Source organism: Buchnera aphidicola (Cinara cuneomaculata), from assembly GCF_900698865.1.
GTDB classification, from domain to species: Bacteria; Pseudomonadota; Gammaproteobacteria; order Enterobacterales; family Enterobacteriaceae; genus Buchnera_F; species Buchnera_F aphidicola_AA.
Map to the genome: position 1 here is coordinate 288,358 of NZ_LR217695.1, position 57,671 is coordinate 346,028.

50 protein-coding genes and 6 tRNA genes (1 of these 56 running past the window's edge) are annotated in these 57,671 nt (G+C 21.4%); 34 read left to right on the forward strand and 22 right to left on the reverse strand.

All coding sequences use genetic code 11. The features are described from left to right. Together rpmA and cgtA are read left to right on the forward strand one after the other, a co-directional pair. A protein-coding gene (rpmA, locus tag APCICUMA2628_RS01245; RefSeq protein WP_154027492.1) for a 50S ribosomal protein L27 crosses the window boundary here: on the forward strand, positions 1-151 show its 3' portion. The gene continues 107 nt to the left of window position 1, outside the view; only the last 151 of its 258 coding nucleotides appear in the window; the start codon falls outside the window, past its left edge; its stop codon occupies positions 149-151. A gap of 54 nt (positions 152-205) precedes the next feature. Further along, positions 206-1,216 (forward strand): Obg family GTPase CgtA, encoded by a 1,011-nt coding sequence (gene cgtA, locus APCICUMA2628_RS01250; RefSeq protein WP_154027494.1) that lies wholly within the window; start codon positions 206-208, stop codon positions 1,214-1,216. A gap of 190 nt (positions 1,217-1,406) precedes the next feature. On the opposite strand, the gene rpsI is transcribed toward cgtA, so the two are convergent. Further along, positions 1,407-1,799, reverse strand: a complete 393-nt coding sequence (gene rpsI, locus APCICUMA2628_RS01255) for a 30S ribosomal protein S9 (RefSeq protein WP_154027496.1) — start codon at positions 1,797-1,799, stop codon at positions 1,407-1,409. 27 nt (positions 1,800-1,826) lie between these two features. After that, positions 1,827-2,255, reverse strand: a complete 429-nt coding sequence (gene rplM, locus APCICUMA2628_RS01260) for a 50S ribosomal protein L13 (protein WP_154027498.1) — start codon at positions 2,253-2,255, stop codon at positions 1,827-1,829. A gap of 83 nt (positions 2,256-2,338) precedes the next feature. Here rplM and APCICUMA2628_RS01265 point away from each other — a divergent pair, with 83 nt between their 5' ends. The 5 genes from APCICUMA2628_RS01265 to rplS all read left to right on the forward strand — a co-directional run bounded on the left by APCICUMA2628_RS01265 (position 2,339) and on the right by rplS (position 6,789). Beyond that, positions 2,339-3,490: a prephenate dehydratase domain-containing protein gene (locus tag APCICUMA2628_RS01265; protein WP_154027500.1), complete on the forward strand. Its 1,152-nt coding sequence runs from the start codon at positions 2,339-2,341 to the stop codon at positions 3,488-3,490. A gap of 83 nt (positions 3,491-3,573) precedes the next feature. Beyond that, on the forward strand, positions 3,574-4,920 hold the full coding sequence (locus APCICUMA2628_RS01270; RefSeq protein ID WP_154027502.1) for a signal recognition particle protein: 1,347 nt from the start codon (positions 3,574-3,576) through the stop codon (positions 4,918-4,920). A gap of 67 nt (positions 4,921-4,987) precedes the next feature. Then, positions 4,988-5,245 (forward strand): 30S ribosomal protein S16, encoded by a 258-nt coding sequence (gene rpsP / locus APCICUMA2628_RS01275; RefSeq protein WP_154027504.1) that lies wholly within the window; start codon positions 4,988-4,990, stop codon positions 5,243-5,245. Positions 5,246-5,273: 28 nt separating this feature from the next. Then, entirely contained in the window at positions 5,274-5,777 is a 504-nt protein-coding gene (rimM, locus tag APCICUMA2628_RS01280) for a ribosome maturation factor RimM (RefSeq protein ID WP_154027506.1), read from the forward strand. A gap of 664 nt (positions 5,778-6,441) precedes the next feature. Continuing rightward, positions 6,442-6,789, forward strand: coding sequence for a 50S ribosomal protein L19 (rplS, locus tag APCICUMA2628_RS01285; RefSeq protein WP_154027508.1), 348 nt, complete (start codon positions 6,442-6,444; stop codon positions 6,787-6,789). A 396-nt stretch (positions 6,790-7,185) separates the two neighbouring features. Here the strand turns inward: rplS and APCICUMA2628_RS01290 are convergent, their stop codons facing one another. Genes APCICUMA2628_RS01290 through APCICUMA2628_RS01300 form a run of 3 tightly spaced genes read right to left on the reverse strand, consistent with a single transcriptional unit; the run spans position 7,186 to position 8,169 of the window. After that, positions 7,186-7,743, reverse strand: a complete 558-nt coding sequence (locus APCICUMA2628_RS01290) for a metallopeptidase TldD-related protein (RefSeq protein ID WP_154027510.1) — start codon at positions 7,741-7,743, stop codon at positions 7,186-7,188. Between the two features lie 11 nt (positions 7,744-7,754). Continuing rightward, complete coding sequence (locus APCICUMA2628_RS01295; RefSeq protein ID WP_172598576.1) at positions 7,755-7,907, reverse strand: hypothetical protein; 153 nt, start codon at positions 7,905-7,907, stop codon at positions 7,755-7,757. A 43-nt stretch (positions 7,908-7,950) separates the two neighbouring features. Continuing rightward, the gene (locus tag APCICUMA2628_RS01300; protein WP_154027512.1) at positions 7,951-8,169 is read right to left on the reverse strand and encodes a hypothetical protein; all 219 of its coding nucleotides are present in this window, start codon (positions 8,167-8,169) and stop codon (positions 7,951-7,953) included. 412 nt (positions 8,170-8,581) lie between these two features. On the opposite strand from APCICUMA2628_RS01300, the gene aroQ reads away from it, so the two are divergent. After that, positions 8,582-9,046 carry a type II 3-dehydroquinate dehydratase gene (gene aroQ / locus APCICUMA2628_RS01305; protein WP_154027514.1) on the forward strand — a complete coding sequence of 155 codons (465 nt, stop codon included), beginning with the start codon at positions 8,582-8,584 and terminating at the stop codon, positions 9,044-9,046. An 18-nt stretch (positions 9,047-9,064) separates the two neighbouring features. Here the strand turns inward: aroQ and APCICUMA2628_RS01310 are convergent, their stop codons facing one another. The 3 genes from APCICUMA2628_RS01310 to APCICUMA2628_RS02100 form a co-directional block, all read right to left on the reverse strand. Then, positions 9,065-9,367: a helix-turn-helix domain-containing protein gene (locus APCICUMA2628_RS01310; RefSeq protein WP_154027516.1), complete on the reverse strand. Its 303-nt coding sequence runs from the start codon at positions 9,365-9,367 to the stop codon at positions 9,065-9,067. 171 nt (positions 9,368-9,538) lie between these two features. Next, entirely contained in the window at positions 9,539-10,303 is a 765-nt protein-coding gene (locus tag APCICUMA2628_RS01315; protein ID WP_232036810.1) for an RluA family pseudouridine synthase, read from the reverse strand. Between the two features lie 14 nt (positions 10,304-10,317). Next, positions 10,318-10,494 carry a S4 domain-containing protein gene (locus APCICUMA2628_RS02100; RefSeq protein ID WP_232036811.1) on the reverse strand — a complete coding sequence of 59 codons (177 nt, stop codon included), beginning with the start codon at positions 10,492-10,494 and terminating at the stop codon, positions 10,318-10,320. A 247-nt stretch (positions 10,495-10,741) separates the two neighbouring features. On the opposite strand from APCICUMA2628_RS02100, the gene alaS reads away from it, so the two are divergent. From alaS to APCICUMA2628_RS01335, 4 genes are all read left to right on the forward strand, one after another. Further along, positions 10,742-13,387: an alanine--tRNA ligase gene (gene alaS, locus APCICUMA2628_RS01320; RefSeq protein ID WP_154027518.1), complete on the forward strand. Its 2,646-nt coding sequence runs from the start codon at positions 10,742-10,744 to the stop codon at positions 13,385-13,387. Positions 13,388-13,520: 133 nt separating this feature from the next. After that, complete coding sequence (csrA, locus tag APCICUMA2628_RS01325; RefSeq protein ID WP_154027520.1) at positions 13,521-13,706, forward strand: carbon storage regulator CsrA; 186 nt, start codon at positions 13,521-13,523, stop codon at positions 13,704-13,706. 220 nt (positions 13,707-13,926) lie between these two features. Then, positions 13,927-14,013: transfer RNA gene (locus tag APCICUMA2628_RS01330), tRNA-Ser, on the forward strand. A gap of 16 nt (positions 14,014-14,029) precedes the next feature. Further along, positions 14,030-14,103: transfer RNA gene (locus APCICUMA2628_RS01335), tRNA-Arg, on the forward strand. An 855-nt stretch (positions 14,104-14,958) separates the two neighbouring features. Here APCICUMA2628_RS01335 and zapA read toward each other — a convergent pair. The 5 genes from zapA to APCICUMA2628_RS01360 all read right to left on the reverse strand — a co-directional run bounded on the left by zapA (position 14,959) and on the right by APCICUMA2628_RS01360 (position 16,388). After that, a complete protein-coding gene (gene zapA, locus APCICUMA2628_RS01340; RefSeq protein WP_154027522.1) occupies positions 14,959-15,252 on the reverse strand; it encodes a cell division protein ZapA in 294 nt (97 codons plus the stop codon). 68 nt (positions 15,253-15,320) lie between these two features. After that, complete coding sequence (gene rpiA, locus APCICUMA2628_RS01345) at positions 15,321-15,974, reverse strand: ribose-5-phosphate isomerase RpiA (protein ID WP_154027524.1); 654 nt, start codon at positions 15,972-15,974, stop codon at positions 15,321-15,323. A 116-nt stretch (positions 15,975-16,090) separates the two neighbouring features. Further along, positions 16,091-16,162 (reverse strand) — tRNA-Gln (locus tag APCICUMA2628_RS01350). 47 nt (positions 16,163-16,209) lie between these two features. Further along, positions 16,210-16,291, reverse strand: a tRNA-Leu gene (locus APCICUMA2628_RS01355). Positions 16,292-16,314: 23 nt separating this feature from the next. Further along, positions 16,315-16,388, reverse strand: a tRNA-Met gene (locus tag APCICUMA2628_RS01360). Positions 16,389-16,589: 201 nt separating this feature from the next. Here APCICUMA2628_RS01360 and APCICUMA2628_RS01365 point away from each other — a divergent pair. The 3 genes from APCICUMA2628_RS01365 to polA all read left to right on the forward strand — a co-directional run bounded on the left by APCICUMA2628_RS01365 (position 16,590) and on the right by polA (position 22,649). After that, positions 16,590-18,251: a glutamine--tRNA ligase/YqeY domain fusion protein gene (locus tag APCICUMA2628_RS01365; protein WP_154027526.1), complete on the forward strand. Its 1,662-nt coding sequence runs from the start codon at positions 16,590-16,592 to the stop codon at positions 18,249-18,251. Positions 18,252-18,418: 167 nt separating this feature from the next. Further along, on the forward strand, positions 18,419-19,726 hold the full coding sequence (gene eno, locus APCICUMA2628_RS01370; RefSeq protein ID WP_154027528.1) for a phosphopyruvate hydratase: 1,308 nt from the start codon (positions 18,419-18,421) through the stop codon (positions 19,724-19,726). Between the two features lie 223 nt (positions 19,727-19,949). Then, on the forward strand, positions 19,950-22,649 hold the full coding sequence (gene polA, locus APCICUMA2628_RS01375; protein WP_154027530.1) for a DNA polymerase I: 2,700 nt from the start codon (positions 19,950-19,952) through the stop codon (positions 22,647-22,649). Here the strand turns inward: polA and yihA are convergent. After that, positions 22,632-23,243 carry a ribosome biogenesis GTP-binding protein YihA/YsxC gene (gene yihA / locus APCICUMA2628_RS01380; protein ID WP_154027532.1) on the reverse strand — a complete coding sequence of 204 codons (612 nt, stop codon included), beginning with the start codon at positions 23,241-23,243 and terminating at the stop codon, positions 22,632-22,634. The two genes, polA and yihA, sit on opposite strands and share 18 nt — an antisense overlap. Positions 23,244-23,577: 334 nt before the next feature. On the opposite strand from yihA, the gene typA reads away from it, so the two are divergent. Next, complete coding sequence (gene typA, locus APCICUMA2628_RS01385) at positions 23,578-25,386, forward strand: translational GTPase TypA (RefSeq protein ID WP_154027534.1); 1,809 nt, start codon at positions 23,578-23,580, stop codon at positions 25,384-25,386. Positions 25,387-25,661: 275 nt separating this feature from the next. Here typA and APCICUMA2628_RS01390 read toward each other — a convergent pair whose 3' ends face one another. Continuing rightward, on the reverse strand, positions 25,662-26,642 hold the full coding sequence (locus APCICUMA2628_RS01390) for a hypothetical protein (protein ID WP_154027536.1): 981 nt from the start codon (positions 26,640-26,642) through the stop codon (positions 25,662-25,664). Positions 26,643-26,802: 160 nt separating this feature from the next. Here APCICUMA2628_RS01390 and prfB point away from each other — a divergent pair, with 160 nt between their 5' ends. The 8 genes from prfB (at position 26,803) to tusA (ending at position 36,883) form a co-directional block, all read left to right on the forward strand. After that, a complete protein-coding gene (gene prfB, locus APCICUMA2628_RS01395; protein WP_154027538.1) occupies positions 26,803-27,909 on the forward strand; it encodes a peptide chain release factor 2 in 1,107 nt (368 codons plus the stop codon). Between the two features lie 9 nt (positions 27,910-27,918). Next, on the forward strand, positions 27,919-29,442 hold the full coding sequence (gene lysS / locus APCICUMA2628_RS01400; RefSeq protein ID WP_154027540.1) for a lysine--tRNA ligase: 1,524 nt from the start codon (positions 27,919-27,921) through the stop codon (positions 29,440-29,442). Between the two features lie 149 nt (positions 29,443-29,591). Continuing rightward, positions 29,592-30,845 (forward strand): diaminopimelate decarboxylase, encoded by a 1,254-nt coding sequence (gene lysA, locus APCICUMA2628_RS01405; protein ID WP_154027542.1) that lies wholly within the window; start codon positions 29,592-29,594, stop codon positions 30,843-30,845. A gap of 123 nt (positions 30,846-30,968) precedes the next feature. Further along, positions 30,969-32,315: a tRNA (N6-isopentenyl adenosine(37)-C2)-methylthiotransferase MiaB gene (miaB, locus tag APCICUMA2628_RS01410; protein WP_197730073.1), complete on the forward strand. Its 1,347-nt coding sequence runs from the start codon at positions 30,969-30,971 to the stop codon at positions 32,313-32,315. 89 nt (positions 32,316-32,404) lie between these two features. Further along, positions 32,405-32,848 (forward strand): rRNA maturation RNase YbeY, encoded by a 444-nt coding sequence (gene ybeY, locus APCICUMA2628_RS01415; protein WP_172598577.1) that lies wholly within the window; start codon positions 32,405-32,407, stop codon positions 32,846-32,848. A 143-nt stretch (positions 32,849-32,991) separates the two neighbouring features. Further along, positions 32,992-35,550, forward strand: a complete 2,559-nt coding sequence (gene leuS / locus APCICUMA2628_RS01420) for a leucine--tRNA ligase (RefSeq protein WP_154027549.1) — start codon at positions 32,992-32,994, stop codon at positions 35,548-35,550. Positions 35,551-35,568: 18 nt separating this feature from the next. Further along, a complete protein-coding gene (locus APCICUMA2628_RS01425) occupies positions 35,569-36,561 on the forward strand; it encodes a hypothetical protein (protein WP_154027551.1) in 993 nt (330 codons plus the stop codon). Between the two features lie 73 nt (positions 36,562-36,634). After that, positions 36,635-36,883, forward strand: a complete 249-nt coding sequence (gene tusA / locus APCICUMA2628_RS01430) for a sulfurtransferase TusA (RefSeq protein WP_154027553.1) — start codon at positions 36,635-36,637, stop codon at positions 36,881-36,883. A gap of 3 nt (positions 36,884-36,886) precedes the next feature. On the opposite strand, the gene asd is transcribed toward tusA, so the two are convergent. Then, positions 36,887-37,999 carry an aspartate-semialdehyde dehydrogenase gene (asd, locus tag APCICUMA2628_RS01435; RefSeq protein ID WP_154027555.1) on the reverse strand — a complete coding sequence of 371 codons (1,113 nt, stop codon included), beginning with the start codon at positions 37,997-37,999 and terminating at the stop codon, positions 36,887-36,889. A 414-nt stretch (positions 38,000-38,413) separates the two neighbouring features. On the opposite strand from asd, the gene APCICUMA2628_RS01440 reads away from it, so the two are divergent. From APCICUMA2628_RS01440 to recD, 7 genes are all read left to right on the forward strand, one after another. Beyond that, the gene (locus tag APCICUMA2628_RS01440) at positions 38,414-39,559 is read left to right on the forward strand and encodes a phosphoglycerate kinase (RefSeq protein WP_154027557.1); all 1,146 of its coding nucleotides are present in this window, start codon (positions 38,414-38,416) and stop codon (positions 39,557-39,559) included. Between the two features lie 67 nt (positions 39,560-39,626). After that, entirely contained in the window at positions 39,627-40,703 is a 1,077-nt protein-coding gene (gene fbaA / locus APCICUMA2628_RS01445; RefSeq protein ID WP_154027558.1) for a class II fructose-bisphosphate aldolase, read from the forward strand. A 254-nt stretch (positions 40,704-40,957) separates the two neighbouring features. Continuing rightward, the gene (mscS, locus tag APCICUMA2628_RS01450; protein WP_172598583.1) at positions 40,958-41,851 is read left to right on the forward strand and encodes a small-conductance mechanosensitive channel MscS; all 894 of its coding nucleotides are present in this window, start codon (positions 40,958-40,960) and stop codon (positions 41,849-41,851) included. 75 nt (positions 41,852-41,926) lie between these two features. After that, complete coding sequence (locus tag APCICUMA2628_RS02115; protein WP_154027562.1) at positions 41,927-42,694, forward strand: exodeoxyribonuclease V subunit gamma; 768 nt, start codon at positions 41,927-41,929, stop codon at positions 42,692-42,694. 287 nt (positions 42,695-42,981) lie between these two features. After that, positions 42,982-45,033: an exodeoxyribonuclease V subunit gamma gene (locus APCICUMA2628_RS02120; protein WP_172598578.1), complete on the forward strand. Its 2,052-nt coding sequence runs from the start codon at positions 42,982-42,984 to the stop codon at positions 45,031-45,033. Positions 45,034-45,081: 48 nt separating this feature from the next. Continuing rightward, entirely contained in the window at positions 45,082-48,633 is a 3,552-nt protein-coding gene (gene recB, locus APCICUMA2628_RS01465; protein ID WP_154027566.1) for an exodeoxyribonuclease V subunit beta, read from the forward strand. Further along, entirely contained in the window at positions 48,617-50,452 is a 1,836-nt protein-coding gene (recD, locus tag APCICUMA2628_RS01470; RefSeq protein WP_154027568.1) for an exodeoxyribonuclease V subunit alpha, read from the forward strand. Before recB ends, recD begins: the two co-directional genes overlap by 17 nt. A gap of 3 nt (positions 50,453-50,455) precedes the next feature. Here the strand turns inward: recD and APCICUMA2628_RS01475 are convergent. Next, positions 50,456-50,529 (reverse strand) — tRNA-Met (locus APCICUMA2628_RS01475). Positions 50,530-50,772: 243 nt separating this feature from the next. Here APCICUMA2628_RS01475 and nusB point away from each other — a divergent pair. Both nusB and APCICUMA2628_RS01485 read left to right on the forward strand, forming a co-directional pair. Further along, on the forward strand, positions 50,773-51,189 hold the full coding sequence (nusB, locus tag APCICUMA2628_RS01480; protein ID WP_154027570.1) for a transcription antitermination factor NusB: 417 nt from the start codon (positions 50,773-50,775) through the stop codon (positions 51,187-51,189). Positions 51,190-51,435: 246 nt separating this feature from the next. Continuing rightward, on the forward strand, positions 51,436-51,702 hold the full coding sequence (locus APCICUMA2628_RS01485; RefSeq protein ID WP_154027572.1) for a TusE/DsrC/DsvC family sulfur relay protein: 267 nt from the start codon (positions 51,436-51,438) through the stop codon (positions 51,700-51,702). On the opposite strand, the gene APCICUMA2628_RS01490 is transcribed toward APCICUMA2628_RS01485, so the two are convergent. From APCICUMA2628_RS01490 to cyoA, 5 genes are all read right to left on the reverse strand, one after another. Then, the gene (locus APCICUMA2628_RS01490; RefSeq protein ID WP_154027574.1) at positions 51,699-52,631 is read right to left on the reverse strand and encodes a protoheme IX farnesyltransferase; all 933 of its coding nucleotides are present in this window, start codon (positions 52,629-52,631) and stop codon (positions 51,699-51,701) included. The genes APCICUMA2628_RS01485 and APCICUMA2628_RS01490 overlap by 4 nt on opposite strands. After that, positions 52,604-52,927 (reverse strand): cytochrome o ubiquinol oxidase subunit IV, encoded by a 324-nt coding sequence (locus tag APCICUMA2628_RS01495; RefSeq protein ID WP_154027576.1) that lies wholly within the window; start codon positions 52,925-52,927, stop codon positions 52,604-52,606. Before APCICUMA2628_RS01495 ends, APCICUMA2628_RS01490 begins: the two co-directional genes overlap by 28 nt. Positions 52,928-52,964: 37 nt before the next feature. Next, positions 52,965-53,549, reverse strand: coding sequence for a cytochrome c oxidase subunit 3 (locus tag APCICUMA2628_RS01500; RefSeq protein ID WP_154027578.1), 585 nt, complete (start codon positions 53,547-53,549; stop codon positions 52,965-52,967). 27 nt (positions 53,550-53,576) lie between these two features. Beyond that, on the reverse strand, positions 53,577-55,568 hold the full coding sequence (cyoB, locus tag APCICUMA2628_RS01505) for a cytochrome o ubiquinol oxidase subunit I (protein ID WP_154027580.1): 1,992 nt from the start codon (positions 55,566-55,568) through the stop codon (positions 53,577-53,579). Between the two features lie 68 nt (positions 55,569-55,636). Further along, positions 55,637-56,515, reverse strand: coding sequence for a ubiquinol oxidase subunit II (gene cyoA, locus APCICUMA2628_RS01510; RefSeq protein ID WP_154027582.1), 879 nt, complete (start codon positions 56,513-56,515; stop codon positions 55,637-55,639). Positions 56,516-56,983: 468 nt separating this feature from the next. Here cyoA and APCICUMA2628_RS01515 point away from each other — a divergent pair, with 468 nt between their 5' ends. After that, a complete protein-coding gene (locus APCICUMA2628_RS01515) occupies positions 56,984-57,298 on the forward strand; it encodes a BolA family protein (RefSeq protein WP_154027584.1) in 315 nt (104 codons plus the stop codon). Positions 57,299-57,671: the final 373 nt, after the last annotated feature.

Consider the following 57,671-nt stretch of genomic DNA (forward strand, 5'->3'; position numbering starts at 1 on the left):
TCTAATTAAACAAAGAGGGACAAAATTTCATCCAGGTTATAATGTAAAATGTGGCAAAGATCATACTTTATTTTCTATGGTTAAGGGATTAGTAAAATTTAAAAAAAGAGGTTTACTTAAAAAAACATATGTCAATGTTATAAAAAAATAAAAAATAATATAAAAATATTTAACATTAAAATATTTTATAAAAAAGAGATATAACATGAAATTTGTTGATTCAGCTACAATTCATGTATCTGCTGGAAATGGAGGACATGGATGCATCAGTTTTAGAAGAGAAAAATTTATACCGAAAGGAGGACCGGATGGTGGAGATGGAGGTGATGGTGGTAATATTTGGATAATATCTGATTTAAATATGAATTCATTAACAGATTACCGTATTAAAAAAACATTTTGTGCTGAACATGGACAAAATGGATCTCATGCTAATAGTTCAGGAAGAAAAGGAAAAGATATTTTTATCCGCGTACCAGTAGGTACTAGAATTATAAATATTGATACTAATAATATAATAGCCGATATAAAAAATCAAAACCAAAAACTTCTTATCGCTAAAGGTGGCTGGCATGGATTAGGAAACTCTCGATTCAAATCACCTACTAACCGGGCTCCACGAAAAAATACTCAAGGTTCACTCGGTGAACATAAAATTATCTTATTAGAGTTAATATTAATTGCAGATATTGGTACCTTAGGTCTCCCTAATTCTGGAAAATCTACATTAACTAGTTCATTATCTAATGCTAAAACAAAAATAGATTACTATCCATTTAGTACTTTATACCCGGTATTAGGTACAGTAAAAATAAATAAAAAAAAATTTGTTATTGCAGATATACCAGGAATAATAGAAGGTGCATCATCTGGAATCGGTTTAGGAATCAATTTTTTAAAACATTTATCTCGTTGTCGATTATTATTACATATTATTGACATAACAACAATTAAAAAAAAAAATATAAATAAAATTAGATTTATTATCTTAAAAGAACTAAAAAATTTTGATATATTTTTATTTAAAATACCTCGATGGTTAATTTTTAATAAAATTGATATTTTAACAAAAAAAAAAATTGTTAAAATTATGAAATATATAACAAAAAAAATTAACTGTAATCAAAAATATTATTTTATTTCAGCTAAAAAAAATATCGGAACAAAAAAATTGTCTACAGATATTATAAATTATTTATATAAAAAAAATATATAAAAAATTTTATAAAATTATAATGACTATAATGTTATTAATTAAACAAATATTTAATTATATAAATTTATTTAAAATAATTTTTTATTTGTATATCAAAATATTTAAAAGTTACAAACATAGTACAACAAAAATCATTTATATAAAGAAACCCGGATTAAAAATACCGGGATTTCTTTATCATTAATAAAAATTATCTTTTAGAAAACTGAGTTTTTTTTCTAGCTTTACGAAAACCGAATTTTTTACGTTCTACCTGTCTTGCATCACGTGTTACAAAACCTTCTTTTCGTAAAATATCTCGTAATGTACCGTCATAGTCAATTAACGCGCGTGTAATACCTTGTCTGATAGCTCCAGCTTGTCCAGATATTCCTCCACCTTTGACTGTAATATAAAAATCAAATACATCCAACATACTTACTAACTCAAGCGGTTGTTGAACTAACATACATGATGTATCTCTACCAAAATATTCTTTTAAAGCACGTTTATTAATAAAAATTTTTCCTTCTCCTTTCCGTAAAAAAACACGTGCAGAAGAACATTTACGCCGACCGGTGCCATAATTAATATACTTAGACATAATATCAATCCTCATGTTTCATACATATTAAATATTTAAAAAAACTGGTTTTTGTGCATTTAAGTTGTGTTCATTAAATGGAAACACTTTTAATTTTTTAAAAATAGATCGACCTAAAGAACCTTTAGGTAACATTCCTTTAACAGCTTTTTCAATAACTCTTTCAGGATGATGCGCTAACATATACTGTAAAGTATATTTTTTTATTCCGCCGACATATCCAGTATGATGATAATAAAATTTATTAAGAATTTTTTTACCTGTAACAATTATTTTTGATGCATTTATAACTATGATATAATCACCAGTATCAACATGAGGAGTATATTCAGGTTTATGTTTTCCTCGTAATCGTAAAGATATTTCAGTTGCAAAACGACCCAATATTTTATTCGTGCCATCAACGTAATACCAGGATTTTACAACATTATTAACGTTAGCTGAAAAACTTTTCATAATACATTTACCTAATAGATATTAAATATATATCAAATATATATTTGATTTTAAAAATTAAAAAATAAATTGGAATTCAAAAAATGTATAAAACAAAAATATTAGAGTTCTTACGTAAAAAAATTGATTGCATTGATTATGAAATAATTAAATTATTATCATCTCGAGAATCTTTATCAAAAGATATATTAAAAAATAAAATATATAACCAATTTAATATACGAGATAAAAATCGTGAAATAGAACTATTTAATAATTTACATCAATTTAGTAAAAAAAATAATATTAATCCAGAATTTATAAAAAAAATATTTAAAATAATTGTTAAAAATTCTGTTATTATTCAAAAAAAATATAAGAATAAAATATTAGATAATAAAAAAAAATATTTATGTGCCTACTTAGGACCTATCGGATCCTATTCATATGCTGCTTTTAATTATATCTCTAAAAATAATAAAAAATTTTTAATATCAGATGAACATTATAATTTTAATTCTATAATAAAATCTCTTAATAAAAATAATTGTAATTTAGCACTACTACCAATTGAAAATAGAATATCAGGAATTATTCCTGAAGTATATAAAATACTGAAAAAATATAAAAATATATATATCATTAAAGAATGTTATTTAAAAATACAACACCATTTATTTACCCCTAAAAATTGTTTTTTTTATAAAATTAATCAAGTATATAGCCATATACAACCGTTTAAACAATGTAGTATTTTTCTAAAAAAGTTTCCAGAATGGAATAAGAAATATTTTAACAGCACGTCTGCAGGAATGAAACAACTTGCTATAGAAAACCAAAAAACATCAGCTGCAATTGGAAATTCAATAGCCGGTTCATATTATAACCTAAAAAAAATCGCTAGTAATATATCTAATATAGATAATAATATAACTAGATTTATAGTAATTTCAAAAAAAAAAAAAATAAATCAAAAATATCCTACCAAAATAACTATGATTATAAAAATAATTAACTATAAAATAAATAAAAATAACATATTAACAATGTTAAAAAAAAGAAAAATTAAAATTTTAAATATAATTGAAACTAATAAAAATATTAATAAAATAGAAAAAACATATTTACTGGAAATAAAAGCATACATAGAATCTGAAATAATACAAAATATATTATCTAATATACAAAAATATACTAAGTATATCAAAATATTAGGATGTTATCCTATCGAAGATAATATAATAAAAATATATTAAATAGTATAAATATTTCTTTAAAAAAATGAACACATTATTTTAATGTAAATGTTTCAAATACAACAGGATATTAATTATTAATTATGTTTAATACATTAGCAAAAAAAATAACTGATATTTTTGAAAAAATCTCACATCACGGTTATTTAAAAGAAAAAAAAATAAAAGAAACAATGCAAAAAATAAAATTAGCGCTATTAAATGCAGACGTTTCATTAACAGTTGTACAGTTATTTTTAAAAAAAATAAAATCTAAAATATCAGAAACGCATATAAATAAAAATTTTAGTCCAAGTCAAAATTTAATAAAAATTGTATTACGAGAATTAATTTTAATGATGGGCGATAACTGTTATTCATTTAAATTTTTATTAAATCAATTAACGATTTGTACTGTTATCGGGCAACCAGGTTCAGGTAAAACTACTAGTGTAGCTAAACTAGCTTATTTATTATCTAAACAATATAAAAAAAAAATACTTGTTGTATCTATTGACATATATAGACCAGCAGCTATTTTACAGTTAAAACGATTAATACAAAAAACTAAAGCAAATTTTTTTCAATCTAATTGTGACCAAAAAACTATTCAAATAATAAAATTAGCAATAAAAGAAGCAAAAAAAAAAAAATATGATTTATTATTAATAGATACTGCAGGTAGTATACACAATGATCTTGGTAAAATGCAGGAATTAAAAAAAATACAAGATTACATTCAACCACAAGAAACATTATTTGTTATAGATGCTATGACCGGACAAGATTCTATTCATATTATTAATGAATTTAATAAAATATTTAAATTATCAGGAGTAATTTTAACAAAGTTAGATAGTGATACACGAGGGGGAGTAGCATTATCAGTACGTAATTTAACAAAAATACCTATAAAATATGTTGGAACAGGAGAAAAAATTTATGACTTACAAATCTTTCATCCTGAAAGAATTGCTAAAAGAATTTTAGGAATGGGAGATATGTTATCGTTAATGGATGATATTCAAAACAAAATAAAAAAAAAAGAATTAAAGCTATTGCGAAATACAAATAATAAAGGAGATAAATTTAATTTAAATGATTTTATATTACAAATTAAACAAATCAAAAAAATAGGAGGAATCAATTCATTATTAAATAAATTACCTATAAATATGTTCGCAAATAATCCTCTTTTAGAAAATATTGATGAAAAATCTTTTATAAAAATTGAAGCAATGATTAGTTCAATGACAGAAAAAGAAAAAAATACTCCTTCCATAATAAAATATTCAAGAAAAAAAAGAATATCAATAGGATCAGGAATTTCTATACAAGAAATTAATGTTTATTTAAAAAAATTTGATAATATGAAAAAAATTATGAAAAATATCAAAAATAATAAAAAAAATAAAATATTTGAAAAAATTAAAAATTATCTGATAAAATAATATATAGAGTAATTTTAATATTTTAAAAATATTTAATAAAAATTATTAATATAAAAGAGAGAATATAATGATAAAAATTAGACTAGCTCGACATGGATCTAAAAAAAAACCATTTTATCAAATTGTAGTATCTGATATAAGATCAGCTAGAAATGGAAAATTTATTGAACGTATTGGATATTTTAATCCATTCGCTAAAGATAATGAAAAAAAAATAAACTTGTCAAGTACAAGAGCACATTATTGGTTAAAAAATGGAGCAAAACAATCAGATAGATTTTTGAAACTATTTATACAATTTAAAAAAAATAATTCTAGTTCATAAATAATATTAATATTTATGGTTATAAATTATGATTATAATAGGAAAAATAGGACATCCGTATGGAATTTTAGGATGGATACACGTAATTTCATTTACAGAAATAAAAAAAAATATATTTAATTATTTTCCTTGGATCTTGGAAAGATCATGTCTTAAAATACATAAAAAGGATATACTCATCTATCGTAAATATATGGATCATTTTTTAATAAAATTAAACTATATAAATAATAGAAATCAAGCATATGAATTTTCTAAAAGAAATATTTCCATCCAATTACAGAAATTACCTATATTAAAAAATCAAGAATATTATTGGTATCATATTTTATATTGTACTGTTTTTAATCTTAAAAATGAAAAATTAGGTTTAGTAACAAACATATTAGAAAATAAAATTTATAATACACTAAAAATTTTTAATTCTAAAAAAAATAAAAATATCTATATTCCTTTCGTACAACCGGATATAATTAAAAAAATAGATATAGAAAAAAAAATTATTATAGTTGTTTATATTCCATATATATAATACATATTATTATTTTTGATGAAAATATGATTCAAGATCATTATTGAATATAATCAGTAAAACTGTTAATAATATATTCATACATAAAAATTATAGATTAAACCATTATAATAAAAATTATTAATATTGAGATATTATCTCTTATATTTATGCAATAAATATCATAAAAATAAATAATCAGCTAAATATACACAAGACAATATAAAAAATTAATTATATTAATATCTGTATAATAAAATTTAGATCATATCTAACATACACAAACCTTTTCTAATAATTTATTTATCTTTATAAATAAAAATTACAAATTATAATGATATGAAAAGGTATTTTTATATATTAAAATTAATATTTTGTAAATATTTATACATTATTGATAAGTATATCATACGAACTAAAATAAAAATGTAGCTATAAAATATAGAATATATAATTCATTAATGCTTCTTAAACTATTAATGATAGTTAATATAGACAATATTATTACTTGATTAATAAAAATTATATAATAACATTATTACAAAAATAATTAAATAATAAATTTAAAAAAAAACTCAGTAATATTATACTGAATGGTTAAATATTTTAAAAAATATATTTTAATAATATTAAACATTAAAAATAAAAAATATTATATATATTAATTACACGAGATATTAAAAATATGAATAATTATATTCATTCACTAGAAAATCAATATAAAAAAAAAAATATTCCACTATTTCGCTCAGGTGATTCTGTAGTCGTAAAAATATGGATATTAGAAGGAACTAAAAAACGTATACAATCTTTTGAAGGTGTTGTAATTGCGAGAAGAAATAGAAATTTAAACTCATCATTTACCGTACGTAAAATATCTAACGGAGAAGGAGTAGAAAGAACGTTTTTAATTCATTCTCCTAATATACACGAAATACAAATCATAAAAAAAGGATTAGTTAAAAAAGCAAAATTATATTATCTAAGATATCGTACTGGTAAATCAGCAAGAATTAAAGAACGTCTAAAATAAATAATTTTATTCTTATAAAAGATATAATCATTGGTAACAAAAAATAAATGATTATAATAATTAGATTTATCTATATTGATTATGCAGTCAGAATGTTATAACATTGACTGCACAATATATTATTAATATATTTTTAATATATTCTACTAATAGTTAATTTATCTATTTTAATTTTTGGTTGATCTATATTTACCGGAACAGTCTGTCCATTTTTTTTAACAACTACCTCAATCCACTAGCTATACACAAATTATCTCCCACTATCGATACAGACGTCATTACTTCTATATCCAATCTGATTAATGTAGCTCCTTTTAACGGATAAAGAACCTTACTATACTTAATAAGATAAGCTTCTGGTGTAGAAAAAACAAAATTTCCAGAAGTAATATCTACTTAACATCCGTTAAAATTTAAAGAATAGATACTATAACCTACGCTGTTAATAATATCCACATATCTATCAAAACCTGCTAATAAATACGTGTTTGTCATACGTGGCATAGGTAAACGAGCATAAGATTCTCGTCGACCATTTCCTATACTATTTTGATGTATTATATGTGCATTTAATTTATCTTGTAAAAAAAATTTTAAAATGCTGTTTTTAATTAAAACGTTACATTTACTAGATACTCCTTCATCATCAATGTTAACTGAGCTTCTATTACTATATAAAGTTTCATTGTCTACAATTGTACACAAATTAATAGCAATTCTTTTTTGGTTCATTTTATTAGCGAATATAGATGTTTTTTTACGAATAAAATCACCTTCTAAACCATGACCGATAGCTTCATGAAATAAAATACCAGGATATCCGGGATCCAATACAACCGGAAAAGAACCAACCGGAAATGTTTTAGCAGATAAACCAAATAATGCAATACGAACTACTTCTTTTGTCCAAAATTCTATTAATGTTTCCTTAATGTCTTTTTTTAAAAAAATCACTAATTTTTAATCTACCCACCACCATGAAAACCTTTTTCTTGTTTATTATTTTGTTTGACTAGTATTTCAATAGTTACATATATCAAAGATCGAATATCTCTAAATAAACTTGTACTATCAATAAATCCAATTACAATTTTTTCATGTTCACAAGTTAATGTCACATGAACACCAATAATACGATAATCTTGATTTATAGCTATATTATTAATTTAATATAAAATATAAATTTTTTTCAATATAATTATTTTTTATTAAATTAAACGGAGAATATACGTGTATAGTTTGTAAATATGATGTTTTTTTAATTATATTACCTGATATGTTAGGTACCATATAACACACTGTATCGATAGAACCGCTCAAACTATTTAATTTAGTAGCGTTTATATAAGAAAAACTAGTAGAAGTATTCCGTACACTCATACTCTAACTCTTTCATCAAAAAAAAATAAGTACCTTTCTTAATTTTCCAGTTCTCTAATATCCCTGTTTCTCGTTCTTTTAATTGGAGATAAATATCTCCAAAATCTACTTGATTCTCTAACATATTATTTAATAAAATAAAAACATTTTTTTATTAATAATGCATTTATTTAATAAAATCTCTATTATTATTAATGATCTCTTCATACAAATACAAATATAAGAATACTAAAATTATTAAATACTTATTTAAAAAAAAATATTTAATAAAATTAAATATAATATTTGTATATATAAAATATATAATAATAATTATTATTAATAATTACATAATAATTATATTAAATGTTAATATAATATTATTATAATAACTGTTATGTTTTACTAAAAATTCGTCTTAGCGAGGTGATAAATGAGTAATAAATTTCAAATTTTATTAATTAACGGACCTAACTTAAACTTATTAGGTACACGAGAACCCCTAACATATGGGACCAAGACATTACCTCAAATTGTTAAAAAAATAAAAAATACTGCACAACATTTAAATGTTAAACTATACGATTTTCAATCTAATGCAGAGCATGAAATAGTTAATAAAATTCAAGATAGCAAAACAAATCAGATACAATTTATTTTAATTAATCCAGGTGCATTTGCTCATACTAGCATATCTATTCGGGATTCATTACTAGCAGTTCAAATTCCTTTTTTTGAAATTCATATTTCAAATATTTTCTCTAGAGAAAACTTTCGTTCACATTCATGGATATCTGATATATCACAAGGTGTTATATCTGGATTCGGATCTGATGGATATATATGGGCATTACATACATCTGTGCGTATTTTATCAAAAAAAACTATAAAAATATAAAATATTAAATAATATTTATCAAATAAATTTTTTATTTTTATAATATAAATTTAATTTTTTTCTTAACGTTCCGCGATTAATACCTAAGATTAATGCAGCTTGTGTTTGATTACCTCTGGTATACTGCATAACGCTATCAAATAATGGTTTTTCAATTTCAGATAAAAACATATGATATAAATTATTTTCTGTTTTTTTAATAACTATTAAAAAATAATTTTTTAAAGCAATTTTAATATATTTAATTAAAGGAGTATAAAATACTTCTTTATTAATAATGTCGGATACAATAAACTGGCTAGGGATTTTTTGATTATTCATCATATAGTTACTTCGTTAATTTTATAGGATTTATTTTAAATAACACAATCTATTAAACATATTTTGATTTTAAATTATCATCTATTATTTTATAATATGTTAACAATATTATTTATACAATAAACATTGTATGTCGCTCAAAAATATTGAAATATCATATATTGATATATATCATTTCATATCTTCTGAATACAAAACATGTAATAAATGGATCATATCCATAGGAGGACTTACCGTCCAAGTTTGAAGTTTAAATGTTATAGGGTGTACAAACTGTAACATACTAGAATGTAAAGCAGGCCTATAAAATCGTATTAAAGTTTTATATTCTAATTTAGAATAAGATGTTACATTTGGTCTTATACCTCTAGAATACAAATGATCTCCAAGTACCGGATGAAAAATAGAAGAAAAGTGTACTCTAATTTGATGCATTCTTCCTGTTTCTATACGAATACGAACATGTGTGTAATTTCTAAAAATAGTAATTATTTTATAATAAGTAATAGCTTGTTTACCACCTATACCTATTGCCATCATGGTTCGATTATAAATATTTCTTCTAATAGGATAATTTATTATTCCGTCACATTCAATACGACCAATGACGATTGCATCATACTCTTTTATTACCTTACGTTGTTGAAACAAACGAATCATATAATGATACGCAAATATTGTTCTCGCTACTACTAATAATCCAGAAGTATTACGATCTAATCGATGAACAATACCCGCTCTAGGTAACATACGATTTTTTTTATAATGAAAAATTAAAGCATTCAATAATGTTCCTGAAGTATGGCCATAACCTAAATGAACTACTAAATTAGGTGGTTTGTTTAAAATTAGTATTGCAGAATCTTGGAAAATAATATCTAAGAATATATTCTCTTTTTTTATTTCAATAAACTGTAAATTTTTCTTTACATTCACTGAAATATAATCATTTAAAAAAATTTTTTTTTTGGAATAGTAATAATAGTGTTATTAACAGATACATATCCTAATAAAATCCATTTTTGTATACAAGAACGAGAAACTAAAGGAATATGTTGGACTAAAATTTTATCTAATCTAGACCGTTTTAATGTAGATAAAGAAACTATAAAATTTAATTTAATCATATTAAATAAACTTACACATTAATTTTTCATTTGTTAAGAGATTTATAAAAATATATTTATGTTAGTTTAACATAAAAATATACTAATATTATATATTTTATATTATATATAATATAAGTGTTTTTACTAAAATAAATTTTTATATATATTAATGTTACTTTTATATATATCTAATTCATAGATACACATTAGATTATGTATCAATTATATTATTTTTGTTCTACTCATGTTTTAGGCATCTCAATATATGAAAACTGATGAAATTCGTACTTTATTTTTAAAATTTTTCAAAGAAAAAAACCATAAAATTATTCCCAGTAGTTCTTTAATTCCAAAAAACGATGATACTTTATTATTTACAAATGCAGGAATGAATCAATTTAAAAATATATATTTAGGATATAAAAAAAATAATACATCATCTTTTACTAGTTCTCAATATTGCATTCGAACAGGAGGTAATCATAATGATTTAAAGAAAGTAGGTTATAAACCTTATCATCATACTCTATTTGAAATGTTAGGAAATTTTAGTTTCGGTGAATATTTTAAAGAAACTGCTATCACTTATGCTTGGGAGTTTTTGACAAATAAGAGATGGCTTAAAATACCTATAAAAAAAATTTGGGTTACATATTATTACCGAGATATTGAAACAAAAAAAATTTGGTTAAACATTATTAAAATTCAATCTGATCATTTAATTGCTGTATATGATAAAAATAATACAGAATATAATTCTGATAATTTTTGGAAAATGGGAGATTCAGGTCCATGCGGTCCGTGTACAGAAATTTTTTATGATCAACGCAAAAATTATAAAAAAATTGACATAATTAATAATTATCATGAATTTAAAAAATATTTTGTAGAAATTTGGAATTTAGTATTTATGCAATTTAATCAAATTACACCGAAAAAAATAGTTCAATTACCTACTCCATCAGTAGATACAGGTATGGGTTTAGAACGTATATCTGCGGTCTTACAAAATGTTTCTTCAAGTTATAAAACAAATAATTTTAAAGAATTGATGAAATCTATTAAAAATATCATTCCTACCAAACCACATAATAATATTGCATTAAAAATTATTACAGATCACGTCCGTACAGCTACTTGTCTAATTGCTGAAAATATAGTTCCGGGTAATGAAGGCAGAAGTTATGTTCTTAGAAAAATAATAAGACGTGCCTTAATTCATGGATATTTTATAGGTTTAAATAAACCATTTTTTTATAAATTATCTAAATTTATTATCAATAGTATGAAACAAATTAATTCTGATTTTGATATTTCTTCTAAAATATCTAATATAGAAAATATCTTATATTATGAAGAGAAACAATTTTATAACGTACTAAAAGTAGGTTTAAATAAACTACAAGATGAAATCAAAAATAAAAAAGATAACAAAATATGTACAAAAAAAATATTTTATTTATATGAAACATTTGGATTACCCGTTGAAATAACTCTAGATATTTTGAAAGAAAAAAAAATTCCAATTGATTTAAATCAAATAAACGAAACAATCAAGTTAAATAAAAATAAAAATATTAAAAATAATATAAAAAAAATAAAAAATAATTCATATTTCACATTAATTACAAAAAAAACTATTTTTCATGGATACAATACATATATTACGGAATCAAAAATTATTCAAATAATATACAATAATACAACTGTATCTCGTTTATTTAAAAAAAATAAAGGAATTTTAATATTAAATATCACACCATTTTATGGTGAATCAAGTGGACAAATAGGGGATATCGGAAAAATAATCAATAAAAATGGAACATTTATTGTTGAAAATACTCAAAAAAATGCAAATTTTATTGCACATATTGGATACATGAAAACCGGTACTTTTAATTTCAGTGATACAGTAACTGCCGAAATTAATACAAAAAAAAGAAATATTATTCAATCTAATCACACGGCAACTCATTTATTACATGCTGCATTAACAAAAATTTTAAAATCAGAAATAACACAAAAAGGATCTTATATTGATGATAAATATCTAAGATTTGATTTTATCTATAATAATGAAATTACTAAACAAGACATATGTAATTTAGATATTAAAATAAATAAAAAAATTCAAGAAAACATATCAATCAACACTACAATCACATCGTTTGAAGAAGCAAAAAAATATAAAGCTATATATTTATCTTCAAAAAAATATAATAAAACAGTTCGTATAATTTGCATTAATAATTTTTCTGTTGAATTATGTAACGGAACTCATCATAATACTACAGGTAAAATTGGATGTTTTAAAATCGTCTCATATAAAAATATTGGACGTTCAATAAAACGTATTACCGCAATAACCGGTTTGCACGTAATACACTATATCAATAAAAAAATAAAAACAGAAAATAAGATAAAAAATTTATTTATTAATAATCATCATAATCTTTATAAAGCAGTAAAAAAATCACTTAATGTTATTCAAGACCTAAAAAAAGAAAATCAACAATTAATAAAACAAAATATTTTACAAATTTCTAAAAATTTAATATCAACCGCATACGTTATTAATAACATATTTATTATTGCAACATCTTTATCTCATTTAAAACATACTATTCTTAGAAATATCTCTGATACTATTAAAAAAAAAATAACATCTGTAATTATAATATTAATTAATAAAAATAGTTCAATCATACAATTTCTTATTAGCGTTTCTAATAATATAACTAAATTTATTAACGCGTTAGATATTATGAATATTCTTTTTTCGATATTACCAGGTCAAGGTGGTGGTAAAAAAAATATTGTAGAAGGAAAATTAAATAATAATAGTAATATTATTAATAAAATTAAAATTATTGAACAAAAAATTATAGATAATATTAAAAAAAACATATAATATATAAATTATATTACATGACATTTTGTAAAAAATTTATAAAAAATATCAAAGATACATAAAATATATAAAATTATTTATTTACTTATTTTCAAACAGTAAAATACATATATTTATATAAGGAATCAACGGAATGCTCATTTTAACTCGTCGAATTGGCGAAACATTAATAATCGGCGATGAAATAACGATAACAATCTTAGGAATGAAAGGCAATCAAATTCGTGTAGGGGTCAATGCTCCTAAAAAAATACCTGTACATAGAGAAGAAATATATAAAAGAATACAATCAGATAAAAAACTCATACAAAAAAAATAAAAAATAAATATTTACTGTATTTTGTGAATATACAAAATACAGTATTAACGTTACTTTATATAAAAAAAATAACTAAATAATAATTTATTAATAAAAAATATTCATATTAACTGTAATATTAATACTTAAAAAATATTAGAGACAGGTTCTAATGTTTAGAATAAAAATTCTATTTGACTCTTTTTATAAAAATTAGTATTATATATTATATATAAAACTAGGTGAGATGGCCGAGTGGTTTAAGGCGCTCCCCTGCTAAAGGAGTATGTACTAATCTGCATCGAGGGTTCAAATCCCTCTCTCACCAAAATAATATTATTTATGCATCCGTAGCTTAGTTGGATAGAGCACTCGGCTACGAACCGAGAGGTTGAAGGTTCGAATCCTTCCGGATGCATAAATAATATTATTTCATAAAAAATATGTTCTTATATTCAATAAAATTTAAAAAAATATTTTTTACATAATTAAAAAAATAATTTAAGATCCTTATCTTGTATATATTCTGAAAATTTATTATTATTAACCAATAATAATTAATATAACTGAAATATTATTCAATAATAATTAATATAACTGAAATATTATTCAATAATAATGTTGAAGGTAATAATATTAAACACGGAAGATCTAATTTGTGTATTTAATAATACCAATAATATTTTTATATCTATAATATAGATATATAAATAAAAAAATATTTTTATGAAAATAATCAAAAAAAAGATGATACAGAATCATAATTAAAATAATCATTTAATAACAATAAATGTCTAAAATAAGGAAACATAAGATTATAAATTCAATAGAATTAAAAATTCTATTAATTATTTCGATAATAAAAATTAAAACAATTAATTATTAAAAAAATAATTACTTTTTCGATATTAGAAATCAGAAATAAATATTATTTTTACATTAAATACACCATCTACTATACATCAATGGTGTAATTCTATATCCATAAAATCTACTAAAATTATTATTTAAAATAAATACAAAAAATATGTGATATCTTTAATTGAAGTAAAACTATTTTTATACTAAATAGACTTGAACTAAAATTTAGTGTATATAATAAAAATTATACATAAAAAATTTTCTTAAATACATGATAAGTACCGAAAAATATTAAGAACAAAAACCGTTAGTATTGTTACTATCACAGTTTTAATAATACTTGTAAGAGATATATAATAATAATATTATTATCTTTTCTTAAAATAACAATAAAATATATAATTTTATAGATTTATTCTTGCTCTAAAGCTTTATCTATCATTTCATTTAATACTAACATTCTAGATTTTACATGTTTGATACAATGAACAGATTTTTGTTTTTCTAATTCTAATTCATAACAAACATTCAAAGCAGTAACAAAAATCAATTTTTCTATATTATATGTACCTGTTTGTTCTTTTAATTTTTCTAATCTTTGATTTAAAATATTAGCTGTATAATATAAATCTGAAGAATTCTCATCAGGACAATTCACGCGTATAAAACGTCCTAAAACTTCTATATCAATAGACTGTGATGACATGACTTATTCTCTATAAATAAATTTTTTTAATAAAAAATATTAATAAAATATCTAACTATATATAAACATTAAGATATTATTTTTACTCCATTCATATAACTAACTAATAATACATCAGCTTTCCTTTTACAAAACAATCCAACAGACACTATACCTGGGATATTATTAATTTTTTCCTCTAAACTAATAGTATTATTAGTATGTAAGTTATATATGTCAATAATATAATTACTGTTATCTGTAATAAAGTTTTTTCTATATTGCGGTATACCTCCTAACTTCGTAATTTCTCTAGATACACTCTGTAGTGCCATAGGTATAACTTCGATAGGAACGGGAAAATTATCAAATTTTGATACATATTTCGATTTATCAATTATACAGATAAATTTCTTGGCAACAGAAGCGATAATCTTTTCTCGAGTAAGAGCTCCTCCGCCACCTTTTATCATTTCCATAGAAAAATTTACTCTGTCAGCACTATCAATATAAATGTCTAACGAATCTAATGTATTAAGATCTATTATAGGAATATTAAAATATTTTAACCGCTTTTCTGAAGTATAAGAACTAGATACAACTCCTTTGACATGTTTGGAAATAGTTGATAATGCTTCAATAAAAAATTTTATTGTAGAACCTGATCCAATTCCAATAATTGAATTTTTTGGAACGTATTCTAATGCAGATCTTGCTACAGATTTCTTTAATTCATCTAACATATATTCTCCATAATATATTGAAATAATCAAATAATAATACAAATATATAATCTATATTATTTTTAATAAATCTTATATTAAGTAATAATATTAATTATGCTGATTTAGTATCATATCTGGGGTACCTGGATTCGAACCAGGGATGCCGGTATCAAAAACCGGTGCCGTAACCTCTTGGCTATACCCCAAAAATATCCTAAACTATTAAAATAGTTTAATTCATTAATATTAATTATACGGAAGGCGAGACTTGAACTCGCAAACTTTTCAGTGCCAGAACCTAAATCTGGTGCGTCTACCGTTTTCGCCACTTCCGCTAAATAAATAAATAATTTTATCATGGCTATAACGAGAATCGAACTCGTGACCTCAGCGTTATGAGTGCTGCGCTCTAACCGACTGAGCTACATAGCCGCATTATTTATTTCTAATAAAAGAATATATGATAATTCTACACAAATAAAATTTTTTTTACAATAAAAATTTATAAATAAACTATTTTTTTTATTATTTTAATAATAATTTATTTTTTTTTAAAAAACCGTGATTTTATAAAAAATTTTTAATAAAATATATTTATACTTTATATATAACTTTATCAAGGATATTTCAATTATGACACATATAAAAAATAATTTTATTAATAAAATAATAAAACATGCAATATTAAAAAATCCTAATTGTAAAATACGAACACGGTTTCCCCCAGAACCTAATGGATACTTACATATCGGACATGCAAAATCTATCTATTTAAATTTTAACATAGCTACTAAATATAACGGAATATGTCATCTTAGATTCGATGATACCAATCCTAAAAAAGAACACGTAAAATACATTAATGCAATTAAAAAAGATATAAAATGGTTAGGTTTTGATTGTTATAAAAATCCAAAATATACTTCAAATTATTTTCCGCAACTGTATCAATACGCTATTCAGTTAATTCAAAATAATTTAGCATATGTAGATGAATTAAATACACAAGAAATAAAAAATTATCGAGGATCATTAACAAAAAAAGGAACTAATAGTCCATTTAGAAATCGATCTATTAAAGAAAATTTAATTTTATTCGAAAAAATGAAAAATGGAATGTTTGCTCAAGGAGCGATGTGTTTACGAGCTAAAATAAATATGAAATCTCCATATATTATTTTACGTGATCCTGTTTTATACCGAATCATATATTCTGAACATCATCAAACAAAAAATGAATGGTGTATTTATCCTATGTATGATTTCGCTCATTGTATTGTAGATGCATTAGAAAAAATTACGCATTCTTTATGTACATTAGAATTTATGGATAATCGTCAACTATACATATGGATATTAAAAAAATTAAATTTTATTCAAAAACCTCCAAAACAATATGAATTTTCTAAATTAAATTTAGAATATACAATATTATCTAAAAGAAAAATACAAAAATTAATAGATTGTAAGTTAGTAGACGGTTGGGGGGATCCAAGATTACATACAATATCAGGTTTAAGAAATAAAGGGTATACAAAAAATTCTATTAAAATGTTTTGTCAAAAAATTGGTGTTACAAAACAACAAAATATGATAGAACTATCTCTATTAGAGTCTTGCATTAGAAAAGACTTAAATATGACTTCTCCTAGACGAATGGCTGTAATTAATCCTATCAAAATAATTATTACCAATATCGATAAAGATCACTTAGAATATCTCGACGCACCAAATCATCCTAATATAAAAGAAATGGGTACTAGAAAAATTATTTTTTCGAATGAAATATATATTGAAAGAGAAGATTTCTATGAACATGTAATTAAAAATTATAAAGGATTAGTTTTAGGAGAAAAAGTTCGATTAAAATATGCTTATACAATTCAAGCAAATAAGATTTTAAAAAATGCAAATAACGAAATATCATGCATTTTATGTACACTAGATTTATATAAAGAAAAAAAACTTCAACAACCAATAAAAAAATATAATATAATTCACTGGATATCTACAAAAAATTCTATTAAAGCTCAATTTCAATTATTTGATGTTTTATTCAAATCTAAAGATATTGATCAAGAAAAAGATATTATTGAAGCATATAATCCTAATTCATGTATAATTAAAATAGGATATGTTGAATCTATTACAGATCACGAACACGTCAAACATGCTTATCAATTTGAACGAATAGGATATTTTTTGAAAATAAATAAAAACAATCAATGTAATACTATATTTAACAGAATTGTTTCTTTAAAAAACAAATATAAAACTTTTATCAAATCTAACTAAATTAATATACTTGAATATTAATTTAATTGTTTATTTTTATAAAAATAAAAATAATATATATGCACATAAAAACATCAATTGTAAAATACAACCACATTTTTTATTTAAATAAAAATTAAACATAACTAAATTAATTTTTTATAAAATTTTTAAATAAAGGAAAAAAAATGTCAAAAATAAAAAAATTATTTGCTCGAGAAATATTAGATTCGCGCGGTTACCCTACAGTTGAAACCGAAGTTCATCTTACAAACGGTCATATTGGATTAGCTTCTGTGCCTTCAGGAGCATCTACAGGATCAAAAGAAGCATTAGAATTAAGAGATGGCGATAAAAATCGTTTTTTTGGAAAAGGAGTAAAAAAAGCAGTCAATTATATTAATAACGATATTTCTTATGCTTTAATTAACAAAATACCAGATAATCAAACAGAAATTGATCATCACATGATTAAATTAGATGGCACGGAAAATAAATCAAAATTTGGAGCTAATGCTATTTTATCTGTATCACTTGCAGTTGCAAAATCCGTTGCATCTGAAAAGAATATTCCATTCTATTCTTATATTTCTCAATTAAATAAATCTAGTAATAATTTTTCTATTCCTCTTCCTATGATTAATATCATTAATGGCGGCATGCATGCCAATAATAATATTGATATTCAAGAATTTATGATTCAGCCTATTGGAGCTATTAATATTCAACAAGCTATTCGAATGGGATCAGAAATTTTTCATACATTAGGAACCATTCTTCAAGAAAAAGGATATTCTACTTGCGTTGGGGACGAAGGAGGATATGCTCCTAATTTATCCTCTAATGAAGAAGTACTATCTATTATTAGTTTAGCTGTAGAAAAATCTAATTATAAATTAGGAACTGATATTACATTTGCAATAGATTGTGCAGCATCCGAACTATTTGATAAAAAGACAAAAACATATAAATTAATACATGAAAATAAAATATTTAATTCACAGGAATTTACACATTATTTAGAAAAACTTGCCTCAAAATATCCTATCTCTTCAATAGAAGACGGACAACATGAAAATGATTGGGATGGTTTTAAGTATCAAACACAAGTATTGGGTAAAAAAATTCAGTTAGTTGGTGATGATTTATTTGTTACAAACAAAAAAATTTTTCAACAAGGTATTGATAAAAAAATTGCTAATGCCATTTTAATAAAATTAAACCAAATAGGAACATTAACTGAAACATTAGAAACTATACAATTAGCTAAAAAAAATAAATATTCTGTCATAATATCCCATCGATCTGGAGAAACAGAAGATACTAGTATTGCAGATTTATCAGTTGGTACTTCGGCTGGGCAAATAAAAACTGGATCTATGTGTAGATCCGATAGAACAGCAAAATATAATAGATTAATTAGAATAGAAGAGTCTCTACATACCATAAATGTACCATTAAAAAATAACTTAAAACTATTCAATTCAAATAAATAAATTATAAATTACTTATTATGTACATAAAAATTATTTCTATATATCAATAGAAAGAAAATCTTCTATTGATAATTTTTATTAATTAATAAAAATTATATATAATAATAATATATATATTATCAATATATATAGTAAGGATACTATCAGTATCTAGTATCCTTACTATATACTGATATATAGTAAGTACATACATTGAATACTAAGCTGAATTAATTAGGAGATTATGAACAAAAAAAAAATCATATTAATTGACGGACATTACTGTTTATATCAAACATATTTTTCATTTTTAAAATTACAAAATAATCATGGAGATCCTACAGGAGTAATATACGGTTGTATTAAAATATTTAATAAATTAATTGAAATTTTTAATCCAAAAAAAATAATAATTATTTTTGATACTCCTACACAAAATTTTCGGCACAAATTATATACAAACTATAAAAAAAATAGATCACCAATGCCAAAAAATCTAAAAAAACAAATACAACCACTCCAAAAAATAATAAAAGCATTAGGCATACCTATCATTAGTATCAATAATATTGAAGCCGACGATATAATAGGTACATTATCCAAAAAATTTATAAAAAAAAATTACTATGTATCAATATATAGCGCTGATAAAGATTTAGTTCAATTAATCGATAAAAAAACTTCAATTATTCCTGGAAACTTTGAAAAAGAAATACTAAATAAATATAATATATACCAAAAATATGGAATATTACCAAAATCTATGGCAGATTTTTTAAGTTTAGTAGGAGATTCATCTGATAATATTCCCGGAGTACCTGGAATAGGTAAAAAAACTGCTACAGTTCTTTTAAAAAATTTTACTTCAATACATGAAATATACAAAAATATAGAAAAAATTAATAATCTACCTATTAGAAATATAAAAAATATTATAGAAAAATTAAAAAAAAATAAAAAAATGGCTTTTTTGTCATATAAATTAACTAAAATTAATAAAAATATACCAATAGATGACGTACTTATTAAAGATAAAAATTATGAACTAAATATACCGATATTATTAAAGAAATTTAAATATTATCAATTTAATCAATATATTCAAAATATATACAATAATCAATTTCCAATTATTAATATATATCATACAAAAAAAAAAAACATTAAGAATAATAATATTGAAATTATAGACAAACATATTCTATCAAAACTTATACAAAAAATTATACAAGCAAAGATATTTTCTATAGCACTATCCAGCTATACTATAGCGGGAAAAAATAATATTTTTTATCTATCTATTTCTATTAAAAATAATAAAACATGGTGGTATGTGTGTAACACTAAAAAAAATAATAAACAGAAAATTAGTAAAAAGATATTATTAATTAGCATGAAAGATATTTTAGAAAATGAAAAATATCTTAAAATAGGCACAAATTTAAAAAAAATATTTCATTTCTTAAAAAAATTTAATATTACAGTCAATGGTATGTATTTTGATACATCAATCGCATTTTATTATTATCAATTAAGCAATATGTATCAAGATTACAAAACATATATTATTACGATGTTTTCAAAAACTAATAAAAAATATAATTCAGAAAAATCACTTGATTGTATTATTCAAGAATCTTATATACCGTTACAAATATATTTAAGTACCGAAAAATACTTTACTGTTAAAAATAAAAAAAAAATATTTCATTCTATTGATATGCCTTTATTAACAGTATTATCAATAATGGAAAATAATGGAGTATTAGTAAAAAAAAAAATATTACAAAATCAAGAAAAAAGAACTATAAATACATTAAATAAATTAAAAAAAAAAATATATGATATAACTCAAGAACAATTCAATATTAATTCTTACAAACAATTACAAAATATTTTATTTAAAAAATATAATTTTCCTTATATTCAAAAAACAAAAACTGGTAGCATCTCAACCAATGAAACAGTTCTCATCAAATTATCTAAAATTCATTCATTACCTAAAATTATTTTACAGTATAGAATACTAAATAAATTAAATAATACTTATTTAAAAAAATTAATTCAATCAATAAATAAAAAAACAAATAAAATTCATACTACATATCATCAAACATCTACTTCAACAGGACGATTATCATCCAGAAATCCTAATTTACAAAATATCCCTATTAGAACTAAAATAGGAAGAAAAATTAGAATAGCATTTATCGTAAAAAAAAAATGGTTATTATTAACTGCAGACTACTCTCAAATTGAATTAAGAATTATGGCTCATTATTCAAGAGATATAAAAATGATCCAAGATTTATCCTATAAACAAGATATACATTCTAAAACGGCTGAACATATTTTTAAAATAAAACCTTGTCACGTAAAATATTATCACAGAAATATTGCTAAAATTATAAACTTTTCTGTCTTATATGGTATTAGTCCATTCGGACTATCTCAAAAATTAAATATTTCTATTATAGAAGCTAGTGAATATATACAAAGTTATTTTTTAACATATAAAAAAATAAAAAAATATATAAAATATATATATAATCTTGCAAAAAAAAACCAATATATAACCACTTTATTTGGAAGAAATATATATATACCAAATATTAATTCAACTAATAAAACATTAAAAAAACAAGCAAAGCGTTTTTGTATTAATTCAATTATACAAAATACTGCTTCTGATATCATCAAAACATCCATGATAAAATTACATACTATATTTCAAAAAAAATTTTATAATGATGCAAAAATAATTATGCAAATACACGACGAACTGATATTTGAAATAAAGGAAGAAAAAAAAAGCCAACTAATATATTTAATTAAAAATTATATGGAAAATAGTACAAAATTAATAGTTCCATTATATGTTTCACTTAAAACAGGAAAAAATTGGAAAGAAATAAAACCATACATATTAAATACATCTATATAATGAATACCATTTACATAATTGATTTTGTAGAAATAAAATATCTGGTTGTTTAAATTTAGAAAAACTACATATAATCACATTTTTATTGATATTGGATAATTGATTACGTACATATGATAATTGTACTATTAATTTTTGTTTAGAAACTTTATCACTTTTCGTCAATACCAATAAAATTGGAAATAATTTGGATTGTAATTTTTTTAAAATAATTAAATCAAATGGTTTAATAAAAAAACGAACATCTGACAATATGACCACACCATATAAAGATTTTCTATTAGTTAAATAATATAACAAACTTTTATAAAGTAACGTTTTAGTTATATGATCTATTTTAGAATATCCATATCCCGGAAAATCTAATATCCTAAAATCTGATACAACACTAAAAAAATTTATTGTTCTTGTTCTACCAGGTAATTTACTGACTCGCGCTAATTTTTTATTGTTAGTAATACAATTAAGCATACTGGATTTTCCAGAATTAGAATATCCTAAAAATGCTACTTCCATTCCAAAAAAATCTTCTAATTCAACAGTATTAACTATACTTTTTAAAAACATTGTTTTATTAAATAATAAACGACTCAAAATAAATATTTTCCTTATACATAGATAAAAAATAATTATGATAATTAATTTAAATATAATGATTTATATATAAAAAATATTGTAAAATATAAATACAATTATACACTAAAAATGTTAATATTCAGATAACATACGATGGGATATAAAATATATCTAGTATCACAATTTTTATAAAAATATTTCCTATATTTGATTTTTAATAAAATCGTATTTTATATATAAATTAAATAAATTATATTTAATTTATATAAAATAAATTAAAATAATATTTCATATTAATAAAAAATGTAATACATATTACATATAATTCTTAAAAATAAAAATTGGTATTTACATGAAAAAAATGATCAGAAATATTGCTATTATTGCTCATGTTGATCATGGAAAAACAACATTATTGGATCAATTATTACAACAATCCGGTACATTCCAACAACATGAAGAAAAAATAGATAGAATTATGGACTCTAATGAATTAGAAAAAGAAAGAGGTATTACCATACTATCAAAACACACATCTATAAAATGGAAAAATTATCATATTAATATTATCGATACTCCGGGTCATGCAGATTTTGGAGGAGAAGTAGAAAGAGTATTATCAATGGTAGATTCTGTCTTATTAGTAGTTGATGCATTTGAAGGTCCGATGCCTCAAACACGATATGTTACTAAAAAGTCATTTTTATATAACATAAAACCAATTATTATAATTAATAAAATGGATAGACCAACTATTCGACCAGATTGGGTTATTAATCAAATATTTGATTTGTTTATTGATTTATCAGCTAATGATGAACAATTAGATTTTCCGGTAATATATACATCAGCTTTGTTAGGTCATTCTGGAGATCATCCCGATAAAATACATAACAATATGATTCCATTGTTAGATGCTATTATAAAATATACCCCAGCGCCAAAAACATCTTCAAAAAATTTTTTTCAAATGCAACTATCACAATTAGATTTTAATAATTATTTTGGAATGATTGGAATTGGAAAAATACAACAAGGAACACTAAAAATCAATCAAATTGTTTCAGTTTTAAGGAATAATAAAAAAGTTTATACTGGTAAAATAAATAATATACTTAAATTTTATGGATTAAAGCAAAAAAATATAAAAATAGCATTTTCTGGTGATATTGTTGCCATTACGGGATTAAATAATATCCAAATATCAGATACTATCTGTGATCCTGAATTTTTATGTCCATTACCTAATTTAAAAATAGATAAACCGACAGTAAATATGTTATTTTGCGTAAATCAATCGCCGTTTTGTGGTACGGAAGGGAAATATATAACTTCTCGTCACATTTTAGAAAGATTAAAAAAAGAAACTATTCGAAATATTTCATTAAACGTGCAAGAAACTAAAAACTCAAATATTTTTTCTGTTTCAGGAAGAGGAGAATTACATTTATCTATTTTATTAGAACAACTGCGAAGAGAAAATTTTGAATTAGAAGTGTCAAGACCTAAAGTAATTTTTAAAAAAAAAAATAATATTTTAACTGAACCTTTTGAAATAGTATTATTAGATATTGAAAAAAAACATCAAGGACAATTAATACAAAAATTAGGAGAATTAAGAGGTGAAATACAAAGTATTATAACAAATGAATATAATAGAATTCAAATTGAATGTATTTTATCTAGTAGATCTCTTATTGGATTTAGATCTGAATTTATGAATATCACTTCCGGTGGTGGTACTTTCTTTTCATCTATCAGTCATTATGACGCAGTCCAAAAAAATCAATTCGGACAAAGAAAAAACGGAGTACTAATCTCAAAAAAAACTGGAACTGCTGTATCTTTTTCAATTCATAACTTACAAAATCGCGGCAAGATGTTTATAGGACCCGGTGAAAAAGTATATGAGGGTCAAATAATAGGCATACACAACCGATCTAATGATCTTACTGTTAATTGTTTAATTGGAAAAAAACTAACTAATATGCGTGCTTCCGGAACTGATGAAGCTATAAACCTAGTTACACCAATTAAGATCACTTTAGAGTATGCTCTTAATTTTGTTAATGATGATGAATTAATTGAGGTCACTCCGAATGCTATACGATTACGAAAAATATATTTAAAAGAAAGTGATAGAAAAAAATTTAAAAATTAATTTTATTTTTATATAAAAAATACATTTTTATAACAATTATTATTGTTATAACTATAAAAAAGAATCTTGATCTTAAAAAAAAAGATTCTTTTTTATAGACTTTTATTCTAAATTTTACTAAATCATTATTTCTTAAATAATATCTATTACCTATATACAGATATAATCACCACTATGTAAAGTATTCGTATAGTTTAACTAAGTCTGTTTTATGTATATCTATGATATGTGCATAATATTTTATTATTCCAATAAAACTTAATTTTTAAAATTTACTAATAGTTAAATATTTTAAAAGTAATACCCGGGTTAGAAGATAAAGAAAAAATATTTTTATTTTTTAAAAATATTTTTTTCATACGAACCTGTAATAATACTGTCTTATCAAATATAAATACCCAAGATAATACTATTCCTGCATTATATTTTTCATCTAATTTTTTATTAAAATATTCAATAAATTCAAATATTATAGGATTATTTGAACAATTTTTACCTATTAAAGCACAAATAATAAATTTATTTATTTTTTTATTTTCATATTTACATAACATTTCTTGACCATAATAACAACCTTTATTAAAATCAATAGCGTTCCATTTTTTTAAACTTAACGTCTGTAATATAAATTTACCTGATATATTTTTTTCAATAATAGGAAAACACGATTCGATATCTAATTCTAACCACTGCATTTTATCAGTATATACAAAATATTGATTCATAAATTTTAAAAAATTAATTAATTCACTTTTATCTATAACAATTAAAAATCTATTAATAGGTTTATCAATTTTTAAAATAATTATTTTATTAATAATAATTAATGATTGATTTTCATTAAAATTAATAGAAAAGAATTTTTTTATTAAAAATAGACTTCTAGAACCAGATGCTCCAAATATTTTAAAATTTTTTTCTTTAAAAATATCTATTTGTGAAAATAAAGAATATTTTTTTAATTCAAAAATATGTTTTTTATATACTGACGATGGTACGAGATATAAATAACAATTTTTATATTTAAAAATTAAAAAAGTAGTCCATACTTTTCCATTAATATTGCAATGAGCGCCTACTTTATATTCATATTTATTAATTAAATTTATATCTATTGTAAAATGATTATTTAAATATTCTTTTTTATCTACTCCAGTTACACTTATTACAGACCAATTATCTAATTCCATAAACATATTATTAGATAAATTTTTACTTAAATAAATTATAGGATAATTTACAATATTACTGTTCATAAAATTATATATACCTTTTTATAAATATAAAACATTATATATTGAATAATTATTTATTATCATAAAATCATTGATGTTTATAAAAAATATAATTATATTATAAAAATATATATTAAATACAATAATATTGTTAATAATAACTATAAAAATAACTATAAAAATGAAAAAAATATTAGATTTGCTAGTATTAAATCAAAAAATCAAAAAATTAAATAATAAAATTATTATATTAAAAAAAAATATTAATTATTCCAATAATAATAGAAAAATTCAATCTATTAATTTAAAAATAAAAAATTTAACATTTAATAATAATTCTAAATTAATATCAGCGCTATATAAAAAAAAAAATATTTTATCTTTAGAAATAGATAAAATAAAAGAATTAATAGATAAACTACATGATATTGAATATTGGATCGATATATTCAGTATCGAACAAGATATGGAAATATTGAAAGAAATAAATATTCAGTATTATAAATTAATAAAAAAGTTACGTAAATTAGAAATTTATACTATGTTTAATAATAAATACGATAAAAATAATTGTTATATAGACATACAGTCCGGTTCAGGAGGAATAGAATCACAAGATTGGACAAAAATATTATTTAATATGTATTTAAAATATGCACATAATAAAAAATTTAAAACAAATATTATAACAAAATCAATAGGAGAAATAGGAGGGATAAAATCTATTACATTAAAAATTAAAGGTAATTTTGCATTTGGATGGTTACGAACAGAAACAGGAATACATCGATTAGTACGTAAAAGTCCATTCAATGCAAATAATAGACGACATACATCATTTAGTTCAGTATTTGTGTATCCAGAATTAAACAATGATATCAATATAAATATTGAACCAAAAAACTTAAGAATTGATGTCTATAGAGCATCAGGTGCTGGAGGTCAGCATGTAAATCGAACAGAATCTGCTGTACGTATTACACACATACCTACAGGTATCGTAACACAATGCCAAAATAATCGTTCTCAACATAAAAATAAAAGCACAGCTATTAAACAATTAAAAGCAAAATTGTATAAAATAGAAATAAATAAAAAAAATATAGAAAAAAAAAATATTAATAAAAATAAACTGGATATTTGTTGGGGTAATCAAATCCGTTCATATATATTAGATGATTCTAGAATAAAAGATAGTAGAACTAAACTAGAAAGAAATGATATTTATCATGTTTTAAATGGCGATTTAAATCAATTTATTGAAACAAGCTTAAAAATGGGATTATAAAAATAACAAATGCCAAAAAATACTCCATATATAAAACAAAAAAATACAGTAAATACGAGAAAAAATAAACTATTAAATTTACGTAAATTAGGCTTTAATTTTCCTAATAAATTTCATGAAACAAGAACTATTAAAAAAATACTGAACACATATAAAAATCACACTAAAAATGATCTACATAAATTATGTTGTATCATAAAAATCGCTGGAAGAATTATAAAAAAAAGAATTTTAGGAAAAGCAACTTTTTTAGTAATAAAAAATAATAATTATGAAATACAAATATACATAAAAAGTGATTTATTTTCAAAAAATTATTACTATGATTACATCATAGAATTAGATTTAGGAGATTTAATTGGAGTTAAAGGAACTATTTTTAAAACTAATACATTAGAATTATCTATTTACTGCACAAAAATATACCTACTAACTAAATCTTTACGGTCATTACCCGATAAATATCAAGGTCTAAAAAATACAGAAATAAAATATAGAAAAAGATATCTAGATTTAATTGCAAATACTAATTCTGTAAAAATTTTTAAAAAAAGATCAAAAATTATCTATTATATTCGTGATTTTATGAAAAAAAAAGATTTTTTAGAAGTTGAAACACCTATGATGCATCCAATTCCCGGTGGCGCTAATGCAAAACCATTTACTACCTATCATAATTCTTTAGCAGAAACATTATATTTAAGAGTTGCTCCTGAACTATATCTAAAAAGATTAATTATCGGAGGATTTAATAAAATTTTTGAAATAAATCGAAATTTTAGAAACGAAGGTTTATCCACTCAACACAATCCTGAATTTACTATGATGGAAATTTATCAGTCTTATAGCAATTATCATGATATGATGTCTTTTTTAGAAGATCTATGTATTTTTATAGTAAAAAAAATTTTTAATTCATATCATTTTCAATATAATAAATATTTATTGAGTTTTAAAAAACCAATCAAAAAAATGACTATGATTGAATCAATATTAAAATTTAATAAAAAAATTCAACTAAATGATTTAAAAAACATTAAAAACGCTCAAAAAATAGCAAAAAAACTCCATTTAAATACTGATCTCTGTACTTCTCTTGGAGAAATTATTTATTTAATATTTGAAAAAAAAATAGAAAAAAAAATTATTAATCCTACATTTATTACTGAATATCCTGTTGAAATATCTCCTTTAGCTAAAACAAATAAAAAGAATAATAAACTAACAGAAAGATTTGAATTTTTTATAGCAGGTTACGAAATAGCTAATGGTTTTTCTGAACTAAATGATCCTGAAGAACAAAAAAGAAGATTTAAATTACAATTAGCTCAAAAAAAATATACAAATATTTCAAAAAATTTTTACTATGATGAAGATTATATTACTGCTTTAGAACACGGATTACCGCCAACATCCGGATTAGGAATAGGTATTGATAGATTAATTATGATTTTAACAAATCAAAAAAGTATTAAAGATGTTATACTCTTTCCTATATTAAAAAAATATAATAAAATTAATTCAAGTTATTAAATTTTATAAATAAAAAAATATTATTAATATTCAAAAAATATATTTAAATTATTAAAAATTAATTAAAAAAAACACTTTAATATTAATCATATATATCAATAATCAATATTTATAAAAACATATTAAAAATAATATTTACGGAAAATACTATGTGTGATATACCAAATATACAAAAAAAAATGTTAAAAAGAAATAATATTCTAAAATTAATTAAAAAATATAAAACTCCTTTATGGGTTTATAACTCTGATGTTATCATTAAACAAATTAAAAAATTAAAAAAATTTGATATTATTCGTTTTGCACAAAAATCCTGTTCTAATATACATATATTAAAATTAATGAAACATTATAATGTTAAAATTGATGCTGTTTCATTGGGAGAAATAAAGCGAGCTATGATAGCAGGGTTTGAACCTAATAATAATAATATAGTGTTTACATCAGATATTTTAGAAAAAAAAGTATTAAAAGAAGTAATTAAAAAAAAAATTCCAGTCAATGCTGGATCAATCGACATGCTTAAACAATTAGGAAAAAAGTCTCCAGGACACGCTGTTTGGATCAGAATTAATCCAAAATTCGGTAATGGACATCATATTAAAACTAATACTGGAGGCGATCATAGTAAACATGGTATATGGAATCCTAAACAGGCATTATCAATTATTCAAAAATATAAATTAAATCTTATTGGATTACACATACATATTGGATCTGGAGTAAATATAAAAAACTTATATCAAGTTTGTGATTCTATGAAAAAAAATGCTATTCAATTAAATACAAAAATACAATTCATATCAGCAGGAGGTGGATTAAAAATTCCTTATTCCCAAGAAGAAAAAGAAGCCAATATCTCTGATTATTTTAATAAATGGAATAATACAAAGAAAATAATTTCTTCTATTTTGAAATGTCCTATTCAATTAGAAATTGAACCAGGTCGATTTTTAGTAGGTCAATCTGGAATATTAATTGCTAAAATATACGCTGTAAAAACTATAAAAAAAAATACTTTTGTTCTAATCAATGCTGGATTTAATGATTTAATCAGACCTGCTTTATATGGTAGTTACCATCAAATAACTGTATTATATAAAAATATTAAAAATATACATAATATTCCTATAATTAGAAGTGTTATTGCTGGACCGCTATGCGAATCAGGAGATGTATTTACTGTCAAAGACACAGGGATTATATTACCTAGAAATCTGCCTAAAGTTAGTCCTGGAGACTATATTATAATCCATAATACTGGCGCTTACGGATCCTCTATGTCATCCAATTATAATAGTAGACCTTTTATTCCTGAAATATTATATAAGAAAAAAAAATTTAAACTTATTAGACGACGTCAGACAATACAAGAAATGTTATCATTAGAAACATCTTTATAAGGAAGATTTAAATAATCCGTCAAAGTGAAATATTTATATATTAATAATTCATTATATATTATAATTAAAAGTACGATTAAAATATATTAATAATAATTATTTAATTAAATATCTATCTTACTTATGAATACAAATATAATTAAAAAAAAAATATATATAAAAACATGGGGATGTCAAATGAATGACCACGACTCTTCCATTATCGCTAATATATTAATAAAAACAAAAAATTACATTATTACAGAAACACCAGAACTATCTGATATTTTAATTTTAAATACATGTTCGATTAGAGAAAAAGCTCAAGAAAAATTATTTCATCAATTAGGTCGTTGGAAAAAATTAAAACAACAAAATTCTAATATTTTAATAGCAATTGGAGGATGTGTAGCTGCTCAAGAAGGAAAAAAAATTTATAAACGAGCGAAATTCATTAATATTATTTTTGGGCCTCAAACCTTGCATAATTTACCTGAATTGATAAAAAAAGCCTATAAAAATAAAAACTTAATAATTGATATAAAAACAAAATCATTAAAAAAATTTAATTATTCAATTAATAATACACTTAATAAAAAATTTACTTCATTTGTTACAATCATAGAAGGATGTAACAAATATTGTTCTTTTTGTATTGTACCTTATACAAGGGGGCGAGAAGTTAGCAGAAATCAAAAAAATATATTATCAGAAATTAAACAGCTTACTCGAATAGGTGTCCGAGAAGTAATACTACTAGGACAAACTGTAAATGCGTATCATACATACGATTTTATTAATAAAAAAAAATATAATTTTTCGGATTTATTATATTCCATATCAGAAATCCCAAAAATTGATCGAATCAGATATATTACTAGCCATCCAAAAGAATTTAACAATGATCTCATAGAGGCCTATAAATATATTCCACAATTAACAAATTTTTTACATCTTCCTGTACAGAGTGGTTCCAATAAAGTTTTAAAATTAATGAAAAGAGGTTATTCAACAGAATATTATGAAGATATAGTCAACAAATTAAAATTTATTCGTCCTACAATGAGCATTAGCTCTGACTTTATTGTGGGTTTTCCAGGAGAAACTAATCACGACTTCCAAAAAACTCTAGATTTTATTTCAAAAATTAATTTTGATACTAGTTATAGTTTTATTTATTCTAAAAGACCAGGTACAAGAGCTGCTAAATTAATAGATAATACTCCAATAGAAGAGAAAAAAAATCGATTAGCAATTTTACAAAAAAAAATCATTCAACAATCTTTACAATGGAGAAGAAGAATGCTCGGTACAATTCAATCGGTATTAGTTGAAGGACAAATGAAAAATAATATTAAAAATTTATACGGAAGAACAGAAAACAATAGAATTATTTGTTTTAAAGGAAAACCTGAACTCATTGGACAATTTGTATCATTAAAAATAACAAAGATAAATTATTATACATACTTAAAAGGAGAAATCAATTAAAAAAAATCATAATAAAAAATATAAATAAAATTTATTTATACAAATATATATAAATTAATTAATAAACTATGAAAATATACGTACAAATTATGTGTAAAAAAAATTATTTTTTACCAAACAAAAAATATTTTTTTTTATGGTTAAAAAAATTATTTTATAAAAATAAAGTAGAAATCACGATTAGAATAGTAAGTATAAAAGAAATAAAATATTTAAATAAAAAATATCGAAAGAAAAATATACCTACAAATGTATTATCTTTTCCGTCTACCGAAAATATAGAGATAAAACATAAATTTTATAATTATATCGGAGATATTATCCTATGTGCAAAATATATTAACCAAGAAGCTTTATTTTTAAAAAAATCAAAACTAGAACATTGGGCACACATGGTAATTCATTCTGCATTACATTTATTACATTATACGCATAACACTAGAAAATCTAGACATAAAATGCAAAAAATTGAAAAAAAAATAATGATTAGATTAGGATTTAATAATCCGTATAGTCTAATAAATATAATTTAAAAATGAATATTGAAATTTGTCAAATAAATTATTATAATATATATCAAATATTCTATTTTAATATTAATGTATAAATTAATTTATAAAACATAACAATATTTTTTTTAAAAAAAAATATTGTTATGTTTATTAACAGGAAAAATATGGAAGATACTAGCTATAATCCAAAAAAAATAGAATCAATCGTTCAAAAATATTGGATAAAAAATAAAACATTTTCTGTAATTGAAGATGAAACAAAACAAAAATTCTACTGCTTACCTATGATACCCTATCCGTCAGGTAAATTACATATGGGGCACGTTCGTAATTATACTATTAGTGATGTAATTTCACGTTATCAACGAATGTTAGGTAAAAATGTATTGCAGCCAATTGGTTGGGATGCTTTCGGATTACCGGCTGAAGAAACAGCAATAAAAAAAAATATTTCGCCTCATGAATGGACATTAAAAAATATATCCATTATGAAAAAACAATTACAATCACTTGGATTTAGTTATGATTGGAACAGAGAAATTACAACATGTCAACCTGAATATTATCGTTGGGAACAATTATTTTTTATAAAATTATTTAAAAAAAATCTTGTTTATAAAAAAAAAACTATAGTAAATTGGTGTAGTACTGATAACACTGTTCTGGCTAACGAACAAGCTCAAGACGGTAAATGCTGGAGATGCGGGTCTAATGTTACATTTAAAAAAATATCACAGTGGTTTATTAAAATTACTGCTTATGTAGAAGAATTACTAAACGATCTAAAATTATTAAATAATTGGCCGAAAGAAGTAATTTCTATGCAAAAAAATTGGATAGGAAAATCAAAAGGAATTAAAATAAAATGTATTATACATAATAATAATTATTTTTTAGATATATATACTACTAAACCTGAAACTATAATGGATATAACATTTTTTGCTATTTCAATGCATCATCCATTAATTTATAATTTACTTAAAAAAAATGATAAAATTAATCAATTTTTAAAAAACAATATTGATATATTAAGTACTGATTTTAAAAATAGCAATAATTTATTTGGTATTAATACAAATTTATTTGTATTACATCCTATCACTAAAACTAAGATACCATTATGGATAACAAATTATGTTCGACACGATTATGCTACCGGTGCCATTATGGCCGTACCCAATCACAACAAAATAGATTATTCGTTCGCTAAATTATATGATATTCCAATCAAAGCAATATTTTCTAAAAAAACCAATCAAAATATAAAAAAAAATATAAATTTAATAAATTCAGTGCAATTAAATAATTTTACTGTAAAAAAAGTACGTCAAAAAATTATCAAAATACTTATTAAAAAAAAAATAGCTAAATTATATATATGTTATAAAATAAAGGATTGGTGTATTTCTCGCCAAAGATATTGGGGGGCTCCTATTCCTATGGTTATTAATGATAAAGACAATATCTTACCGGTTCCAGAAAAAGAATTACCTATTATATTACCGCAATATATACATAAAAATAAATGTATTAAATCATTAAAATTATATACTAAATGGATGCATACGAAAATAAACGGCAATAAAGTAATCAGAGAAAGTGACACATTTGATACTTTTATGGAGTCTTCTTGGTACTATGCACGATACACCAATCCGCATTTAAATACTGACATCTTAGATAGTAAATCTACTAAATATTGGTTACCTGTCGATCAGTACATCGGAGGAATCGAACATGCTGTAATGCATTTAATATATTTCAGATTTTATCATAAATTATTACGTGATTTTGGATATGTTGATTCAGCAGAACCAGTTAAAAAATTAATCTGTCAAGGTATGGTAGTAATAGATTCCTTTTACATTCGGCGTAAAAATGGAAATAAAAAATGGTTATCGCCATCTAAATTAAATATTATTCGAAATAAAGACGGTAAAATTACTCAAGTTTATAAAAAAAATTGTTCTGATAAAATCATATACGCCGGTAAAATAAAAATGTCGAAATCAAAAAATAACGGCATTGACCCTCATTATATTATTAATCAATATGGCGCTGATACCCTAAGATTGTTTTTAATGTTCGCGGCTCCAATTCACAAGTCATTAAACTGGGACTCTCGCAGCATTATTGGTATGCATAGATTTTTAAATAAAATGTGGAATTTTATATATAAAAATAACATAAAAAATATTAACAATAAATCTAAATATGTATTGTACGATCAAGATCGTATCCAATATAAATTAAATAATACTATTATTAACGTTACTAACGATATACAAAATACTAATTCATATAATACCGCCATTGCCCATATAATAAAATTTTTTAATTATATTGAAAACACATACAATAAGAACCAAATAAACAAAAATAACCTAAAAAAATCTTTGGAATGTATCATAAAAATGATGTATCCATTTACACCACATATATGTTTTATATTATGGAAAAAAATACGCGGAGACAAATATTGTATTGATACTGAAAAATGGCCGTCAATTAATAAACATTTAATTATCAAAAATACTTCTATCATTGTAATCCAGATAAACGGAAAAAAAAGAAATATTGTCAAAATTAAAAATAATTTACCAAAAAAAGAAGTTATTAACTTAGTTAATAATATACAAAATATGAAAAAATATTTTCATAAAAAAAATATAAAAAAAATAATTTACATACCTAATAAAATTATTAATTTTGTTTTATAAAGCAGTAAAAATAATTATATGATTATAGATACTATGCATTTAAAAAAATATATACATCAAAATAAAGTATTTACATATATAATATTAGAATCTAAATATATTTTTATCAAAGAAAATAGAAAAATTATTTTTGACTATTTTAAAAAAAAAAAAAATAAAAAAAAAAATATTACAATAAATAATAACGATGATTGGAATAATTTTTTTAATTTATTAAAACAACAAAATTTGTTTTCTGATAGACAATTGTTTAATATAACTGTATATGATACTATAATATCCAAAGATTTACAAAGTTATTTAAATAAATTAAAATATTTTTCTAATAAAAAAATTATAAAAATTTTTTACTTTCCGAATCTTAAGAAAAATGCATTAAATCATAATTTTTTATACAATTATATAAAAAATATTGGAATTATAATAAATAATTCATTATCATATATAAAAAATATACATTATTGGATTAATCGTAAAATTAAAATTAATAATCTTAATGTTACTCCGTCTGCAAAAAATTTTTTATTTGATATAAGTCGAGTAAGTTTTAATGTATTTACAAATTTAATAGAAAATATAATATTATTATATCCAAATACTATTATTACATACGATATGTTACGTAAATACTTTAAATCCATTAAAATGTTCAACTATTATGATTGGATTCAATCAATCATACTTAATGATAAACAAAAAACACTCAAAATATTATTACAATTAAAAACACAAAAATATGATTTTACTAAATTAGTAAATTCCTATAAAACATTAATATATATTATTTTATATTATAAAAAAAAGATATTTATCCAGAACAACTATATAAATAGTATAGTATATAAAAAAAAAATAATGCAATTATCATTGCATTCATTAATAAGACGAAATAATATAAAAATAATAATTTTAATATTAAAATTATTAAAAAAAATTGAATTATGCATACAAAATAACCAAATAGATATTATTTGGATGCATTTAAAAACATTATCAGTTATTTTAAATTAATAAATTTTTATTATTATCATATATATAATAGAAATTATATTTTCAATCAAAAAATATTTATGAGATATATGTTATGACATATACGTTAAATTTATTAGGACTACGATGTCCGGAAGTAATTATGGTATTACGAAAAACTGCAAGAAAATTACAAAAAGGACAAAAAATTCTTTTATTAACAGATGACAAATTTAGCAATAAAGATATTATTCTATTTTGTAGGTTTATGGAGCATAAATTATTATCTAATTCATTCGAAACTATTCCGTATACATATTTAATTGAAATTAAAACAAAAATATCACAGAATCATTATCAATAAAACTTATTGATTGATTAAAATATTTAAAATACGACGTAACGGTTCAGCTGCTCCCCATAATAATTGATCCCCTACAGAAAAAGCAGATAAATATTTTTTTCCAATGTTTAATTTTTTAATACGACCAATAGGAATATTTAATGTGCCAGTAACTTGTAATGGATTTAATTCATGCATCGTATCATTAAAAGTATTATCTACAACTTTTACCCAAGAATTATGAGACGAAATTAACGATTTAATCTCTTTAATAGAAATATCGTGACATAATTTTATTGTAAATGATTGACTATGGCATCTTAAAGATGGAACTCTAACGCATACTCCATCAATAAAAATATTTTGTTTGGTATTTAATATTTTATTTGTTTCCGCCATACCTTTCCATTCTTCTTTGGTTTGACCATTTTGCATAGATACATCAATCCATGGGATTAAATTTCCTAATAACGGCCCTTTTAATTTTGTACTAGAGTAATTAATATTATTTAATGATGAAGTAAATATTTTTTCTATTTCTAAAATAGATGCATTTGACGATAAATATGTAGAGATATTTTTATATACATAACCTATTTGTTCTAATAACTCGAGCATACTTTGAGAGCCACTACCAGAAACAGATTGATAGGTAGATACAGAGATCCAATCAATCAAGTTGTTAGAAAATAATCCACCCAAAGCCATCAACATTAAACTAACAGTACAATTACCTCCAACAAAAGTCTTAATTCCCTTTTCTATACCTAGTTTAATATCGTTAAAATTAATTGGATCTAATACAATAATTGATTTTTTATTCATTCTCAAATACGAAGACGCATCGATCCAATAACCTTTCCATCCAATATCTTTTAATTTCGAATAAATTTGTATAGTATATTTTTCTCCTTGACATGATACAATGATATCTAACGTACTTAAATATTCAAGATTATACGCATCTTCTAATCGTGAAGATACGCGATTAGATACATTCGGAGGTGTACCATACATTTGTGATGTAGTAAAAAATACTGAACGAAAATTTAAAAAATCATTATTTTTTCGTAAACGATCTAATAAAACGGAACCTACCATTCCTCTCCAACCAATAAATCCTACTAACATTTTCATCGTTATAATTCTCTATATTAGAGTACGGATAATAAAAATATTGAACATAATATGTTGCATATGTATATATATATTTTATACATATAATTAATTCTATTATATATTTTAATAGAATTAAAGTAAATATAATTAAAATTATTTAATATTTCATTATAAAAATAAGTTATTAAAATTAATAAATTAATTATACATTAAATAATGTTAAATTATATAAATATAATAATATTATATACAAAATCATGTATATATAAAATTATATTTTATATATAATACATACATATTTATTATTGTTATAATATAAAAATGCTTATTTTTTTAAAAAATATTATCTATAAATAAATCTAAATAGTTGTTTAAACCATACTTTCTATCATCAAAAGTACTTTACATAAATTAATTATGAAGGAAAATAAAATGTTACATATGAAGAATATTAATTTAGAAAATAAACGAGTATTTATTAGATTAGATTTAAACGTTCCTTTAGATGGTGAAAAAATCATCTCTAGCGAACGCATTGACCGTGCACTTCCAACTATACAATTAGCATTAAAAAAAAATGCTAAAATAATATTAGCTTCTCATTTAGGTAGACCAAAAGAAGGATGCTACGATAAAAAATTATCTTTATTACCTGTTTTTAAATATTTAAAAAAAAAATTATATGGTACTAACATAATTTTTTATAAAAAATATTTAGAAGGAATTAACGTAGAATCTAATCAAATTGTGTTACTAGAAAATGTTCGATTTAACTACGGTGAAATAACTAACGATATCGAATTGTCTAAAAAATATGCTAATTTATGTGATATTTTTATAATGGATGCTTTTGCTACAGCTCATCGAATAGAAGCTTCAACATATGGTATATGTAACTTTGTGAAAAAATCATGTATCGGTCCGTTATTATATTCTGAAATAAAAATACTAAAAAATATATTAAATAAACCAAAACATCCTATCGTTACTATCGTTGGTGGAGCAAAAGTATCAACAAAAATTAAATTATTAAGTTCATTATTAAAAATTACAGATACAATGTTATTAGGTGGAGGTATCGCTAATACATTTATTTCTATCTTCCATTCTGTAGGTAAATCCTTACATGAAAAAAATTTTAAAAATAAAGCAAAAATCTTATTTGATACAAATAAAATAATTTTACCGGTTGATTCTCGTGTTAGTACATCTTATTCAATCAATGCTACTGCAACCATAAAACCAGTTTCAAATATATTACCTCATGAAGAAATATTAGATATCGGTAATGAGACTATTAAAAATTATAAATCAATCATTAAACAAGCTAATACAATATTATGGAATGGACCTATGGGTGTTTTTGAATTTCCAAATTTTAGAAGAGGAACTGAAGAAATTGCTAAATCAATTGCATATTGTGCAGCTTATTCCGTTGCAGGAGGAGGAGATACTATAGCTGTAATTAATTTATTTAACCTATATAATAATATTTCTTATATTTCTACGGGTGGAGGAGCATTTTTAGAGTTTATAGAAAACAAAACATTACCGATTCTAGAAAAATTAAAAAACTAATAAATTATATAATTTATCTTTAATTCATAAAAATACTAACAATATACATTAAAAACGGAATAACAAAATGACATGCAAAATTTTAAATTTTATTAAACCAGGAGTATTGAACGCTGAAGAAACAAAAATTTTATTTTCATTAGCTAAAAAATATAAATTCGCTATACCTGCAATTAACTGTATTAGTACTGATTCAATCAATTGTGTATTAGAATCTGCTTCGCAAATGAAATCTCCTATTATTATTCAATTTTCATATGGAGGAGCTCAGTTTATAAGTGGATTAGGATTAAAAAACAATCATATCCATGCAATAGCAGGAGCTATATCAGGAGCACAGCACGTTCATATGATATCTAAATACTATAATATTCCTGTAATATTACATACAGATCATTGTGAACTCGACCATATTGCATGGATTGACGGATTAATTATTGAAGGTAAAAAATTTTTTAAACGTAATAAACGTCCTCTATTTTCATCTCATATGCTAGATTTATCCAAAGAAAATATTAAGAAAAATATTAATATATCATCACAATATTTAATAAAAATAACTAAATTAAATATGATGTTAGAAATGGAATTAGGTTGTACTGGAGGAGAAGAAGACGGAATTAATAATACAAACATAAACAAAAAACTTTTATATACTGATACTCAAGATATTTTTTATACATTTAAAAAATTCAATAAAATTAGTAATAATTTTTTTATTGCTGCAGCATTTGGTAATGTACATGGTGTATATCAACCCGGACAAGTATTGCTTAAACCTTCCATTTTAAAAAGAGCACAAAAATATATCAGTAATGTAGAAAAATTACCAAAAAATCCATTAAATTTCGTTTTTCATGGAGGGTCAGGAACTGATATAAATGATATTAAAAAATCTATTAAATATGGAGTCGTTAAATTCAATATTGATACTGATATGCAGTGGAACTATTGGTCAGGAGTATTAAATTTTTATTTAAAAAACAAACAATATTTACATAGTCAACTAGGGAACGATCAGGGGTCGGATAAACCAAATAAAAAATATTATGATCCTCGAGTCTGGTTAAGACAAGCACAAAAAAATTCAATTGAATACTTAAAAAAAATGTTTGAAACCTTAAATTCTTGTAATACATTATAAAATGTAATATACGTATTATTTTATAATAAAGAATATAATCGTGATAATATCCATATATTATTTTTATCATTTAAAATAAATATAGATTTTTATCTATCATAAAAAATTTATTAATAGAAAATACTATTCCATGCAATTAAATTAATTTAATTTATAAATTAATTTTTATGATTTATAAAAAATAAAAATATTTATTTTCAAAAATCTGTAAAAAATAAAAAATGCGCAAAAAAATTTTTGCTATACTCCATATAATAGAAGCATTACATATGGTAGATTGTATAAATAATGTTGGTTTTTGTTTTTTATTGAATAAACAAACATTCTTATCTTATCTAATAAATTTATCTTTTTCAATTATAGTAATTACTGTAGGTTTTTTTATTAGTCAATTTTTTGCAAATGGAACTCAAAAATTATTCTCTATACACAATGTAGATAATACTATTTCTGGATTTTTGTCTGCTTTAGCACGTTATATCGTTATTATTTTTACCGGTATAATAGCACTAGGTCAAATTGGAGTACAAACAAATTCCATTATTGCCATTATTGGAGCAGCAGGAATGGCAATTGGATTAGCATTACAGGGATCGTTATCAAATTTTGCAGCAGGTGTACTATTAATATTATTACGACCACTCCGAACAAGTGAATATGTCAATTTAGGTAATGCCGCTGGAACAGTACTCAATGTTCATATCTTCTACACTACATTAAAAACATTAGATGGTAAAATTATAGTAATTCCAAACGGAAAAATTGTTGCTGGTAATATTATTAATTATTCCCGCGAACCAATACGAAGAAATCAATTTATTATCAATGTTACATATGATTCAGATGTAGATTTAGTAATTTCAGTATTACAAACAGTTCTTGATAAAGAAGAACGTGTTTTAAAACATCCAGGTAATTTTGTCGGATTAAATGAATTTTCTCCATCTTCATTAAAATTTGTTGTAAAATGCTGGTGTCATACAACAGAATTAAATGCAGTATATTCAGATTTAATGTTAAAATTTAAAAAAGCATTAGATCAACATAATATTACTATACCATGCTCTAAAATGGACATTTATTTATATAAAAAAATACATAAAATATTAAAAATAAATAAAAAAAAAATAGAAAGAAAGAAAAAATAACACATAATTAAAATAATGGCGTAGAATTTTAATATTCTACGCCTTAACATACTATTAAGTATTAATTAAAATAAAATGTTAAAAATATATAAATCAAATCAAATAAATTTTCTTCTTAAAAAAATGTGTAAAAAAATGATATCTAATAAAAATATTTTAACAAATGAAATAATTTTAATTAATGATATACACATTAAAAACTGGTTAGAAATTAATATTTCTAAAATTGAAGGTATTTGTATAAATAAAAAATATTTTTTAATCTCAACATTTTTTATTCATTTAATAGAAAAAATAAATTATAAACAAAAGGAAATATTTTACAGTATTTTTAAAAAAGAACATCTTAAATGGATTTTAATGTCAATAATTAACAATAATCACGATTCTTTGTTTCTAAAAAAATCTGGAATTTTATATAAAAATGAAGAATTTTGTTCTCAAATGGCTACTATTTTTATTAAATATATTTTTTTTCAACCTAACTTAATATTACAATGGGAAAAAAAAGAAAACAATAATTGTTTATCAACAACACAGATATGGCAAAAAAAATTATGGAACTTAATAATAAAAAAAATAAAAATTTTAAAACAAAAAAATCTAACAGAAATAATTAATAATATTTACCAAAATAAAAAAAAATCCTATTTTTTAAAATTAATCCCTACCAGGATATTTATATATTCTCAAAATCCTATAAATCCATTAATTCAAATTATTTTATATGCCGTTAAAAATATTACTTCAATATATTTATATCAATATCAATTCAATAAACAAACAAATATAGATCCTATTCTTTCATTCAATAAAAAAAAAAAATTTTTATTAAACAATTAAAAAATAAAAAAAAAATATCTTATAAAAAAAAATTTTTTTATAAACAAAAAAATATAAAAAAAATTTTATATGTTTTACAAAATGATTTATTTAAAAACTCATTAGAAAACAAAAATTTACAATTTATACCATACACGCAAGATAATTCTTTTTCTATTCATAGATGCTGTTCATATTTACAAGAAATAAGAGTATTATATAAACATATAACTAACATCCTAAATATAAATCCAAAATTAAAATTAAATGATATATTAATTACAGCAACTGATATAACTCCATATCTTTTGTATATTAATAGAATATTTAATCCTTTACTACAAAATAATCATCTTATTTTTAATAATACTAAAAAAAATACTATTAAAAAAGATATTATATTAACTATTGAAAAATTATTTAAAATTAAAGATAATCGTTTTCAATGTTCATGGGTTTTATCTCTTTTAAATACAAAATTTTTAAGAAAAAAATTTTTTATTAAATCTAGTGATATTAAAACTATTTATAAATTTGTATCTGACTTAAAGATTCTGTTTGGATTCGATAAAAAACAATTTAAAAAAATGTCTATTCCGAATATTCATACATATTCATGGAATTATGCAATTGATCGAATTACTTCCGGATATTGGTTAAATAAAAAATATTCAATTTGGAATAATACCTCTACTTATAATGTATCGTGTAGGAATAGTAATATATTACTAGGAAATTTTATTAATTTAATAATTACTTTAAATAAATTCAGAAAAAAAATATTACATAAAAAATTACTAAAAAATTGGTTAAATATTATTTCACAAATAATTAATGATTTCTTTGATATTCCAATAAAATATAAAAAATTTTTTTTTACACTAGAAAATATATGGAAAGTAATTATATCAGATGGAATAAAAATGCGATATACAAAAAAAATATCTATTTCAATTTTAATTAAAAAATTTTTTAAATATAATTTTTCATTATTTAAAAATGATTCTTTTATGTCGGGTAGTATTAATATTGTTCAATTGAATAATATAAGAATAATTCCGTTTAAAATGATTTGCGTCTTGGGATGTACTCAAGATAATATTCCTAAAATAAAAAAAAAAGATATATTTAATTTGATCAATCCAAATATATATCAATATGATTTAAATATATTTTTCGAAACAATTATGGCGTCTCAAAAATATTTTTTTTGTAGTTACACGCATATAAATACAGAACAAAAAACTAACTATGCATCACAATATATTATAGATATAATCTATTATATAAAAAAAAATTTTTATATTAAAACTAATCAAGTAGCCAAAAAAAATATTAATTTAATAAATAACATTTATTTTAAATATGATTATGAATCATATAATTCATACTTTATACATAACTATATAGAAAAATTCTCATCAAATAAAAAAAAAATAAAAAAAAAAATTTATAGAATTATTAAAAAAGATCTTTTAATAAAGAAATTAATAAATTTCTGGAAAAATCCAATTCAATATTTTTTTAAAAAAAGATTACATACAAGTAACTTTTCTACAGATATCAAACAAATAAATGAAGATGAATTATTTAATATAAATCTACTTGATAAATACTACATTAATAAAAAATTATTAAAATATAAAATTCTTAAAAAAAAAACTAATTTATTATTTAATAAATTTAAATTACAAAATAAAATACCTTATGGATATTTAGGAAAAGTTCTATGGAATATAGAAGAAAAAAAAATACAAAAATTAGCTAATAAAATTCATGAAATCAAAAATTCACCTAAAAAATTAGATATAACATTAAGAACTAAAAAATATTTACTATCAGGTCAAATAAAAGAAATCAATACATTCGGTTTACTTCGATGGTCTACAAATAAAATTAATTATAGAGTCATCATATCAGCATGGATCGAACATATTATTTATTGTACATTACAATCTCATAAAAAAAGTATATTATTAGGAATTAACGATGAAATTATAGAATTTTATCCTCTTGAAAAAAAACAAGCAACAGAATATTTACAACAATATATTCAAGGATATTTAGATGGAATTAAAAAACCTATTTTAATATTAAAATCTGGAATTATTTGGTTGCAATCAATATATCTAAAAAAATTCAATATCTTAAAAAAAGATGATAATAGCAATATTACTGCCAGAAAAAATTTTTTAAAAAAATGGCACGGTAATTCATTTTACCAAGGTGAAAAAAAAAATATGTATATACAAAAAATAATTCCGTATATGAATATTATAAAAATGAAAAAAATATGTAATACCTGTACATATTGGCTATTACCAATTTTAAAAAACTCTAATATTAAAAAAATCATTTAAAATGATATTTTTATATCCACATAAATAATTTTATTAACGAGATATGATATGAAATGTATAGATTTTGATATAAAAAAAATACCAGAACCTGGTATTACTTTAGTGGAAGCATCAGCAGGAACAGGAAAAACATTTACTATTATTATTTTATATTTAAGATTAATATTAAATATTGGTATAAAAAAAACATATTCGAGACCACTATCAATTTCCGAAATATTAATCGTTACATTTACTGAAGCATCAAAAAATGAATTAAAAAACAAATTATACAACAAAATTTGTCAACTTTATAATATATGTATTAACAAAAGTAATAAAATAAATGAATTACAGGATATTATCAAGGATATAAAAAATATTAAAAAAACTATCCAATTATTAAAAATCGCTAAACAAAATATCAATTCAATTATGATATGTACATTACATGGTTTTTTTTTTCATATTTTAAATGAACAAAAATTCTTATGTCAAAAAATAATGCCTTCAAAAATACTATCCAGTATAAAAAAAATACAATTAGAAGCTACAAAAGATTTTTGGAGAAACCATGTATATGATATAGATAAAAATATAACAACACTTATTTTAAAAAAATGGCCCACTCCCAATCAATTATTCAAAAATATACATTTATGGATTAATCAAGCAAATATTACTTATAAGCATAATTTTAAAAAAAAAACAAGTTTAAATGTTATCTATAATAATATTGTAAAAATTGTTAATAACACAAAAAAAATATGGCATAAAAAAAAAAATAAAATAAAAAATTTAATTTATAAAATAAATTTGAACAAAAAAATATATAATAAAAATAATCTAAAAAGATGGTTTATTAAAATAGAACGTTGGTCTGAAAAAAATAATAATTATTATTATATTCCTAAAATATTAAAATATTTTAAATTTAATACGATTAATCACAATAAATTACTTGAATATAGTAATAAATATATTTTTTTAAAAAATATTGAAAAAATTTTTAAAAATTATGATTTATTTTATAAATATTTTATCTATCAAGCTACACAACAAATTCCAAAAATTATTCAAAAAAAAAAAGATGAAAAAAATGGATTAGAATTCAATGACTTAAATAAAATTTTATTAAAACAAATTAAATCAAAAAATTCAATAATAAAAGAAAATATCATTAATCAATACACTATTTCAATAATTGATGAATGTCAAGATATCGATGACATACAATTCAATATTTTTTATACTTTATATAATAAAGTACCTAATAAATCGTTAATTTTATTTGGAGACCCAAAACAATCTATATATAGTTTTCGAGGATCAAATATATTGTCATATTTAAAATTTCAAAAACAAGTAAAAAAAAAATTTATTTTAAAAAAAAATTTTCGTTCTTCCAATAATATTATTTCTGGCATAAATATATTATTTTCTCGATTAAAAAAACCATTTATATTTAAAAAAATTAATTTTCAATCTTCAGCAATATATGACAAAAAAAATCAACCATACTTTAGTATTAATAATATTAAACAACCAGCATTCAATCTGGTATTTCAACATAAAAAAATAATGACAACTAATGAATATTATCACTGGATTGCAAAAAAATGTGCTAATTCAATATATAGTTGGTTATCAGAAAAATCTACTAACGTATCTCTTATAAAACTCAAAAATTATCAAATAAGGCGTATTAAGCACGAAGATATAACGATTTTAGTAAAAAATAAATATGAAGCTCAAATCATTAAAAAAGCACTTAAAAAAAATGGACTTCTATCTATTTATACATCTTATAAAAATAATATTTTTCATACTACAGAAGCAAGAGATATTATGTGGATTCTTGATGCAATAGTTGATTTATCTAATAAATCAAAATTACAAAAATTATTATTTACTAAAATATTTAAAAAAAATATTTTTAATATTCTACTCCTAAATAATCCAGAAGAAGTATATACTTCTTTATTTAAAAAATTAAAAAAATATCATATTATATGGAATTCTAGTGATATATCAAACATGATTTATAAAATAATAGTTGACTTTAATATTCCTACACATAATATATCGTCACAAAAAAATAATATCAATATCACCAATCTCGCCAATATATGTGAAATATTAGAAAAAAAAAATCAAATTATTAAAAATAAATTTTTATTAATTATGTGGTTTAAAAAAAAAATATTACAAGATAATATCGATGATAATAAAATTATCGATACATATCTACCAAAAAAAAATATTATTAAAATAGTTACTATATATAAAGCAAAGGGATTAGAATATCCAATAACTTGGATTCCGTTTTTTAGTAATTTTCAAATATCAAAAAATAATATTTTTTTTTGTAAAACAAAATTAAAAAGAATAATTGATTTAACAGATAGCAAAAAAAATTTATTGATACATCAAAAAGAATTATTATCAGAAGACTTACGTTTGTTATATGTAGCGTTAACAAGAAGTATTATACACTGTAATATTGGTATTGCGGTCATTCAAAAAAAAAAAAATATTAACATGAATCATAATCTTGATACTGATTACCATAAAAGTAGTCTTGGTTTTTTAATACAAAAAGGAAAAAAAATTAGTTTTAATGATTTAAAGAAAGAATTATCTAGTATCGACGGTACTAAAATTTTTAAAATACAATATGAAAATAATAAAAAAAAAAATATATATATAAAAAAAGATATACAAACAAAAACAGTATTAATACCAAAATTACTAAAAAAAATTATACATCCCTGGATTAAAATTAATTTTTCTAAAATCACAGCATATAACATATTTAATAAAAAATATAATACCAAAAAAAAAATAAAACAAGATATATTGATATATCCAGACAAAAAAAATGAATTATCTAATATAAATCCTCATATTTTTCCTAGAGGAAAAGAATACGGAATATATCTACATGATATCTTAAAAACAATAAAATTTGAAAATACTGATAATTTAAAAAAAATAATTCATAAATTAAATTTCTTGTCATTATCTTCAGTATGGGAAAATACACTTAATATATGGATACATAATATTTTATCTAAACCATTAAATAAAAAAAATTTATCTTTAAATAAAATTAAAAAAAATGAATATCAAAAAGAAGTTAAATTTACTATTCCAATAAAAAAATATATTGATATTAATAAATTCAATTTAATTATTAAGAATTTTGATTTATTTTCAAAAAAATGTCGAAATATTAATTTTGAAAATGTTTCCGGTGTACTAACCGGAATTATTGATTTATTTTATGTATGGAACAATAAATATTATATTATTGATTATAAATCAAATTGGTTAGGACCTGATTATTGTTCTTATAATCATAAGAATATTAAAAAAGAAATAATTAAATATCGCTATGATATACAATATCAAATATATACCTTAGCTATACATCGTTATCTCAAAAAAAAAATAAAAAATTATGATTATAAAATACATTTTGGAGGAGTTTTTTACTTATTTATAAGAGCGCTTAATACAAAAAATAATGCTGGTATTTTTTTTATAAAACCATCATATTATTTAATATATCATTTAAATAATCTATTAAACGGGAAATTCTATGACACCAAAAAATAAAAAAAAATTTTTTAAAATTATAAATAATGCAAAAATAAAAAATAAAATTTCATATATAGATTTTTATTGTTGTTTTAATGAAAAATTTTTTAATGTTGCACCTGAAATAGCATTAGTATTTATATTTCTAAGTTATTCGGCAAATAAAGGTCATAGTTGTATACCAATTAAAAAATTTATAAAAATAGATCATTTAATTAAAGAAAATAAAATTTTTTACAAATTATTTCAATTAATTTCTCTAGAAAATAAAAACTGGTTTAATATAATAATTAATAATTTTTTATGTAGTAACGGAACACAAAAAACTCCTTTAGTATTAGATAGAAAATACATTTATATATACAAATATTGGTATATGGAAAATAAAATAATTGAATTTATTTATCATAAAAATTTAAAATATAATATTTCTAAGATAGAAAAATACAAACAATTAATCAAAAAATATTGTTATAAAAAAATTGATAATAGTCAAAAAAATACTATCAAAAATGCTTTATTAAGCCATATATTTTTTATAATTGGAGGTCCGGGAACAGGAAAAACTAGTATAGTAGCGTACTATATTCTAATTTTAATAAAAAATACCAATAATAAAATAAATATTCAGCTATCAGCCCCTACAGGTAAAGCAGCTACTAAATTAACTCAATCAATTTATTATATTTTAAATCGCACTAATATAAGTAAAAAAAATAGATTATCATTTCCTCGAATAGGAATTACATTACATAATTTATTTAAAATCAACAAAGAAACAAATCAATGTAATCTTAAAAATAAATATAAAAATTTAGATGTTCTCGTCATAGATGAATGTTCTATGCTAGATTTAAATCTTATGAATATAATTATAGATAATGTAAATAAAAAAACAAAAATTATTTTCATAGGCGATATCAATCAACTTCCAGCTATAGATACAGGATCTGTTTTAAAAAATATGTTTAGTAAGATACTTACTAAAATAATAAAAAAAAAATATGAAAAAATAATTTATAATCATGTTTCTATCTTAAAAAAAAAATATAGATTCAATAAAAATTCAGGAATTAATACTCTTGCAACTAGATTAGAGAATAATTTACATATTAATATATCGCAATTTTATCGAATATTATATCCAGATATAATATGGAAATCATTACATACACACAAAAATTATTTATATATGTTAGTAGAAATAAAAAAATATTTTATTATTTACAAAAATTTTATTGACACAAATAATGATCCTATAAAAATTATTAAAAAATTTAATAAATATCAAGTTTTATGTGCGGTCAAAGAGGGAATGTTTGGAACAAAAAAAATAAATAAATATCTCAATAAATGGTTTATCAAAAATCAAACGGTATATTTTAAAAAAAATACTAAAAATGAAAATAAAAAAAAATTTTATCACGGAAAACCAATTTTAATTAACAAAAATAATAACTTATTAAGATTAATGAATGGAGATATTGGAATTTGTTTATTGATAAAAAATAAATATAAAGTATTTTTTATGCTTTCAGATCAAACAGTTAAAGTTATTAATCCGAAAATATTATTAAATTACGAGTCTGCGTGGGCTATTACCATTCACAAATCACAAGGTTCAGAATATTCATCTGTACAAATCGTTATTCCGAACTACTATTGTTCAGTATTATCAAAAGAACTGTTCTATACTGCTATTACTAGAGCAAAAAAAAAAATAACTATATACACTGATATAAAATTACTAGAATATATATTAAAAATTCACAATATACAGTATTCAGGACTAAATAAAAAATTAAAACTAATGTATAAATATAAATTATGTAATTAATAATTGCGGGAATTGGATTTGAACCAACGACCTTCGGGTTATGAGCCCGACGAGCTACCTGACTGCTCCACCCCGCTATCAATTTTAATTATTATAACATATAAATAATTATTAACAACTATTTTATGGTAAAAAAATGATTTTATTTTATAAAATAAAATCATTGAATAACAATGTTTAAAAATAAAATATTGGTATAATAATTAATTTATTCAAAAATTAAAGATTAATATAATTATTATTATATTAACAATAATAGATATTCAAAAATATTTATAAAAAATATTAAGTATATTTAATAATATAATAGGTATAATATTATGATTCCCATACAGAGAAGAAAAGCGCGAGAATTAGCAATTCAAGCTATATATGCTTGGCAAATATCAAAAAATATTATTATCTCAGAAATTGAAAAATATGTAATCCAACAAAATAAAAAACATTTATTAGATGAAAAATATTTTCATGAAATTTTTACAGGCGTCATTAAAAATGTCCGTTATTTAGATAACATAATTTACCCATATATATCTAATAAAAATAAACGAATCGATCCTATTGAAAAAGCTATACTAAGACTATCTTCTCATGAAATTACACAACGGTTAGATGTTCCGTACAGAGTAATCATTAATGAAGGTATAGAATTAGCAAAAATATTTGGATCACAAAAAAGTCATAAATTTATAAACGGAGTATTAGATAAAATTATTAAAAAAAATAATTTTATTTAATTAATGTTAAATATAAAAATTTATAAAATACTCTTATAAAATATTAAAAATATAAATGTAATAAAATCAATAATATTTAAACAAATAATTAAATTGACAAAAATAATGGTATTATATAATTTAAATAATATAATCTGAATAAATATATTTAATATAAAATATATAAAAATATTAATTATAAATATAATTTATTATATTTATAATTAATAAAAAATATTTAATATAATTTTTTATAAAAATAAAAAAATGAATAATTGGAATATACAATCTGCTAAATATATTGCGAAAAAACTTAATATTACTTTAAATAAAAAACATTGGAAAATTATTTTTTGTATGAGAAATTTTTATAAAAAATATAATTTTACACCATCAACAAGAATATTCTTAAAATATATGAAAAAACAAAATATATCTTTGACTAGTCAAGATTTATTTATCCTGTTTCCAAATGGATTTATGAAATATGCTAGTCAAATATCTGGAATTCCTAGGAATAATAATTGTTTTTAAAAACTATATTTATAAAAATTTATTGATAATATTAAACTAATTAAAAATATTATAAAAATAGATATAAAAAACATAATTCGAGACCATTGTTCATAAGAATAAAAAAAAATATTTTTAATAATAGAAAATAAAAACCACATAAAAATAAAAAAACTTGTAGATAAAAAATAAAAAAAACGCACATAATGAAAATAATATAATAATAAATTAAGTATAAACATACTAACAATGCACACAGACATAAATATATTAGTATATTTTCGATTATATTTTGTAACAAAATTTGGTATATTTGCCTGTTTATAATCTGTATATCGATAAATAATAATAGAATAAGAATGAACTATTTGCCAAAAAATAAATATAAAGAATAAAATCAAACAACACCCATTTAATGCTTTATGTACAGAAATATATCCAATAATAGGTGGTATAGAACCCGACACGCTACCTACGAATATAGAATAACATGATTTTTTTTTAAAAAAAAATGAATAAAGAATCACATAAAAAAATATTCCGGTTAATGATAGAATCATAGATATAAAATTTATATATTTATAAAATATATACAAGCCTAAAAAAATACACAAAATAGCAAATAAAAATAGTATATATATTAATGTATTACTTTTATAATTACATAAAATTCTATTCTTAGTTCGAAGCATAGTTTTATCTAAATTTCTATCAATAATATTATTTAAAATACATGATGCTGCAATGATAAACGTCATACCTAATATGACTTTCATAAATAGCAATTTTAATAAATATCCGCGAGATGCTAAAAAAAATCCTCCTGATAAACTAATTATGTTTCCTATAATAATTCCAGGTTTAATTAACTCTAATTTATTTATTATATTTTTTTTTTTTAAAACAAAAAAAAAATTTAATATTAATGATTTAAATGATCGAAAATCCATAAAGATCCTATAGTAATAATACTAATAATAACACCCGTAAATATCAGTGATGATATAATAAAAAAATTTTTTTTAGAAAAAGAAATATCTATAAAATATTTAAAATATAAAAAAATTTGTATACTTATTAATAACCAAAAAATCCATTTGTATTCAATAAAAAAAAATAAATTATGTGATAATATAAAAAAATATAAAAATATAAAAAATATAGAAATATAAAAACCAATAAAAAATTTTTTTTTCATAAAAATTTTGATAATTTCAATAAAAATATTTTTTTTTATTATCAACATTATTAGTACTCCACTCATATCAAAATAATTCAATTTATTATTTAAAATATATACACATTAATAATATCATCCATATTATGTCTATAAAATGCCAAAATAAACAAAAACAAATAACAGATACATTAACAAAATTCTTAAAATCAAAAATTAAAATTTGAATTATTAAGATTAATATCCACAATAATCCAAAAATAATATGTAATCCATGTATTGCTAAAACAGTAAAAAAAGATGAAAGATAACCGTTTACTGTAGGATAAAATCCTTTATTAAACATATGTAACCATTCAAAATATTCTAACGATAAAAAAATACTTCCTAAAAAAAATGTAATTAATAAAAAAATTAACATATATTTTTTAGAATGTTTATGTAAAAAATATTTAACTAAACTACATGATAAAGCACTAAATAATAAAATTAATGTTTCTAAAAAAATTATAAACCATGAAAATAAATGATTTTCTTGTAAAAAATTATCGTATCCATGTCGTGACATAATGATATGTACCACAAATAATATTGCAAAAATAATACAATCACTCATTAAATAAACCCAAATACCAAAAATATTTTTATTTTCTAACGAAGAATACGAAATATATTTTTTTTTTATGTTCACGATATATCCCTATATGACATTCATATTTTATTTATGATTATTTTTTTTATTAGTAGATTTATATTTGTTTTCTATTTCGTAAATTCTATTTTTTGAAATAATATATCCATTATCTACTTTAAGAGATTTAATTAAAATAATAAAAAAAATTCCAATTAATGATAAAAAAACTAACCACCAAATATGCCATATCATTGAAAAACCAAATATTGTAGTTAACACACTAATAATAATACCTGTAGACGTATTATTAGGCATATGAATAGATTCAAAATGATTACCTATACCAATATTTTTATTTATTTTTTCATACCAAAAATTATCTATTTTTTTTATTAACGGTATAACTGCAAAATTATATACAGGTGGAGGAGATAAAATAGACCATTCTAATGTTCTACCATTCCAAGGATCTCCACTATCATCTCTATATTCATCAGAATGTCGATTTTTAATTGATATAAACAATTGTATTAATTGAGCTACAATACCTAAAAAAATTATAATACTACCAATAGCAGCTACCGTTAAAAGATTATGATATTCGACATCAATATTTTGACTTAATCTACGAGTCATACCCATACATCCTAATATATATAGCGGAATAAAAGCTATAAAAAAGCCATTAATCCATAATAAAAATGCAACTTTACCCCAATATTCATTCAATTTAAAACCAAAAATCTTAGGAAACCAATAAGTTATACCTGCAAAACAGCCAAAAACTACACCACCAATAATTACATTGTGAAAATGAGCCACTAAAAATAAACTATTATGAAAAACAAAGTCTATTGAAGGTATGGATAACAATACACCTGCCATACCACCTACCGTGAAACTAACTAAAAAACCAATAGTCCATAACATAGCGGAATGAAAAACAATACGACCACGATACATTGTAAATAACCAGTTGAATATTTTTACACCAGTCGGAATAGCAATTATCATAGTAGTAATACTAAAAAAAGAATTTACATCTGCTCCAGCACCCATTGTAAAAAAATGATGTAACCATACAAGAAAAGATAATATCGTAATAACAATAGTAGCCCATATTAAAGAAATATATCCAAATAATGCTTTTCTAGAAAATGTAGATACTATTTCTGAAAAAATACCAAATATTGGTAATATTAATATATAAACTTCAGGATGTCCCCATATCCAAATTAAATTGATATATAACATCATGTTTCCACCTAGATCATTAGTGAAAAAATGAAAACCTAAATACCTATCTAAAGATAAAAATACTAACGTAATAAATAAAACAGGAAAAGATATTAATATAAGAATGTTAGTACATAATGCTGTCCAAGTAAAAACAGGCATCTTAAACATCGTCATACCTGGAGCACGAAAATTAATAATAGTTACTATAAAATTAATAGCAGTTAAAATCGTACCTAAACCTGATATCTGTAAAATCCAAATCCAATAATCTACACCTACTCCTGGACTATACTGAATTCCTGATAATGGAGGATATCCTAACCAACCAGTTGCAGCAAATTCACCGATTCCCAAAGATAGCATCATTAAAAAAACTGAACTAGCAGTTAACCAAAAACTTAAATTATTTAATAAAGGAAACGCCAAATCTCTTGCTCCAATTTGTAAAGGAATAACAAAATTCATTAAACCAATCACTAGAGGCATAGCTACAAAAAAAATCATAATGACACCATGAGCTGTAAATACTTGATCATAATGATTTGCTGGTAAAATATTGATATGCCCGCCAGGTAAAGATGAAAAAAACTGTTGTAATCGCATTATTACAGCATCAGAAAACCCCCGTAAAAACATAACAAATGATAGTATGAAATACATAACAGCAATTTTTTTATGATCTACAGATGTAAACCAATTACGCCATAAATAATTCCACTTTTTTAAATACGTAATATACACACCGAGCGTTAAAGAAAATAATATAATTACAATATATGTAATCATAATTATCGGATCATGAAATGGTATTGCATTAATAGTTAATTTTCCAAACATTCTTATTTACCTTTAATAAATAAAATATACAATTAGATAATTCATTTTTATTTATATAAATAAAGTAATTATTTTTTATATATGTTATTAAACATACCTTTAATTTTATAAAACAATAAAGGATCAACATATGAAAAATATTGTATATTATGTTGTTTAGTATGACGCGATAAATCTAAAAATTGTTTTTTAAATAATAAAAAATTGTTTTTTAATTTTACATGTTCTATCCATGTATAAAAATCATACATATTTTCATAAACACAAACATTAAATTTCATATTAGAAAAACCATAACCACTATAATTAGATGAAATACCTTTATAACAACCACTATTATTTGCTATTAAATTTAATTCTGTTTTCATTCCTGCCATAGTATAAATTTGGCTACCTAAATGAGGTATAAAGAAAGAATTCATTATAGAATGTGAAGTAATATTTAAATGTATAGGAATATTTTTAGGAAACGATATTTCGTTAATAGTAGCTATTTTATAGTACGGATAAATAAACAACCAACGCCAATTTAAAGAAATTACTTCAATAACAATCGGTTTATTAATGTTAACTTTTAAAGATTTCTTTGGATCTAATTTATGAGTAGTAGTCCATGATAAATGCGCTAAATAAAATATTATTATAATAGGAACTAACCAACATATTGCTTCCAATAAATATGAGTGATTCCAATTAGGCATATAATCTGATAAATTATTTGAATCACGATAAATATATGCAATAAATATTATTAAAAAAAGTACTGGTAACACCACGAGCAACATAACGCGAAAAACTAATAAAACTAATTTAAATTCAGTATGTGAAATATATCCGTAAGAACGAACATATATATTTTTACTAATATAAAAAATAAGCAATGAAATCGAAAAAACAAAAAAAATTATTAAAATTTTAAAGATATGTGGTTTCTTGAATAATTTCATTATCTTAATACCTATATAAAGCTATATATTCATATTGTTATAATTCTTTTTTATAAAAAAATTATAAAATATATTAAAAATATAAAAATATTCTTAACATTTAGCATTAAAAATTTTTTATGAATAATAAAAAACAAATATTTATTAATTTAATCCAGATAAATAATAGCAATATTATTTATCGATTCTAAATTGACAACGATCACAATTATATTGTATATTAAAAATAAATATATATTTATCTATATTTAAAACTCTCATTTATCATCTAAACTTCATAATATTCAAAAAAATAATTTATAATATAAATATCTGAAAATTTATTTCATAAAAGTACCATACTTATAAAATAAAAAAAATTATTTTATATTAAAAAAATTATTAATTTAATATTTAAAATGTTTAATATAATATATATTATTATAACTAATAATAATATAACATATTACTTATACATATCAGCTAATTATGAAAAATATCATTGAAAAAAAAATAACATCAAAATTAAATATTTATTATTTAAAAATAACTGATACTAGTCATCTACATCACAATAATAACTGTAAAAACAAACATTTTAGCATCATTATATCTGCATACGAATTTAATAATTTATCCTTATTTCAGCAACATAATATAATTTATAAATTATTTTTTAACTACATTCCTAAAAAAATATATGCTATACAATTAAAAACATATGATGTATATCAATGGAATAGAATAAAAAATAAATCGTTAATATTAACACCATGTGTATATTATAAAAAAATATTCAATTAAATTCATAATTAAATGCAATATATCAAATAATAATTATATTCACGTCAATAAAAATCATGTTTATTAAAAATGAATAAATCATTTATATACACTGAAGATATAAAAAATATAATTATTATTATATTTTATTTGTTATATTAGAGATATAATCATACTGTAATCTGGATAATTAAATTAATAATATAAAATGTGTATTTAAAAATGTCATACTTCTATACCTCAAAAATAAATATCTATCTATATATATTAAATAATAAAATACTAATAAAAATATAAAAAAATTATTTAAAATAAATAATAATCATTGTCTATAAAATACTTCGTTAAGTATCTACAAAATATATATAATGCCATACTAATAAATCAACAATAC

Excerpts from the sequence above, each read along its gene's own strand:
- typA (WP_154027534.1), top strand. The coding sequence starts at position 23,578 with ATGAAAAAAATGATCAGAAATATTGCTATTATTGCTCATGTTGATCAT.
- APCICUMA2628_RS01365 (WP_154027526.1), top strand. The coding sequence starts at position 16,590 with ATGACACATATAAAAAATAATTTTATTAATAAAATAATAAAACATGCA.
- cyoB (WP_154027580.1), bottom strand. The coding sequence starts at position 55,568 with ATGTTTGGAAAATTAACTATTAATGCAATACCATTTCATGATCCGATA.
- asd (WP_154027555.1), bottom strand. The coding sequence starts at position 37,999 with ATGAAAATGTTAGTAGGATTTATTGGTTGGAGAGGAATGGTAGGTTCC.
- lysS (WP_154027540.1), top strand. The coding sequence starts at position 27,919 with ATGCCAAAAAATACTCCATATATAAAACAAAAAAATACAGTAAATACG.
- rpsI (WP_154027496.1), bottom strand. The coding sequence starts at position 1,799 with ATGTCTAAGTATATTAATTATGGCACCGGTCGGCGTAAATGTTCTTCT.
- APCICUMA2628_RS01425 (WP_154027551.1), top strand. The coding sequence starts at position 35,569 with ATGATTATAGATACTATGCATTTAAAAAAATATATACATCAAAATAAA.
- leuS (WP_154027549.1), top strand. The coding sequence starts at position 32,992 with ATGGAAGATACTAGCTATAATCCAAAAAAAATAGAATCAATCGTTCAA.
- rpiA (WP_154027524.1), bottom strand. The coding sequence starts at position 15,974 with ATGTTAGATGAATTAAAGAAATCTGTAGCAAGATCTGCATTAGAATAC.
- prfB (WP_154027538.1), top strand. The coding sequence starts at position 26,803 with ATGAAAAAAATATTAGATTTGCTAGTATTAAATCAAAAAATCAAAAAA.
- tusA (WP_154027553.1), top strand. The coding sequence starts at position 36,635 with ATGACATATACGTTAAATTTATTAGGACTACGATGTCCGGAAGTAATT.
- ybeY (WP_172598577.1), top strand. The coding sequence starts at position 32,405 with ATGTGTAAAAAAAATTATTTTTTACCAAACAAAAAATATTTTTTTTTA.
- lysA (WP_154027542.1), top strand. The coding sequence starts at position 29,592 with ATGTGTGATATACCAAATATACAAAAAAAAATGTTAAAAAGAAATAAT.
- APCICUMA2628_RS01485 (WP_154027572.1), top strand. The coding sequence starts at position 51,436 with ATGAATAATTGGAATATACAATCTGCTAAATATATTGCGAAAAAACTT.
- zapA (WP_154027522.1), bottom strand. The coding sequence starts at position 15,252 with ATGTCATCACAGTCTATTGATATAGAAGTTTTAGGACGTTTTATACGC.
- APCICUMA2628_RS01440 (WP_154027557.1), top strand. The coding sequence starts at position 38,414 with ATGTTACATATGAAGAATATTAATTTAGAAAATAAACGAGTATTTATT.
- rpsP (WP_154027504.1), top strand. The coding sequence starts at position 4,988 with ATGATAAAAATTAGACTAGCTCGACATGGATCTAAAAAAAAACCATTT.
- miaB (WP_197730073.1), top strand. The coding sequence starts at position 30,969 with ATGAATACAAATATAATTAAAAAAAAAATATATATAAAAACATGGGGA.
- cgtA (WP_154027494.1), top strand. The coding sequence starts at position 206 with ATGAAATTTGTTGATTCAGCTACAATTCATGTATCTGCTGGAAATGGA.
- eno (WP_154027528.1), top strand. The coding sequence starts at position 18,419 with ATGTCAAAAATAAAAAAATTATTTGCTCGAGAAATATTAGATTCGCGC.
- recB (WP_154027566.1), top strand. The coding sequence starts at position 45,082 with ATGAAATGTATAGATTTTGATATAAAAAAAATACCAGAACCTGGTATT.
- APCICUMA2628_RS01265 (WP_154027500.1), top strand. The coding sequence starts at position 2,339 with ATGTATAAAACAAAAATATTAGAGTTCTTACGTAAAAAAATTGATTGC.
- rplS (WP_154027508.1), top strand. The coding sequence starts at position 6,442 with ATGAATAATTATATTCATTCACTAGAAAATCAATATAAAAAAAAAAAT.
- APCICUMA2628_RS01515 (WP_154027584.1), top strand. The coding sequence starts at position 56,984 with ATGAAAAATATCATTGAAAAAAAAATAACATCAAAATTAAATATTTAT.
- nusB (WP_154027570.1), top strand. The coding sequence starts at position 50,773 with ATGATTCCCATACAGAGAAGAAAAGCGCGAGAATTAGCAATTCAAGCT.
- APCICUMA2628_RS01270 (WP_154027502.1), top strand. The coding sequence starts at position 3,574 with ATGTTTAATACATTAGCAAAAAAAATAACTGATATTTTTGAAAAAATC.
- cyoA (WP_154027582.1), bottom strand. The coding sequence starts at position 56,515 with ATGAAATTATTCAAGAAACCACATATCTTTAAAATTTTAATAATTTTT.
- APCICUMA2628_RS01495 (WP_154027576.1), bottom strand. The coding sequence starts at position 52,927 with ATGTTGATAATAAAAAAAAATATTTTTATTGAAATTATCAAAATTTTT.
- APCICUMA2628_RS01390 (WP_154027536.1), bottom strand. The coding sequence starts at position 26,642 with ATGAACAGTAATATTGTAAATTATCCTATAATTTATTTAAGTAAAAAT.
- rimM (WP_154027506.1), top strand. The coding sequence starts at position 5,274 with ATGATTATAATAGGAAAAATAGGACATCCGTATGGAATTTTAGGATGG.
- recD (WP_154027568.1), top strand. The coding sequence starts at position 48,617 with ATGACACCAAAAAATAAAAAAAAATTTTTTAAAATTATAAATAATGCA.
- csrA (WP_154027520.1), top strand. The coding sequence starts at position 13,521 with ATGCTCATTTTAACTCGTCGAATTGGCGAAACATTAATAATCGGCGAT.
- alaS (WP_154027518.1), top strand. The coding sequence starts at position 10,742 with ATGAAAACTGATGAAATTCGTACTTTATTTTTAAAATTTTTCAAAGAA.
- APCICUMA2628_RS02115 (WP_154027562.1), top strand. The coding sequence starts at position 41,927 with ATGTTAAAAATATATAAATCAAATCAAATAAATTTTCTTCTTAAAAAA.
- APCICUMA2628_RS02100 (WP_232036811.1), bottom strand. The coding sequence starts at position 10,494 with ATGATTAAATTAAATTTTATAGTTTCTTTATCTACATTAAAACGGTCT.
- polA (WP_154027530.1), top strand. The coding sequence starts at position 19,950 with ATGAACAAAAAAAAAATCATATTAATTGACGGACATTACTGTTTATAT.
- aroQ (WP_154027514.1), top strand. The coding sequence starts at position 8,582 with ATGAGTAATAAATTTCAAATTTTATTAATTAACGGACCTAACTTAAAC.
- APCICUMA2628_RS01310 (WP_154027516.1), bottom strand. The coding sequence starts at position 9,367 with ATGAATAATCAAAAAATCCCTAGCCAGTTTATTGTATCCGACATTATT.
- APCICUMA2628_RS01490 (WP_154027574.1), bottom strand. The coding sequence starts at position 52,631 with ATGGATTTTCGATCATTTAAATCATTAATATTAAATTTTTTTTTTGTT.
- APCICUMA2628_RS01300 (WP_154027512.1), bottom strand. The coding sequence starts at position 8,169 with ATGAGTGTACGGAATACTTCTACTAGTTTTTCTTATATAAACGCTACT.
- rplM (WP_154027498.1), bottom strand. The coding sequence starts at position 2,255 with ATGAAAAGTTTTTCAGCTAACGTTAATAATGTTGTAAAATCCTGGTAT.
- fbaA (WP_154027558.1), top strand. The coding sequence starts at position 39,627 with ATGACATGCAAAATTTTAAATTTTATTAAACCAGGAGTATTGAACGCT.